This window comes from Paludisphaera sp., assembly GCF_037189885.1.
In the GTDB taxonomy this organism is placed as follows: Bacteria; Planctomycetota; Planctomycetia; order Isosphaerales; family Isosphaeraceae; genus Paludisphaera.
Genome location: NZ_JBBCIR010000007.1, coordinates 172599 through 224795 on the forward strand (window position 1 = coordinate 172599; position 52197 = coordinate 224795).

Consider the following 52197-nt stretch of genomic DNA (forward strand, 5'->3'; position numbering starts at 1 on the left):
GAACTGGGAAAAACGTTCCGTCGATGTCAACGCTACTGCCGTGGAAGCGATTGACTTCGATAGCTCATCCAGGCTTCCTTTTTTCGCAGCAACGTCTTTCGAGGACTTGGCGAGCTGCTGTTCCGACGGGGCCAGTTGCTCTAACTGCTGGTCGATCGACGGGATTTCGGCTAGGTGGCGTTCGTAGTCCTCCAGTTCACGCCGAAGAGAATCCACCTCCTTCGTCAGCGAGCGAGCTTCCGAAACCGCCTCAGCCTCTTCGGCGCCCGTGCGCCGCATGTCACCGAGAAAGCTATCGATCAAACCCAATCGGCCGCTGGGTTGAAGTCCGACCGTTTCTATCTCCGTCTGGGAGAAAACGATGGGGCTTGTATAGGGGCCAGTGCTGCGTGGGGCCTTGTCGTTCGCGGTCCGGGTAACGGTGACTTGCCTACCGTTCTCTGCAAGCGTGACGGTCACCTGTCCGGTGCCAAGCACCGAAAGCGCGTGATCCATACTCCGCTTGGCCGTCTCCGCCCCAAACCCCCTGATGTCGAGGCAGAACCGGATTAGCTCGATCAAGGAAGTTTTGCCTGTGCCTCTCGCGCCGATGACCACGTTCAGCCCAGGGACGAAATGAACGTCCAAGCCATCGAGGAAGCCTTCTTCGACCTGGACCCGCTCTATGTGCATCGTGAATTTCGCCAAACCTTTGCTTATTTCAGACTTAAGTATTGGGATCGGTCGAACATCGCCCTCGAGCATGCGACTCCGCGGCACCTGAATGCAGTTGTGCGGTTTGCCCGATTCCTGCTTCTCGCTGACAGGTTTTCCCTTCTAGCGTAGCGGCCGGGAACAGTCAACTGCTTGGCGACCGCTCCCTCTTGCCGTATGTCCTTTAGAGACATGGAACTTAATTTGAAATTCTCGGCTGTTTGTGCATCGTTTGGCGGTTAGGCAGGCATCTGGAGCCACCCTGCGGCGTCGCTCAGCTCGCGGAGCTGGTAGCCGACGCCGATGCGCTTGGGGGCGGTCCTTCGGCGTTGCAGGCAGTGCCGGACGATCCGGCGGGCGTCTGCCTCGCTGGCGGCCAAATGGCGAATCCGCCTGCCCGGAGTTCCGATGCGGCCATAGGTCACGTCCACCAGCCAATCGCCTAGCAAATCGGTGCCCGCCTCGATGCGGTAGGCCCGGAAGATGCCGCGCGCCGGATCGCGCGCCTGTAGCTCCGCCCTGAACTGCTCCATCCCCATTCCCTTCCCCTGGCTCCTCCTGGCGCCTGATGGCGTCCACAGTGGCAGCGGTAAAGCAAACGACCGTTTCCTTGCCTCCGGCGGCGGCTTCGTCAGCTCGACCGCATTTCCCGCTTTCCTTGGTAAAGATATTAGGATAAGAAATCAAGGGAAAGTTGCAACAGCCTGCGACGCGTTTCTTTCCTTATACGGTCAGGTGGTATAGCTTGCCACTGCGACCACAATGAGATATTATATAGAAATATAACTTATGCTTGGAGGCTATGCCATGCACTATTCCACCCTTCGCACCGTCGGCGGCTCGGTGATGTTCGCCATCCCCAAGCCGGTTCTGGAGATGCTTGGCCTGCGTCCCAATGCCGAAGTGGGCATTACCGTTGCCGATGGGCGGCTGATCGTCGATCCGCAGGCTAAACCCCGCTACACGCTGGAAGAGCTGATCGGGCAATGTGATCTGGCGGCCTCTCTGACGGAAGAGGATCAAGCCTGGCTGGACGATGGCCCTGCCGGTGGCGAAGCGATCTGATGCAGCGGGGGGATATTTACCACGTCGATCTTAATCCGGTACAGGGGAGGGAGCAGCTTGGGCGGCGGTATGTGCTGGTGGTATCACGGCGGGAGTTCAACCAGTTCGGCACACCGCTGGTCTGCCCGATCTCGCAGGGCGGCGAGTTTGCCCGCAGCAAAGGCTTCGCCGTACCCTTGAGCGGTGCTACGGTCAAAGTGCATGGTGTCGTGCTTTGCCATCAGCCCCGCACGCTTGATCTCCAGGCCCGCAAAGCGACATTCGTTGAAAAGGCACCGCCTGCCATCGTCGATGAGGTGATTGCCCGGTTGATGACGCTGCTGGAGTAACGACATGGCGGACACAGGATGCACGGAATCGCATGAAATGGTCAGCGCATCCATTCAGGACCGCCGGAAAGACCGCCCATGAAGATCGGCTATGCCCGCGTATCGACGCAGGATCAGAATCTGGATTTGCAGCGGGACGCCTTGAAGGCGGCGGGCTGCACGCGGATCGTCGAGGACACCGCCAGCGGCGGCAAGCGGGATCGCTCCGGCCTGGAGCGGGTGCGGGAGCAGCTACGCAAGGGCGATGTGCTGGTGGTCTGGCGGATGGACCGGCTGGCCCGGTCGCTGAAACACCTGATCGACCTGATGAGCGAGCTGGAGGAACAGGGCATCGGATTCCAGAGTATTACCGAGGCTATCGACACCACCACCCCAGGCGGCAAGCTGGTCTTCCATATCTTCGGTGCCTTGGCGGAATTCGAGCGGAACCTGATCCGTGAGCGGACGAAAGCCGGGCTTGAAGCGGCACGGGCACGTGGCCGGAAGGGAGGAAGGAAGAAGAAGCTGGATGAGAGGAAGCGTGCCCTGGCCGTTCAGCTCTACCGGGCGAAGGAGCACACCATCCCGGAAATCTGCTCAATGGTCGGCATCAGCAAACCTACGCTTTATGCGTATGCCAAGGAAACACGCGTCGCTTCCCAAGACGGGTAGCCTCCGATACACCGATCAATGACGGGCATCCTGGAACGGTGCAGCGTCATGAGGGAGGGGGAGACATGGCCGGAAAGCGCATCGCCGACTACCAAGTATCTACAGTCCGCCAAGGGGCTCCTAGGCTCGGTCTGGCGGGCCAAGAAGCCGTTGTGGAGGGATATGCCAGGGCCGGCGGAGGCATGCTTCTGCGGGCCTACGCCGATCTCGCTTCTAAGCTGCCGGAGCTACAGGCAGACGGGCAATCGTTGCGCGGGATCGCCCGCCGGCTCAATGATGAAGGTCACACCACGCGGCAAGGAAAGCACTGCATTGGTGTGCAGGCCGGCAGGGGCTGGCACGGACGGAAGCCTAGCGGGCGGTTCGCCGGCGGCGGTGCCAAGTGTAGCCGCCCAGGGCAGCCAGGCCGATGCCCAGCGGTACCATACTGGCTGGCACGGGGACGGTGACAGGCGATATTCTAATGTTGTCAATCAATAAACCGGAATTACCAGATTGATCTCCAACGTCTATTACTCCTAAACCGAATGCATACGTACCGGCTTCAGGCAAAACAACTGAGTAATTCCGGTATCCTGTTTCTCCCAGGAAGGATGAAGCAGACGAGTCAACAAAGCGAGAAGATAGATCGGCGAGGCCAACCGGAACTCCAGCAAAATACCCAGTATTCTCGATAGACGTCCCAATCGAAACAAACGCAAAATCATTGAAATCAGGGTCTTCCGACCCGGGCCTATGAGAAGTCAGGAAGTTGAAATCAAAAGATAAAATGCTTGACTCGGCAATAGAAAAAACCTGAAGAAATCCTGATCCAGCTTTAGGCAATCCAGTTGACAGGCTTCTCAACTGACCGCCTAAGAATCCAAACTGCGTGTCGATCTCTTCAATTGTCGCCGTTGTCATTACATTGCCGGACTGAAGGAAAGCCTGAGAATGACCTTGCGTCGGATCTACTCCGATTGATGAAGATTCTGTGCTAGCAGCCCCCAATGTTGCGAAGCCGAGATATCCGTTTTCAAAGCCGCCGTTGACGAAACCAGCTTCCGCGCATGTGCACGCAAGAAATAAACCTGTTATTGCCATGGGACGAAGCAACATACAATTCATGGGTAAACCTCGATGCTAAACTTCTTGCGTGCGTGTAATCTCTCCGCCTTCGACGGTGCCGGCTTCGGAGTAAAGGCTATTGATTCTAATGGAAGCTCCTCTCTTTACTGTATGCAATTTCTGCTTTCCGTCAACGGGATCGATATATAGACGCTGGACTATTCTAAAGCCTGAATTGGCCATCGGCACTTCGGCGCTGCCCGTCCTTCTGTCCCTGAATTTAAACAACTGATCAAAGGATATTTCGCCTGTATTCCAGTCGGGATATAAATTCGAGAAATACGGGAATGCCACGCTATGAGTATCGTAAAACGTGAGTGAATCCCGGGCACTGTTATACCCGGATGTGCGAGCAAATCCGTTTATAGCAAGCCCTCCTGTTCCTGGCCCGGCTTGAACGACCTCCGACACTTCAACCGCGTCGAGATCACCAAGGACTCCGCTATCCGACTCAAAATGCCAATAAACCTGCATCCCCGCGGATTTAAGCGCGACATTTTCCCTGACTCTAGGCTGCACCAATTTCCGAGTGTTGCTGAAATTGACCGGGATTGCCGCCACGCTAAATCCATGGCTCTGAGTCGTATCTTGTCCGCGTACTCCGACCACGAGTTTCAACTTCGAGCCATTCTCTCCGACACGAATGCCGATCGAGCCCCGGTACTGTCCTGTAGCTGCAGTTTGCGTGCTGCCATCTGGGCTGCTGAGACTGACCTTTCCTGTCTTCGCGATATATTTTGTTCCTTCGCCATCAATGGTAACCATGCCATTGCTCGCGCTCTGGCCGTTGACCGCTAGCGTGACACTCTGACCGCTCCCGGTGAGATCAGGTGCTACCGTGATGTTGAAAGGCGTTCCGACCCTGGGCGGGATACGGTCTTTCATTGAGTAAGGCGTATTTGTGCTCCGAATTCGTTGCGGTATGAGAACACTTACGATCGTCAGCACATCCCGAGCAATTTCTGTGCTCCCATGTGAAACGATGATCTGTGTGTCATAAGGAGCGGCGCTGACGGCTTTCGGTGTAACTTGCACCTCGCTGCTTTCACCCGCAGCCAAGGTCACGGAGTTTTGGCTGACCGTCGCTGCACCCGCTGCACTCACCGACAACTGAAACGTCGCAGTGGCGTTGCCGGTGTTGGTAATTATTGCGTGTATCGGCTGCGCATAAGGCTGGCCGGTAACGGCCGGGTTGAACAGAGTGATGTTATCGGTCTTGCTCACCGTGCCGTTGATGCTGATTTCGGCACTTGGATTTTCGATCGAAGCGTCAAGCCTGACGATCCAACCAGCGGGGCGATTTTGTGGGTCAACTCCCTGCCCTACAATCGTAAGTCCATCCGGGGTGATCGCGGTGGCTGTGCCAAGTATCCAGCCTTGAAGCGAGGGGCCGAGCCCGTGTTCGTTCACCAGTACGGTTTTTAGGTCTCGGATACCTTGATCCTGGTCCCAAATAAAGGCGTTGCCGGACGGATTGAGGTCTCCGACGATGATGGAACCATTCGCCGATACGCCGTTCGGTGTCGCATCGGATGATCGGGAGCCCAGATCGGACACGCCTTGAGGGGTCCACCGAATCGCTTGTTGAAGGAAGCCGATCGTGCGAGTGCCGACGATCACAGAACCGTCAGGTGATACGGCCGTGGCAAAGCTTGATCGGGCAAGCGGCTCGGGAAGGGTAGTGAAAGAATTGTTGGCCCAGCGGAAGATAGTCGAGGAGCCGTCCCTTTCGAAGCCGGTTCCGGCGATCACCGACGCGGAACTTGAAATGCCTGCAACTTGATATCTCGTAAACGTATTGTTCGTTGGAATAACCGTTGAAGCCTGCCCACCCGATAAGCGGTAGACCCCATTAGCGTTGGCGTCGAAAGAACTGGCGTAGCCAACTATGGTATTACCATTAGAGGATACACCATAAGCGTCAGCGTACAAAGACCCAACGGGCAAAGTCTGAACGTTCGCTTGACCGGGCGACCAACGGAAAGCAGGCACGGCACCAAAGTTTGGTGTGATCTCGCCCACGATGACGGAACCGTCAGCCGATACCGCCTTTGCCGCGGGAATGCCGGACAACCCCTGTGGGGCAACTAGGGGAACCAGCCCTTCCCCACTGCTCCAATGGAACCCAAACCCCACGACAACGTTTCCGTCAGCTGAGACCGCTTCAACGGGGCTCGTCCCGGATGGTATCGCTTGGAAGCTGGCCAGCAGCGCCCGGCCTTCGAGCGCCTCCAGGCGCAGCAGCGTCGCTCGCCGGGCACGCCGCATGCGGTCATCACTCGCACGTTGAGGAAACAGCCAGCCGGGCATGAAAGTGGTCCAGCGTGGGGCCGATGGGGCTGGGCCGCGATCGGCCCGGATCGTCCGTGGATTCTCCCGGACCGAGAGAGCGGACGCAACTTTTTTTTCAACATTCGCGAATTGTCACCCCCCGCCCCCAGGCGAGCTGTGACGCCTGCAGCGGAACGGGCGGCGGGAACGGGAAGCAGTCGCAGCAATGCAGCGCAGGATCACGAGCAGGCCGGGCCGGAGCGTCTCTGACCTGGAAATCGCCTGCTTAGAGGCCCTGAGCAGTGGTGATCGCAATATGGCTAGCCTGAAATTGCCGACATGTAATCGGGCGGCTCCAGATGTAAGCAAGCAATACCATGCCGCTACGACAGCGGCGGTGCCAACGGGCTGGAGTCGTTGCTTGCGGTATAGTCAGGTGCTCAACTGACTGGCGGTCACCGTTGCCTGGCGACGGTCGATCAACGCCGCATTTTCCCCGCGAAAAACCCCTTAGGCTGGGCTAAGGAGAGACGCCTGCAGCCATTGCATCAGCAACAACCAATACGTGCAAATCCACTTGACTTGGGGGCAGGCGCTCATATTATGCACATCATCTAGTGGCACACCGCAGGGCAACCCTATGCTGCGTATCCACCAAGTCACCACCGCTTCCGGCGCGAAGAGTTACTACGCGGCCAGCGACTATTACGCGGAGGGGCAGGAAACGGTTGGGGTGTGGGGCGGCAGGCTGGCCGAAGAGCTGGGCCTGTCCGGCGCCGTGGACAAGGCGAGCTTCGACCGGCTCTGCGACAACCTCCACCCGGCCACCGGCAAATCGCTCACGCCACGCACCAATTCGGAGCGGCGGGTGGGCTACGACTTCGTGTTCTCGGCGCCCAAATCCTTCAGCATCGTCGAAACGCTGGCCGGCGAATCGGATCGCCAGGAGCTGCTTGCCGCCTTCGACGCTTCCATCGTTGAGACGATGGAAGAGCTGGAAGCCGACATGCAGACGCGGGTGAGAAGGGGCGGCGAGAATAGCAACCGCGCCACCGGCAACCTGCTCTACGCCAGCTTCGATCACAGCACCGCGCGCCCCGTGGATGGCTCGGTGCCGGACATGCACCGGCACCGTCACGTGCTGGTGTTCAACGCCACCTTCGATGCGGAAGAGAACCGCGTCAAGGCCGGGGAATTTGCCGCGATCAAGCGGGATGGCGAGTATTTCACCGCCGCCTTCTATGCCCGGCTGGCCAGCCGGCTGGAGGGCTTGGGTTATCGGATCGACCGCAGCCGGGGCCTGAAGGAATGGGAAATCGCCGGGGTGCCGCAAGCGTTGATCGACCGGTTCAGCAAGCGATCAGAAGAAGTGCGGGAAGCGTACGAGGAGAAGCGGAAGAACGATCCCGCCTACCGGGCAGAATACAAGTACGAGCTGGGAGCGAAAACGCGCTCCCGCAAACAGAAGGAGCTGACGCCGGCGGAGCTGCGCCGCGAATGGGAAGGGCAGCTATCGGATGATGACCGGCAGGCGCTGGCCGCCGTCCTCGGCAGGCAAATCGCGCCGGATGCCAAAATCGCGGCCAGCGAAGCCGTGGCCTACGCGGTCCACCATTGCTTCGAGAAAGCGTCGGTGGTGCCGGAGCGGGAGCTGAAGCGGGTGGCGCTGCTCTACGGTTTGGGCGATGTGACGGCGGACGAAGTGGCGAGGGAACTGCCGCGTCAGGGCGTGATTACCCGCATCAAAGGCGACCGCGTGCTCGCCACCACCAGGGCGGTGCAGCGGGAGGAGGAAGAAATCGCGGCGTTCGCTGCCCGGATGGGACCGGTCAAGCCGGTGGGGCTGCCGGATGGGCTGGTGCGCGGCAAGCTCGATGACGACCAGTGGCACGCGGTGCAGGGCCTGCTCACCTCCAGTTGCCGCGTCACCGTGGTCAACGCGATCGCCGGCACCGGGAAAACCACCATGCTCGGCGTCTACGATCAGGCGATGCGGCTGGCGGGCGCGAAGGTGACATACCTGGCCAGCACATCGGACGCGGCCAAAGTCCTGAAAGACGAAGGGTTTGAGGCGGTGACGGTCGCGCATTTCCTGCGAGATGAAACGATGCAGGAGCGGGCGCGGAATGGCCGCGTGGTCGTGGATGAGTCATCCCTGCTCGGGCACCAGGACGCTTACCGGCTGTTCGGGCTTGCGAAAGAGAAAAACCTGAAGCTCAATTTCATCGGCGATTCCCGCCAGCACGGCCCCGTCGCCAGGGGTTCGCTCCTGCACGTGCTCACCGAATACGGGGGCATCACGCCGTTCACAATCGCCGCCATCAAGCGGCAGAAGGGCGGACTCTACCGGAAGGCGGTGCAATTCCTGGCCGCCGGCGACACGGTTGCCGGCTTCGATCAGCTCGACAGGATGGGCTGGGTGAAGGAAAACCGGGAAGGCGACCGGTACTGGCACCTGGCCAACGAATACGTTCAGGCCATCGACGACAAGAAAACCGCCCTGGTGGTCAGCCCCACCCATGCCGAAGGCGAGCGGATCACGCGGGAAATCCGCCGCCAGCTCAGGCTGGCGAAGAAGCTGGGCAAGGAGGAGCGGGCGTTCACCCGGCTGGTGGCACGGAACCTAAGCGAAGCCGAGCGTGGCGATGCGCGCAATTACCGGAGCGGCGACGTGCTCCAGTTCCACCAGAACGGCAAAGGCGTCACGAAGGGCCGCCGGCTGGCGTTTTCCGGGGCGGAGGAAGCGCGCGCCAGCCTGCCCGTCGGCGAAGCGGCGAAATTCCAGGTCTACCGCCCGGAAACCATCCATCTGGCCGAAGGCGACCTGATCCGCTTCACGGCCAACGGCCGGTCGCTGGACGGCAGGCACAAGCTCGTCAACGGCTCCAGCTACCGCGTGGCCGGTTTCACGGAGGGCGGCAACATCCGCCTGGAAAACGGCTGGGTGGTCGGCAAGGAGGAAGGACATTTCCGGCACGGCTACGTGGAAACCTCCTTCGGCAGCCAGGGCAAGACGGTCGATCGCGTCATCCTCGGCATGGCGGCCAGCTCCTTGCCGGCAACTAACAGAGAGCAAATGTATGTCAGCAGCTCGCGCGCCCGCGAGCGGCTGACGCTTTATACCGACGACAAGGCGGCGGTGCGCGAGGGCATCCAACGCTCATCGGCCAAGCTGGCGGCGCTCGACCTGGTGCGGCCGCCGCAACTCCCCCGCAAGCAGCCCAATTGGCCGGAGAGGCTGCGCAGGCAGGCGGAACGCCTGAAACGCGTACGCTTCTATCAGGGCATACGCGTATCCCACGACACCCCGGAACCGGAGAGGAGGCAGGCTCATGGACGTTAGCTTGGCGGCGGATCGGCGCTCGATCTCTGGGATTCAGGCCATTCTGAACCGGCCTGATCCGGGCGCGGGCACCGCAGCGGTGCCGCCGCGCGAGGAAGAGGAGGCGGTTTCGCTGCTGACCATGAGCGGCGAGTACCGGGCGTTTGCCATGCCCAGCTACAAACCGCTGCCGCGGGTGCATTTCTTCCTGAAAGACCGGGCGGTGCGGGTTGGCCTCTATGCCGACCTGGACAGCTTTCCCGAATACCGGCCCGCCACCGGCGCTTCGGGAGAAACGCTCATCCTCTGCTTCAAATCCAGGGTCATCACGGAAGTGACGATTGAAGGGCGGCATCTGTGGCCGCTGTTCGATTACCTCTCCCTCCAGCGCATGCCGTGGATGCGGGAGATGGCGGCGGAGCGGGATTTTGAGGCGGAAGCCACGCCGGTGATCCACCGCATCGCGTTCCGTCCGTTGGAACTCTGACGCTCCCGCGCATTCGGAGCGAGCGACCGGAGCGTGAGCGCAGGGAGCGAGCGCGCCGTGCGGGGGGCGGCGGGCACCGCCACCCCGCACCGTTTCCCTGTCTTTGTCCGATGGCAAGGCGGGCGGCAGTACCGCCCGCCCCGTGGTGTATCAGGCGGCTGCGTGCGCCACTGCGTTCGGCTCCGCCGCCGGTTCCGGCTGCGCCGTTGGCTCCGGTGGCAGGAAGGCCATGCCCTCGGGCAGCCACGCGGCGAGTTTCGCCGCCTGTTCCGGGCTGTGTCCGGGCTGCTCCGGCGCCCGGAATGCGGCTTCCAGACGCTCCACCAGCTCGGTTTTCCTGTAGTCCATGCGCTGATAGGCCCACGCTTCGCCCAACAGCTCGGCCCCAAGCGCCAGCAGTTGCGCGCGGGTGAGGCGCTTCAGATACTGCTCCTTGGTCGGTCGCCAGTAATCGGCCACCTCCACGCCGGTCAGCGAAAGCGCCAACTCATGGGCGGAATTCTCGTGGCCGGTGGAGAGTTGCGGCTGAAGGCTCCGCGCCACGCAGAAAGCGAAGACGGCTTGCTTTTCCGCTTGATTGAGCGCCCGGAACCGGCGGAACCGCTCGGCCTCATCTCCGGCTTCGAGCCAGTGCCGGGGCAAGCCGTGCAGAATCGCTTCCATCGCGCTTGCCGCCGCCGTGGCACCGGCACCTTCAAATTTTGCGGCATGCCCGGTCAGGCGAATATCCAGCCCGGTCGAGCCTGGCAGGCCGAACGCGTCACAGGCGAGCGAAAACGCCAGCCAGTCGAAGGCGAGCGCCGGATTCGCGGCCAGCGCGGCTTGCGCCACCTGCAAGCGGCAGGCTTCCAGGGCGCGGCGGAGCGAATCCGGCATCCGGTTTTGCAGCCTTGTGGCCGCCGGGGCGGTGGATGCGGCCAGCCGCTTGGCATCGGCTTTCCGCACCAGCCCTTTCTCCACCTCCAATGCCCCGTTGTAGCCGATGCTGACGCAGCATCCGGCAAACCGCATCTGCTCCGGGTCGAAGGCGGAGAACCGCGCCAGCTCGGCGGCGATGGCGTCCACTTCCGCCTGCGCCTCCTCCCGCGCGTCCATCAGCGCATCGGATTCTGTATCGTCCATCGCTTCCATGACCGCGCTCAGGGCGGCTTCCGCGCGGGCTTGGCGTTCCAGCAACTCCTCCGGCACGTTCAGGGGCCGGGGCGCGATGCGGCCGCACTGGTGGAGAAACTGCCAGTCGCGTTCCGGCATGATGTCCACCCATCCCCAGCCCTCGGCCAGCAGCGCCTGCCGCTCCGCTTCCAGCTTTTCGGCGGCCAGCCGGTGCAGCAGCTCGGGGTTTTCGAGGTAAACCGCCTCGCCGAACAGATCGGCGCGGATGGCGCCGCCCGCCTGCAGGTAGGCATCCAGCCCGACGAACACCGCCAGCCTGTCCTTGCCGCCCGGCATGGTTTCGGTCAACTGGGCGCGGATGTCGCGGGGGTTGCGCTGCCACTCCGTCAAGCCGCGATAGACGCTCACTTGCCGCGCATGGTCGTCGGTCAGCGTGAAGGCCATCAGGCATTCCAGGCTGAATTCCCCTTGGCGGTAGGCGTTCAGCAGCTCCGGCGCGACCCGCGCCAGCTTCAGGCGTTTCAGCACGTGGGATTCCTCCACGCCGAACCGGGTGGCGATGTCGGCGGAGGAAAGCCCTTGCCCAACGAGTTGGGCGAAGGCTTCGAATTCATCCGCCGGGTGCATGGCGTGGCGCACGGTGTTTTCCGCCAGGCTCAATTCCCGCGCCTGCGCTTCCGTGTAGATGTGGCAGGGCACGGCGTAATCGTCGGGCAGATGGCCTTCCGACTGGAGCGCGTGCAGCGCGGCCAGCCGCCTGCCTCCGGCGAATACCTGAAACTTCCCCTTCTTGGCGGGGTGGACGCTTAGGTTCTGCAACAGGCCGTGCGCGAGGATGGACGCTTTCAGCTCGTCGCACGCGCTAGCGCTTCCGGTGCGGCGTACGTTGAGCGGGGATTTGCCGAGTTTCTTGACTTCGATTAATTGGGTATTCATAGTATCAATCTCCGTTTGTATGCGATTCGGGGAATTCCGGGCGGGGCTGCAATCCCCGCCCGGTCAGTGGGTTGACTCAGTAATCGTCCGGCATCAGCACCGTGGTGACGCTGCGGTCGGCCTCGGTGATAATCCAGAACACGGTTTCGCCCGCGCGATAGACCGACATCAGGCGGTAGCCTTCCCTCAAGCTCAGCTCGTTTTCGTCGCGGTCGGCTTCGCACACTTCGCCCCAATCCCCGGACGCGTGGCGGCATAGGGCTTGCGCCACGTCCAGCCGGGGAAGCTGCCCGGCGGCATTGGCGGTCATCACCACCCGCCCCAGCGCAAATTTCGGGTTGGCGATTACCAGCCGGGGAAACGGGGGCCTATCGGCTTGCATGTTCGTCATGGTTATTACTCCTTATAATTGGTTAACACGTTGAATGCGCCCGGCATTCAACGAACTAGCCCAGCGGCAATGAGCGGGGGGAGCCGTCAAGCGGTCGGGCGGCGGAGGGGAATCACCCGGTTTGCAGGCTGGCCGCGCGCGGACGGCCGAAAACCGGGGAAACCGCCGTCCGACCAGCGGCTTGCCGCTTGACGGCGATGGGGCCGCAGGCCCCTCTTGGCGGCGTTGCTCACGCTTCGGCGGGAATGCCGGGCGGCGCGGCGTTGCGCCGCCCGGCATCGGCTCCGCGCTCAGGCTTCCGGCTTCGGCTGGAAGGAGTGCAGGTAATCGACCGCTTTCTGCGCCTCTGCCGCAGCGGAGAAGATGGCGCGCTTGTCGCCTTTCAGCACCTTCAGCCAGTGGTCCAGATAGCTGGCGTGGTCTTCCCTCGGTTCCGGCGTGATCGATAAATCGGCACAGAGGAACGCGGCGCCAAGCTCGGCCACCAGCTCTTCGCGGGCGTAGCCTTCATCGCCGAATTTCCTGCGGCCGAAATCGCGGTTGAGGCGGCTGCCGTGCTTCGTCCAGTGCGTCAGCTCATGGGCGAGCGTGGAGCAATAGGATTCGGCGTCGCGGAAGCACTCAAACGGCGGCATCTGCACATAATCCGGCGATTCCGCGTAGTATGCCCGGTTGCCGCCGTGGCGGATGTCGGCGGCGGTATTGGCGAAGAAGAGGTCAGCGGCGGCAATCCGTTCCTGCGGGCACCGTGCCAGCGGCTCAAGTTGCTGGGATGCGGTCGCGTAGAAATGGGCGGGCAGGCCTTCCGTCTGCTCGGCGTTGAAGACGGTGTAACCCTTCAGGAAATAAATATCCTTCTCCACTTCCTCGCCGTCGTCGGTGGCTTCCCGCTTGGTCATGCGGTCGGAATAGACGACCAGCGTTCCCCTGGCTCCGGCCTTGATGTGGCCGCCCAGCTCTTTCGCCTGCTTGAAGGTGATCCAGAGGGGGGCGGCGAAACCCTGGGCGGCGGCGCTCATCCAGAGCTGGATGACGTTGATGCCCTTGTACGGCTGGCCGGTGGAGCGAAGCGGGCGGGTGATTTTGCCCGCCAGATGCTCGGCGTTCCACGGCTGAAGCCAGGGCCTGACGCCGCGCTCCAGCTCGGAAACGATGTGGCTGGTCACGCGGGTGCAGATGTCGGCTCGCTCGGTGTGCATGGCTCTTGCTCCTTCGTTGATATGTCCGGTTTGAATGCAGCGCGCATTCAACCGGAACGAAGGGAAGGGCCTTCCAGGGGGGAAGGGTTATCAAGGGACGGAACCGCGTCTGCACAAGGCGATAGCCGCGGAAGATGCGGCTTCGAGCGCAGCGGCCCTTGAAAACCCAGGGGGATCACCCCCGGTATTTCGCACCAGCGGGCGGGAAGGCGGCGGCAGCCGGTTGCGCCGGCAACGGCAGCGAAGCGGACCCTGGAAGCACGCGGCCGGCTCCGTCCGGGGTGCCCGAAGGAAAATTTCGAATGGATGCAGGCGGTTCCATTGCCGTCCGCCAGCGGCCGGCACCCCCGCTGGCACGGTGCCTGCCTTCGCTCTCGCAACCCCGACCAGCTTCCGCTCCGGCAGGGGAAGGGATTGGGATGCACCCTCACGCGGCTTGAAAGGCTATTGGAGGCGTGGAGACGCGTTAGGCGGCCGAAGATAGCAAGTGGAACGATCCGCCGCTCCCAGGGGCGTTTGCGGGGGAGAGAAGGCGACGGTTAAATGGAAATGCCATTTCAAGCCACCGACCGGAGCCTGGGCGATGAGCGGAGCACTGGAAACGTCACCGAGCGGAATCCTGGAGCGGCAATGCCGCGCCGTGGAGGAATACCTTCGTTCCATCTGGACGGCGGATGAGGATGTTGGCCGCTTGTATCAGTCGCAAATCCACATCAATCAATTGCACCGCGTCGAATTCGTGCGGTGCCTTGTCAAAGCCCTTGGCCACGCCGAACCGGAGCTGCGGGTTGCATCCGCGTTCGTCTTATTCCAGATCGGCGAAGTGCATCCCGATGCCTTGCGAGTGTTCAGGGAGGAGTTTGCCGCGAAGCAGTTTCAGCGTCGGTTTCAAACGGTTTGCATTCTCTCAAGCTGCAATCGCGTACCCGAATCGCTGGTTCCATCCCTGGTTAGCCTCATGGAAAACGACCATTGGTGCTGCCGCGTGCCCGCGGCTGCTGCCCTGCTGGGGGTCCCTCCAGAAGATGATGAGAATCAGGCCATTCCCAGGGCCCAAGCGATGTCGGTACTGCGGCAAGCCCTGAGGGGCGACGAATCCGCCATGACGCTTGACGCGGTGGCAAGGCTTGCATCGGAGTATGTGGGTGATGGGCAAGTTGATCGGGCAAGCCTAGCGGAAGCTAGAAACGCTCTGGTTGGCACGGCGAGGAACCTTGCCGCCTGTGCGATGGGACGCCACGGGCCGCCGCATGCACAAGAAGCCGTTGAAATACTGATCGCGGGTCTAAAATCCGCAAACCAGGAACTTCAACATCAAAATGTCTATTTGCTTCTTAGGGTAGGGCAGGAAGCGATTGTCGCCATCCCAACCCTGATGGAAGTGCTGAAACTCCCGTTGAGCGGTGCTGATCTCCGCCTGGCCATCGCATCCGTGGTGGGCAAGCTCGGCAAGGCAACGGACGCGGCCATATCCTTGGTGGAGCCGCTCATCCGCTCGCTTCGCTCGGAAAACTGGCTGGTCGCCTGTAACGTCGTGGAGAGCCTGGTGGCGATGGGCGAAGCACCGAAAGCGGCGATCCAGGCGATGGTCAAATTGCTCGAACATCCCAAGCCGGAAGCACGCAGCATGGCTGCCCTCAGTCTGGGGAAATTCGAGGAAAGAGCCGCTGAGGCCATACCCGTCCTGATTGAACGCCTGAAATCCGAGCCGGACCGCAACGTATGGCGGAGCGTCATCGATGCCGTCGTTGCAATTGGAGAACCCGCGATTCCCGCCTTGGTCGGACTGATCGAGCAGGGGGATTACCGGCTGTTACCCCTGGCAGGCGAATCGCTCAGCCGAATCGTAGGCGATTCGCCTGATCGCCTGGCTCATATCCTGCTTACTCACCCCAGCGGAGACGTAAAACAGCAAGCGGCTGGAATCCTGAAGCTGATGGGACCGAAAGCGGCACCTGCCGTTCCGGTTGCGGCCCAATTGCTCAGGGAAGGCGATGATGAAACCCGCTTCGCCGCATTGCTGGTGCTGGCCGGTATCGGGCCGTCCGCACGCGAAGCTCTGCCCGATTTGGTCCGCGTTTTCCTTGCCCCCAACCCGGAATTCAGCGAATGGGCAGGAGAAGCCCTGCTGCGAATCGGACCGGATGCGGTCGCCGCGTTGGAGGCGGCACTCCCTGACGCCGACGCTGCCGGGCAGGAACGGATCGCGGCCTTATTGGCCCGGCTCGGCAAACCGGCGGTCGGTCATGCCGCCAGCCCGGATTACGGCTGGATTGGTGATGATTCGCTCGTCGAATTCTTTGTCCTGATCGGCGGCATGCTGGAGGCAGCACAGGGGGCGGTCGCCAAGCGGCAACTCGTCCGGGAAATCGGGCAACTGCAAAGCCTTGGTACGGTCTCGCTTGATTTCCCCGACAATGAAGGCCAATTGAGGAAGTGGATCACTAAGTTGGAAGCAAAGCTAAAAGTACGGGCTGGCCGTCCGATCCGATTGATCGGCTCAAAAAGCACACGGCCGGGTGCCCTGACCGATGACGGCAACTTTTACCTCCAGGAGTTCCGCCACTACCTAGAAGCGCTCGGAAACAAATGAGTTTACATATTTTAATACTAGTATAGTATATCGGCAAACTTGATGATAATGCCGATGACCGCACCGCGACCCAAACCCAAATTCGAGCACGAGCGGTTGGATTACCCGTCCGACCGGGTAACGATCAAGATGATCCGTGCCTCAAAGCCTTCCGCTTTCGAGAAGATCGATTCCGATTTCTTCTTCGCAGAAGGCTTGTACAATCCCCGCATAGGAATTGGATGCATGCTTGAGCAGGAGCGTCAGATTGCCCATAGGGCATTCGCCGCCGCCGTGGGGGAGCCCGACCCGTACGCGGATGAGGATTTGAGCCGTAAGGATCTGATTCGCATGCTGACGGATGAGTACAAGCCGCTAGGGCTTAGCTCAGGCATCAAGCATACCGAACAGCTCGTCCGGGACATCGAACGCCAGGCAGTCGCCCAGGCCCACAAGCAACTCGGCCAAAGCCGCTGATCTGCCGGCAGCCTCTCTCCCGCCCGCTGCGCACGAATCCGTGCGCAGCGGGCAAGAATTCCAGCCCCGAACGATGATGGCCCCCATCGCACGCCTGGGCAGGCACGGTGATCCGCCGGGTAGGTGCGACAGAGCCGGACCATGTTCGGAGGGCCATCATGCACCACTTCCCCCGCTCCTACAGCGCTTCTTCCGATCCCGCCTTCGCGCTCATCGTCGCCATCCTGGCGGAATTGCCCCGCCGGGAGCGGAACGAATTGCTCGCCTTCCTGGATTTCTGGCGGGATCTGCCCCGCGAAGACCGGGCGGTGTTCGCCAAGTCGCTCAGGCCCGACTTGAGCGAGGAGGCGGTTGCCCGCCTCAGCGGCGTGTGCACGCGAACGCTTCAGCGTTGGGAGAGATACCAGGCAGTCCGCCCGACGCTGGAGGATTACCGGCATGCGCGGCGGCGGCCCGCGAAGCGGCGCGCCTCATCGAACGGCGCCTGGATCGGCCTGGACGACCCCGCCGCGTAACCCACCGGTGCAAACGAACAGCGATGTCGTCCGCGAAAAACCGAGAGAATCCCTGCAAGCTGTTGCGCGGCAAAGGGTTAATGGCGACACAAGCGTTCCCCTTCGGCCCGTCAATGTCGCAATGAGCCATCGGGTGGCACGGCCGGGGAAAATCGGCCGACCGTGCCACCCGCCACGCGGCGTGCCCGGCAAACGTGGCCAAGGTCCATCGATCAGCCGGGCGGAAGAGGCGTTGCCATGATCCAGCCTCAGCAACCGCCGCTCAGCTCCGTGCTCATCGCGGCTCCGCCATACGCACCGGGATTTGAACCGCTCACCATCCTCGCCCACCCCGCCTGCCTGATGCTGGCCGCGCCAGCGGCCAGCGCCCTTCCGGCGACGCAGGGCGGGCGCATTACGATCAGCATGCCCACTCCGGCCGGCAGCACGGTGGCCGGCTGACGAATCACGGTTTTCCCCCAAACCTCACCGCACACCTTTACCAGAAAGGTGCAACGCCGATGAACCCGATCCGCTTCCTTCGGAGAAACCGCGATGGTCCTGCCGCCGCCGGTGGAGGTGCCGACCGCCAAGGTGCATCTCGATCCCGACAATTTCCGCAAATGCTACGAGCTGGAATCGCTCCAGGCGTCCATCCAGCGATACGGCATCCTCCAACCGCCTGGCCTCTGGGCCGACGCGGCGCGCGATTGCTACTTCGCCATCTGGGGCAATCGCCGCGTGCTCTGCGCGCAGAAGCTCGGCCTGAAAACCATCTGGGCGCGCGTGTTTCCCGGCCCGCTGGAGGACGGCCAGGCGGATATCTACCAACTGATCGAGAACCTGCAACGCGCCGACCTCAAGCCTTCGGAGGAAGCGGCCGGCTACAAATGCCTGATGGAGCGCCAGGGCCTGAACGCCTCCAAGCTGGCGTCGCTGCTCAACGTGTCCAACGGCACGGTGACGAAGAAGCTGGCCCTGCTCAAGCTCACCCCGGCGCTCCTGGCGCGGGTGGACAGCCGCGAGCTGCCGGAAACCTCCGGCTATGAGCTGGCGGCGTTGTCGCCGGAACTGCAAACCCATCTCGCCGAGCAGGTGAAGGGGCCGATCACGCGGAAGCAGGTCCGCACGATGCTCGGCAAGCCTGAAACCCCGGTAACGGAAGACAAGCAACGCAGCCACGCAATCCGCCTGGCTTCGTACCCGCTGAGCGTGCACCGCGGCGTCACGCTCGCCGAGCTGTCCAGGGCGCTGGATGAGTTGAAGCCGGAACTCCAGAAGGCGGATCGATTGGGGATGAGCGTGACGGAATTCGCCAAATCGCTCCGCCGCCCCTCATCCGGCTGATTTCCAACCCGAATGAGTGCCGCGTGCGAATCCCCGCTTCGTCCGGGAGCGGGGATTCCGCGCACGGTTAGTGGCGCACGGCTAGTGACGCGCCTCAATCCTGGAAACTTTTGGAAAGGAAAGTATGAATGCGATACCTCCGCCGGATGGTCTACCTCGGCTGGGTGGCGTGCTGCCGCCTGTGCCTGTCGCTCTCGGTGGTGCTGGCGCTGGCCGGCACGGCGGCGGTGGCCGTCATGTTTCCCATGCCCGCCGCGTTGGTGGGCGGGCTGCTCCTCCTGAAGCGGATGCGGCGCAAATCCACCAGCGGAGCGTACGGCACGGCGCGCTTCGCCGATGCGGCTGATCTCGCCGCCTATGGCATGCTGGGCGGCGTTTTCGGGATTGTCCTGGGCCGCGCCGATCCGGCATTCCGGCCATCCCGGCTACAGCTCATCAAGGGGTTGATGAGCGCGCCGATATCCCGTGCCGACAAGGCGTGCCGTCGTTTCCTGGATAGCCTACGCGGGAAGCATCCGGGTGAGCTGATCCGGCTGCCGGTGTTCACGCACATCGCCGCATTCAGCCCGTCCGGCCGCGGCAAGGGCGTTTCTTACGCCGTCACCAATGCGATGGCGCACTCCGGCTCCTTGGTGGTGAACGATCCGAAGCGGGAGTTGTTTCGGATCACCGCCTGGATTCGCCGGAGATTTTTCGGCCAGCAGGTGGTGCACCTCGACCCGTTCGGGGGCAGCAAGGACACGTTCAACGCGCTGAGCCTGATCCATCCCGATGATCCGCGCGCGCTCGACCAGATCAAGTCGGTGGCCAACGCGATGGTGATCCGCACCGGCCACGAAACCGACCCGCACTGGAACGACAGCGCCGAGCGGTTCCTCTATTCGATCATCGCCTTCGTGGTGGCGCACGGCACGCCGGAAGAGCGCAACCTTCAGACGGTGCAGGACATCCTGGCCAGCCCGGAATCGCTCAAGAACGCTATCGCGGCGATGCAGCGTTCCACCGCCATGGGCGGCATGCTCAAGCGCCTGGGCAACCAACTGACGCATTACCAGGGCGAGGAGCTGTCCTCGGTGCTCACCACCGTGGCGCGGCACTGCGCCTTCCTCGATTCGCTGCCCGTCGCCGCCAGCATGCGCGCCACCTCCTTCGATCCGGCGGGACTGCGGAGCGGCAGCTTAAGCATCTATCTCACCATCCCGGAAGATCAGCTACACACGCAGGCCGCGTTGCTGCGGCTCTGGATCGTCAGTTTGCTCCGCTACCTCACCCGCGACGGCGCCGATGAATCGCGCCCGGTGCTGTTCCTCCTCGATGAAGCTGCGCATATCGGCAGATTTCAGGCGCTGGAGGATGCAATCTCGTTGCTTCGCGGGTACGGCATCAGGCTCTTTTTCTTCTTCCAGAGCGTTTCCCAGCTCAAGGATTGCTTCGGCGAACCGGGCAAGTTCCTGGACAACATGGACACGCAGATTTACTGGGGCCTCAACGATTACGCCAGCGCCGAAGCGGTCAGCAAGCGGCTCGGCAAGGAAACCGTCGTCGTCACCTCCGAAACGGACGGCGATTCCACCTCCAGGCCTATCGGCGGCTCGTTCGGCCAACCGCCGCAGCAAGGCAACTACACGCGGAACCGCTCGAAAACCACCAGCGAAACCGGCCGCGATCTGCTGACGCCGGATGAGATCCTGCGTCTGCCCGAAGACCGCGTGATCGTCACCCACAAAAACATGCCGCCGATCCTGGCAAGGCGGGTGTTTTACTACAACGACCCGGAATTCCAGGGCGGCCCGCCGTTGGGGCGGAACCGGCTGGGTGTGCGCGATGGAGTGCGCTGCCTGCTGATGCTCGGCGTGGCCGCGATGTATGCGCTGGGGATGATCCTGCTGCTGGAAGAGCGGCAGGGCAGCCCCGCGATGCAACGCCCTGTTTCCGCCGGCCAGGCGAAAAAGAGCGGCAAGCTGCCGCCGTACCGGAACGCTTACCGGCGCTAGCCGGCGAGTCGGACGCTTCGTTCCCCCTTCCCTCACCAGGAGACGCAACGATGGCCGAGAAGGCACCGCAAAACGAGCAGCAAATGGAGCAGCCCAGGCAAAGCCTGGTCGGGCAGGCGCTGGATGCCGGCAAGGCGGTCGTGATGGGCATCCGCGCCGCCGCCCATCCCATCCTGAAGGACGGCACCATTGAAGCCGCATTCCGCCAGGGCGCGGATGAGATCGGAGCGGCGCTCAAGGCCTTCCCCGATTCCATCCAGTGCACCGAAATCGGCTCCATCCTCAACCCCACTTCGGCGGAAATCGCCCGCGAAAGCGGCGTGTTCGACCGCGATCAGCAGCCCGATCACGGGCTGGACGCGCAGCCCATGCACCAGGAACGCGGCGGGCGCGGCCGCTGACAGCCGCCGCCGCATGGACGCGCCGATTGGCCACGGAGGGCTTCCTTCCCTTTTGCATCAGGAGCTTGCTTCAATGCCATCGCCATTCCGACCGGTGCTTTGCCCGCTCATCGCTTTGGCCGTGCTGGCCGCGCCAGCCGCTGCGCAGCAGGCCAAATTCCCCGCCACGCCGAAGGATGCCGCCTGGGTGAAGGTCAAGGAGCGGATGGACCAATCCGCATTTGCCTGCCTGAGTGCGGCCGACCCCACGCTGAAGCAGCATCTTGATCCGGTGTTCGCCGATGCCAGGGCCGCGGCCAGGCCGTTCGCGGAAGAACTGCTCGGGTGGCGCGGCAAGGCCATCTACCTGGATTGCCTGACGCAACCGGCGTTCAAGCAGATGGATCGCAAGCTCTACGATTGGTTCGGCCTCGGCAATGCCGGGCGCTGGCTGCCGCCGGAAGTGGATTCGCTCCTGCCCGACCCGTTCCACACCCACATCCGATGCGAGCTGGAATCCAAGGTGATCGGCGTCAGCCGCCTGCGCAAGGCGGTGGATGCCGCGATGGCCGATTACGCCGCCAAGCTGGAGGCGGAAGAAAACCGGCTGATCGTCGCGCTCCGCGCCGATGTGCCCGATGACGCGCTGGCCGGCAAGCTGGTTTTGCCCGTCCTGCCGCCTTTCGCCACGGCCTGCCCGGCGATGGATGCCGCGGTGGAGGCGGTCGCCTCATCCGCCCGCACCGATGTCGGCGTGCTCATCAGCCGCGAAGCCGCTTCCTGGTTCCTCGGAAACAAGGCCGGGGAATTGCTGAACCGCAGGGACGATCATTTCATCAAGAAAACGGCCATTAACCTGATGGCCGGCAAAACGGTGGATGACACGCTGAAAGGCGCCATCGACATCAGCGGCTATGACCCGGAAGCGCGCATCATCGGCCATGTGCACACCGCGCTCGATCAGCTCCAATCGCTGCTCCTGGAAGGCGACGCCGATGAGCGCGAGTTGTACCGGGGCCTGTACACGTTTTCCATCGATTACCCGGACGCGGAGGTGCGGGAAGCCTGCGCCAAGGCGCTCAAGGCCCTGGAACGAAACGGCAATCCCGGCCTGCGGGTGCTGATGGAGGCCATGTACAACCGCCGGGGGGTGGCGCTGCATTTCGCGCTCTACCGGCAGGTATACGGCCCTGACGCGGACACCTCCCGCCTCTATGGCATCGATCCGGCGAAATCCACCCCGCGCGGCGACATCCTGAAATTCGCCAAGGCCGTGCTCGACGATTACCAGGAGGATTGACCATGCGTTTCCGAGCGATTCCCATCCTGTCGGTGATTGCCTGCCTGGCGTTGGGTAGCACCGCCAGGGCCGATCGAACGAAGGCCGCACGCGAAGCGGCGGAATACCTGCTCAAGAAGTTTGGCGCCAAAGCCGCGGGCGAAGGCGCGGAACAGCTCGGTATCCGCATTGCGGGCGCGGCTTCCCGGCACGGCGATGACGCGATTCACGCCGTGCGAGCGGTCGGCGCCAAGGCCATCACGCTCGCCGATGACGCCGGCGAGCACGGGGCGAAGGTGATGCGGCTGCTGGCGCGCCATGGGGATGAGGCGGCCGAGCTGCTGGCCCGGCCGCAAGGCATGCGGCTGTTCGCCCGATACGGCGATGACGCGGCGGAGGCGCTGCTTCGCCACAAAGGTATCGCGGAACCGGTGCTGGAGGAGTTCGGCACGCCGGCCGTGCGTGCAATGAGAGCCATCGGCCCGCAAAGCGGCCGGCGGCTGGCGATGCTGGCCGAAGGCGGCGAGCTGGAGGCCATCGGCCGCACGCCGGAGCTGATGGGCGTGATCGCGCGCTTCGGCGACGGCGCCATGAAATTCATCTGGGAGCACAAGAAGGAATTGGCCGGCGCCGCCGCGCTGACGGCGTTTCTCAACGATCCGGCGCCCTTCATCGACGGTGCCAAGGAATTGGCGGTGGCGGTGGTGGCGCCGGTCGTCGCCGGCACGGTACAGGTGGCTGATTCGGTGGCCAGGGAAGCGATTGCCCCGCTGGCGGCGGCGACCGGCAAGGCGATCGAAGAAACCGCCCATGCGAGCGTCCGGCCGCTGGCCATGCTGCTGGCGGCGGCCGGCGGGATGGGGCTGCTCACGCTCGCGCTCAAGCTTCACGGTTGGCCGAAGCGGGGCGCAGGCGGGGTTTCCGGCAAGGCAAACACCTCAACCGCAACCGAGTAACGCGGCGCCCGGCGCCGCATGGCTGCCGGAATCCACCGCCGGGCGGAGCCTACCCGATCTGCCCGGCACGCCCACCGCGCGCATTGGAGGGCTGAAACCCATGATTCCGCCGCATGTAGGGACCACGCCCGAAATCCATGAAGCGGCCGTCCGCATCGCCCGGCAGTGCCGCAGCATCGTGCAGACGTGTTTGAGGGAAGAGGAATGGGCCGATGCCGATCGGGAATTCTATCTGATCGCCCGGCGTGAGCTGGAGGCGCTGAAACCGGCCACGCCAGCCGGCCCATCCGGCCGGTAACGCGCAGCTTACAGCCGTTCCAAACCGGGAGAAAGCACCATGAGCGACACGCCAACCTGGAGCGAAGCGGAGCGGAAGGGCAAGGAGCGCGAGCTGTTCGATACCGCCAACCGCGTGCAATACCGTCGGTATCTGGAAGCCAACGCGCTCGATCCGGTGGTGGCGCTGCAGCCGGCCGAGCGCGTGAAAGAGGTGTATTTCCGCGAAGCGGAGAAAGACTGGCCGGAATTCCAGCGCGTGGCCGCGAGCCGGCCGGAATCGGAGGTCCGCTACGCGCTGGGACAGTTCCAGGCGCAGGAAGCGGCATTGGGGCCGGAAAAGCCGATCACGCTGATGGACGCGCTACAGGCCCATGGGATCTTCCCCCTACTCACCGCGCACCAGGATTCGGTCCCGCACGCTTCCGCCGGCGCGGAAACGCCCGGCGTGGCGACACCCGGCAGCCCCATTCGCGATACGACACGCGGCCTGATCAACGCGGTCTGCCTGGATTGCTGGCCGAGCCTCGCCAGCATCGCGGATTTCGGCCTCGACAGCCAAGCGCATTACGAAGCGCTCTACTACCCGCTACGCAACGGGGAAATCAGCCCGGAAGCCCTGGATGCCGCGCTCGGCCACGGCGAAAAGCTCACCGCGCTGGCGCGGAATGCACCAAGCAACCCGCACAAGGGCGTGTCGTTTTATACATCCTGGGATGTGATGTTCGGCCGCAAGGCGCCGGACGCGCCGGAATCCGGGCGGGCGCGGACGGGCGGCTCTCCACCGGAGCCGGAACCGCGGCATACGCGCGGAACGCGGCGGCGGTAGCCGCCGCTCCTTCAGTTCACCGCGCCATGCTTCATCGAACGATGATGGAGAGGAATGCCATGTCCGACGTGCAACTGGAAGCGGCACCGGCCGATCGCGCCGCGATCCTCGCGGAATTCATGGCCAGGCATCCGCCCGCCACCGTCACCCATGCGATGGCGCTGCGCCTGGCCAAGCAGTGCCGCGCCCGGATCGACGCTCATCTGGGCGAAGGCGAAGCGGCCGAACTGGACCGGGATTTTTACACCGCCATCGGCTCCGGCCTGGAGGAGCTGGCGGCCTTGGGCGCGTTCCTGGATAGGGAGGAGGAAACCGCCTTGCGAACGCATATCCGGCACCGCGCCCATCGGCGCAGCTTGTCGCGGGAAGCCTTCATGACGGCGGGTTTGTGGACCGCGATCATGCTCCTGGCCATCGTCGCGCACTGGGCGTGCGGCTTCCGCATGCCAGCCTTTGGATTCTTCCTGGTCACCGCCGAAGCGAGCGCGCTGGCCGTGCTGCTCTGGGAAACCGTCAACGCGCGGGAGGCCAGGAGGAGGCGATGAGCGCCAAGGCATTGACTGCACGCGAGGAAACGCCGCCGCCCTGCGCCGTGCGGCGGCGGCGTTTCAGGCCCCGAGGAAATCACCCTGCCTTTCAAGCCATGCGGAGGGCACATGTTCACCTGGCGGACGCTTCGGGCCGGCGACGGCCGGATTGAAACCATCGACGCCTGGGAAACGCTCGCGGCGGTGATCTGGGAGATGGCCTGCACCTCCTGGGAAGACCCGGGCAATCATTGCCTGTCTTACGTGGTGGATGACGCCGGCCAGGTGGTGGCCACCGCCCTTTTCGGCCCGGAGGAATCGCTGCTCGTCACGATCAGCGACGGCAGGCGGCTTCGCCTGCCCATGCCGGAATTCTATCGTCCCGAAACGCCCTGCGCGCAGGATGACCACGCCGGATTCTGACGGAGCCCGCCCATCATGAGCACCGACACCACGCCGCTGCTGATTTCGGCGGCGGAGCTGGCCAGCCTGCTTGGGATCTCGGAACGGACGCTTTGGCGCCTGCTATCGGCAGGGAGGCTGCCGCAGCCCCTGCGGCTGGGCCGCAATACCCGGTGGCGCTCGGACGAAATCCGGCGCTGGATCGATTCCGGCTGCCCGGACCCCGGGTGCCCGGTGGCCGGCAGGTGAGCGGATTCGGCCTGGCGCGAATCCCACCCCTCCGTTACCGTGGATCAGGCACCTTTCCTCCGGCGGAGCCGTCATCATGGCGTCTGTCTTCAAGAAGAGCCGCGACAAGGGCAAGAAAAACAAACCCTGGTGGATCGAGTATGTGGACGCCGACGGCAAACGCGCTTACGCCAAGGGTTTCACCGACAAGGGGCTGACCGAACAGCTCGCGGCGAAGCTCGAAAACGAAGTGCTCCTGCGGCGGTGCGGCATGATCGATCCGACGCAGGAGCGTTTGCTTGCCATCAGGCAGGCGCCGATCCAGGAGCACCTGGCCGCGTTTGAGCGGTCGCTGGAAAACACGACGCCCAAGCACCGGAAGCTCACCATGACGCGCGTGCGGCGGCTGGTGGACGCCTGCGGCTTCGCCACGCTGGGGGAGCTTGAAGCGGAAGCGGTGGAAAACGCGCTCAAAACCATCCGCCGGGAAGAGAATCTGGGGGCGCGCACCTACAACCACTACCTCCAGGCGATGGATGAATTCGGCAAGTGGCTGGCGGCGAGCAGGCGCCTGGCCGCCAATCCGGTGGCCGGCATCGACCGGCTGAACGCCGAAACCGACGTGCGCCACAAGCGCCGGGCGCTGACGCCGGAGGAGCTTTCCCGGCTGGTGGCGTCCGCGCGGGAAAGCGGCCGCGAGATCCAGGGCTACAGCGGCGAATGGCGGGCGCGGGTGTATCTCATGTCCTTTCTGACCGGGCTCCGGCGCGCGGAGCTGGCCAGCCTGACGCCGCGCAGCTTCCAGCTCCATGCCGCCCAGCCGATCCTGAAGGTGCGGGCCGCCTGCTCCAAGCACCGCCGGGAAGACACGCTGCCGATGCACCCGGAATTGGTGGCGATGGTGTCGGATTGGATTGCAGGCATGGACGCCGATCAGGCGCTCTTCCCCCGGCTGGACCGGAAGAAAACTTGGCTGATGGTGAAGCTCGATCTGGAGCGGATCGGCATCGCGTACGAAACGCCGGACGGCATCGCCGATTTCCACGCGGCCGGGCGGCACAGCCATGTGACGGGGCTGCTCCGAAACGGCGCCACCCTGGTGGAAGCCAAGGAGCTTGCCCGGCACGCGGACGTGCGGATGACGATGAAGTACACCCATATCGGCCTGGAGGACCAGGCGGCGGCGCTGGCCGGGCTGCCGCTCCCCAAGCCATCGGCAGACGCCGATCGGTCGGAAATGGGTCGGGATTCGGGCGGCGCCGTGGGACAGGAGCTGTCAGCGGTTGGCACGGAAGCCGGACCGGAGCCAGAGAAGGAAAACGACGAAACCCCTGCCGGAGCAGGGGTTTCGTCGTTTCCTGTCAGTGCCAGTCAGGAGCTGGCGGTTGACGTAACTAGTGGAGGCGGCGGGAATTGCACCCGCGTCCCGAGAAGCTTTGGCGAGGGCCTCTACGTGCGTAGTCGATCGTTTGATTGTCGGCGTCGGGGCCCCGGTCGACAGGGTCCCTTTCGGCTTAGCTCGTCATGGTTTTAGCCTGGGCCTCAACAAGCGGCTTGGCTCAAGCGATCCCGAATTGTCGTCCCTGGCCGGGCCTCTCGGGAGAAGGCTCGTCGCAGGGCCGGTCGCTGTTTTCAGGCAGCGAGACGGAGACCAACAGTGTTGTTGGCAGTTAAGTTTCGGTCGGCTTTTTACGAGGCCTGCTGACCAACCTCGGCACGCCACCGTTCACCTAGGACATCCGGTCGATCCTGGTTCGCCCCCGTTGGAGTCGACTCGGAGGTGGGCCGAGGGAGGAAATCCTGCGGCTTCCCCGAGCCATTTCATTATCAACCATACGGGCCCGGGGTCAAGTTGGTTCGGCCGTTCGACCGGCCTTTCTCGATTTTCGCCGCGCGTCTATCATGGGCGCGGCGAGGGCTCGGGCCCGAAGCCGGACGATGAAGGACCGAACCGCGTCGACTGTCGAGGGATCGCGCGATGCCGCCTACCTGGGATCAGATCCAGCGCGCCGCCTATGAGCGTTGGGAGCGTCGGGAGTGGGCCCACGGGGCGGATCGCGAGGACTGGGCCGCCGCCGAGATGGACGTGGCGCACCAGCTCGACTATCGCGCTGCGGCCGAGTATCCGCTGGCCGCCGACGAGTTGGTCGTGGTGGGGTCGCGGCCCCGCCCCGCGTGCCGGTTCTGCGAGCGATCCGCCCCGCGCGCCAAGTTCTCGCGTCCCAGGCCGATCGTCCCCGAGGTCGTCGCGCCGACCATGCTCGCCACCGCCGAGATCTGCGACGAATGCCACGAGCAGTTCGCCGGGTCGATCGACGCCGATTTCGGCCGCTTCTGGCAATCGCTCGCGGCGGAAGGGGGCGAGGCCCCGGCGACGGTCCCCGTCGGCGCGTACAAGGCGATGGTCCGCATGGCCGTCGCCGTGATGCCGCCGCGCGAGCTGCAGCACTTCACCGACACCATCGAATGGGTCGGCAACCCAGACCACGAGTTCGACGGCACGCTCTTCTCCGGGATTGCGTGCCTGGCGTATCGCACCCGCCACCCCTACGGCGCGCCCTGGGTGGCGCTCTCGCGGCGGATCGACGCGGACGCCCCCCTGCCCTACGCCATCTTCGCGATGGCCTGGGGCCGAACCGTCGTCGAGGTCGCGCCGCCGCTGTGCGCCAAGGACCAGGACCACGACGGCGTCGCGCTCCGCCCGCGCGGTCGGTCGTTCACCACCGGCTTCGGCCGCGAGATGGCCGCCGCCGAGAGCCGCGTCCTGCCGCTGGAAGTCGTCGAACGCCCCAGGCGGCGTCGCATGCGGCTGTTCGCCTGAGCCGGGCGGGGACGCGATGCCCATCTACGAAGTCACCGAATCGGCCATCCGCAAGCTCGACGAGACCAGCTTTGGCGCGGCTGGGTTCAGGGAGCGGTCGGACTTGTAGCGGCTGCTCCGCGAGAACATCGGGGTCGTCTCCCCCGACACGCTAGTGATCGCGGAGGAATTCAGCGATTGGGAGGAGTCCCGGCGTCGGATCGACCTCCTCGGGATCGACCGGGACGCCAACCTCGTCGTCATCGAATTGAAGCGGACCGAGGACGGCGGGCACATGGAGCTGCAAGCCATCCGCTACGCCGCGATGGTCTCCACACTGACCTTCGGTAAGGTGGTCGAGGTCTATGCCGACCACCTGCGACGGCTGGGCCGGGACACCGACGCCCGGGCCTCCCTGCTCGAGTTCCTTGGTTGGGAGGAGGAGGACGAGGAATCGTTCGGCCAGGAGGTCCGCGTCGTCCTGGCCTCGGCGGAGTTCTCCAAGGAGCTGACCACCGCCGTCCTCTGGCTCAACGAGCACGGCCTGGACATTCGATGCGTCCGCATGCGGCCGTACCTTCCTGGGGAGGGCCGACGCATCCTGGTCGATGTCCAGCAGGTGATCCCCCTGCCCGAGACCGCCGCCTATCAGGTGCGGGTCCGGGAGAAGGAGCAGGAGAGCCGCCGCGAGCGTGCCGAGCGCCACGAGATTCGAAGACGATTCTGGCATGGTCTTCTGGCCCATGCCGCGGCGAAGACGCCGCTCCACGGCGATATCTCGCCGGGCGATGCCGGTTGGATCAGCACCGGGGCCGGCATGCGGGGCCTGACGTTCAACTATGTGATCGGCAAGGGCAGCGGAAGGGTCGAGCTGTACGTCGACCGGGGCGCGGACGAGGGCGAGGCTAACAAGCGCATCTTCGACCGCTTGCTGAACCGGAAGGGCGAGATCGAAGCGGTTTTCGGCGGCGATCTCGCATGGCAACGGCTCGACAGCCGGCGTAGCTGCCGGATCGCGTATACCGTGGACGTTGGCGGCTGGCGGAGTGATGAATCGCGGTGGCCGGAGGTTCAGGAGGCCATGATCGACGGCATGATCCGCCTTGAGAGGGCCTTGCGGCCCCATATCACGGGATTGAGGTCCGAGGCCGTCTGAGGCGCGGCCAGGTTGGACCGGGATCGTCCTCAGTGGCGGCGGCGGAAGTGGTGGAGCAGGATCGCGGCGGCGGTCGAGACGTTCAGCGAGCTGGCGCGGCCGGGCATGGGGATCGTCACCGACTCCGCGCAGGCGGCGACCCACGCGGGGTCGACGCCGCGGTCCTCGTCGCCGAGGACGATGCCCAGGCGGTCGCGGATCGCGACGCTCTCGAAGGGGGTCGCTTCCCCCGCCACGGCGGCGAGGAAGGCGACGCCCAGCTCGCGCGTCATGTCGGCCGCCAGGGCGAGCGGGTCGTCGACGGTCAGGATGGGGACGCGCAGGGCCGAGCCCATCGAGACCCGCAGCACGCGCCGGGAGAGCGGGTCGGGGCACGACGGGCCTGCGAGGATGGCGTCGAACGCGAAGGCGTCGGCCAGCCTCGCGATCGAGCCGAGGTTCTCGGGGTTGCTCACGCGGGGACACGCCACGAATCGAAGCGGGCCGGTCGCGTCCCCCCAAAGAGCGCGCCAGTCGGGCCACGGCAGGCGACGCCCGCACGCGAGCGCGCCGCGGTGGAACGGGAAGCCGACGAGGTCGTGGACCCGCTCGAACGGGACGACATAGGTCGGCACGCCGTCCGGGACGGTCGCGCGCAGGCGATCGACGTGGCGGTCGGTCAGCAGGACCGATTCCGTCGGGAATCGGCTGGCGAGCAGGCGCTCGACCAGCTTCTCCCCCTCGACGACGAAGCAGTCGAGGGAGCGCGTCGCGTTCGTCGCCTTGAGCGAGCGGTAGACCGCCAGGCGGGGGTCGTCCAGGTCGTGGATGGGGATCGGCGTCATGGCGACGGCGATTGTAACGCGGCGCGTCGCCGGCCCGAAGGGGAGGCCGATCAGTAGACGTCCGCGGAGACCGTCTCGCCCCCCGCGATGGTGCCGAGGGCGCGCCAGACGGCGGCCGCCACGCTCTCCTTGACGAATCGGACCGAGCCGTCGCCCAGGAGGAGGTTCACGCCGGCCGCGTGCCGGCTCGACGCGCTCGTGACGATCGGGCTCTCATAGTCGCTCGACCCGCCCAGGATGCACGAAGGGGATCCGGGCGGCAGGAGGCTCGTGTAACGCGTGTAGAGGACGTTGCCGTCGCCCCAGCGGTAGCCGGGCCGTTGCAGCAGGACGTCGAGGGTCGGCGAATTGACCGGGTTGACCGCGGAGCAGGAGGCGGTCGTCTCGGCCGTGAGGAAATAGTCCGCCAGCGGGTCGACGACGCCGGACCTGTGGATGCAGCGCTCGCTGAACATCGCGGTATTCGAAAGGCCGTCGCGGAACGCCGAGGGCCGCGGGGCGCTCTGGTACCAGAAGGCGCCGTCGTTGCGACCCGAGCCGTCGGGGGAGTCGCTCGGCAGGTTCGTCGGCAGCGTCCCGGCGCAGGCCCGGTAATTGTTCGGGCCCAGGACGTAGGGATCGGCCGAGGGCGAAGGGGCGTCGGACGGGCAGAGGAACGTCGACACCACCGACTGAAGCGCCGTCAGGTTCAGCTTGCTCAGTTCGATCGAGTCCTCGACCCAGGGCACCCCGGCGAAGTTCAGGGACGAGAACAGGGCCGACTGTTCGAGCGACGGCAGGAGCTGGGAGTGGGCCGACCACCTGCCGCTTGAGCCCCTGGGCGCCCCGCCGCCAAGCCCGAACGGATAGACGCCGTGGCTCGCCTGATAGCTGGCGAGCGCCGTGCCGATCTGCTTCAGGTTGTTCCCGCACTGCATCCGCCGCGACGTCTCGCGCGCCGCCTGGACCGCCGGGAGGAGCAACGCGACCAGCAGGCCGATGATGGCGATCACGACGATCAGCTCGATGAGCGTGAACGCCCGCCTCGTGGTCCGGGCGGCCGACTCGCGACGGGAGAGCCGCCACCGCGCGCCGAGCAGGCCTACGGCGGATACCGCGCCCACCCCGGCCGCGACCGCGAGCCAGGGGGGCCAGTCGCCGGGCGGGCGTCGCAGTGGGACGATCCGATCCGCCTTGAGGGTCAGCCGCGGATGGACGATCTCGATCGCGTCGGTCGTGTTCTGGGCGTTCGCCACCAGGGCCAGTTCCTCGAGCGGCTCCGTCCCGATCTCGAACCGCCCGAACTCCAGCAGATCGCCGTCGAGCCCCCCGCGCAGCAGGATCAGCGTGGGGCCGACCCTCCTCGCCCCGAGCCTCCCGGCCTGTTCGCCCCCCTCGAACAGTCCGTGGCCGCTTTCGCCCTCGCGGGGCCGGACGTCATAGCCGACCACCTCGCCGCCGGGCCGCACGGCGTCGTAAAGCGACACCCAGGTCTCGCCGACGCGGAAACCCAGCTCGGAGCCGTTGCTCACGGCGTAATCGGGGAGCCCCGCACTGGCCCGGGGCTTCGGCAGCTTTTTCGCCTCGTACCAGGCGACGACCTCGAAATCCCCTTCGAGCCGCGCCTCGGTCACGAACCACATGGGCGTGCGCTTGTCCGACCCGCGCGGGATGATCCCATGCAGGCCGTCTTCGGCGACCTTCCAGCGCCCGCCCGACTGGCCCGTCTTCGCCTCGAACAGCCAGCGGTCGTAGCCGTCGGCGTTGAAGACGACGTCGATCTCCTCCGCCACGGCGGGCCGGCCGTCGGCGAGCCAACCGGCGACCCCGAGGACGACGGCCATCGCGACGCCCAGCCTGCGGGCCCCCGACTCGGTGCTCGGCCTTGCCGAAAGCGCGCCCCTCGCGGCGACGGAGAACGTCGAGGTCTCGGGCCTTCGCGCCGGAATGGTCGTCATGATCCGTCCCCTTACAGGTCGACGCTCTCCGATCGGAACGACGCATGTAAGATGTTCGGACGGAACGGCCGGATATTCAAGTGTCGATCATGGATTCGGGGGGGGCGAATTCCCCTCGAGCCGGTCCCCGAGTGTGGGGGACACGGCCCGGACCGCGAGCCCGCTAGGCTTCGGTGCTGTAGGAGACGATGGTCTTGACGTAGTTGGCGCGTTCGAAGGCCTCCGGGTCGGGGATGTTGCGCTGGCTCATGGACCCCTTCATCTGCTCGACGGACTCGTACTCGTTGGCGTCGAGCCAGGTCCGCATGCCGAGGAGGATGTCGCCGATCAGCGACGGCCCGCGCTGGAGCAGGCCCGAGGTGATCATGGCGACGTCGGCGCCGGCCAGGACCAGCTTGATGACGTCCTCGGCGGAGTGGACGCCCGTGGTGGCGGCGATCGATTTGTCGAAGTACGACCGCAGGATGGCGATCCAGCGCAGGGGCAGGCGAAGCTCGTCGCTGGTGCTCAGGACCAGCCGGGGCTGGACGGAGAGCGTGGCCAGGTCGATGTCGGGCTGGAGGAAGCGGTTGAAGACGACCAGGCCGTCGGCGCCGGCCTCGTACAGCCGCTTCGCCATGTTCGGCAGCGAGCTGAAGAACGGGCCGATCTTCACCGCGAGCGGGATCGATACCACCTCGCGCACCCGGGCCACCAGCTTGAGGTAACGGGCCTCGACCTCGTCCGAGGTGACGTCGGGATGGGTGGGCAGGTAGTAGATGTTGAGTTCCAGGGCGTCGGCGCCGGCGTCCCGCATGAGGCGGGCGTAGTCGGTCCAGCCGCCGGGGGTCGTGCCGTTGAGGCTGGCGATCACCGGGATCGTCAGCGCGGCCCTGGCGTTGCGCAGGTTCTGGAGGTAGTTCTCCGGGCCGGTGTGGTACTCCTCCATCTCGGGGAGGTAGGTCTGGGCCTCGGCGAACGACTCGGTGCCGTATTCATAGAGCTTGTTGATCTCGTCCTCCTCGCGGACGATCTGCTCCTCGAACAGCGAGGGCAAGACCACGGCCGCCGCGCCGCCCTCCTCCAGCCGGATCAGCGAGTCCAGCTTAGCCGTGAGCGGCCCGGCCGACGCCACGACGGGGTTCTTGAGATCCAGGCCGAGATACCTCGTCTTCAGTCGGGCGCTCATCGGGAAGCCTCCTCGGCGGCCTGGACGTTGCGTTCGACGCCGGCCATCTGCTCGTAGAAGCGCCAGCGCTCGTTGATGTCGGCCTGGGCCATGCCCAGCAGGGTCTCGGAGTGGGTGGGGTTGGCGCGGGCGAGCATCGCGTAGCGGCCTTCCTTCATCGCGAAGTCGCGGAAGGGGGCGGAGGGCTTGCGGCTGTCGAGCCGGAAGGGCCTGGCGCCCTCGCGGGCCTCGCGCGGGTCGTAGCGGTAGAGCGGCCAGTAGCCGCAGGTGACGGCGTCCTTCTGGTGGGCCATCGAGGTCGCCATGTCGATCCCGTGGGCGATGCAGGTGCTATAGGCCAGGATCAAGGAAGTGCCGGGGTACGACTCGGCCTCGCGGAACGCCTTGAGGGTCTGCAACGGGTTGGCGCCCATCGCGACGGTGGCGACGTAGACGTTGCCGTAGTCGACCGCCATCATCCCCAGGTCCTTCTTGCCGACCGTCTTGCCGCCCGAGGCGAACTTCGCCACGGCGGCGCGGGGGGTGGACTTGGACGCCTGGCCGCCGGTGTTGGAATAGACCTCGGTGTCCAGGACCAGGATGTTCACGTCCCGGCCCGACGCCAGGACGTGGTCCAGGCCGCCGAAGCCGATGTCGTACGCCCAGCCGTCGCCGCCGACGATCCACACGCTGCGCCTGATGAGCGAGTCGGCCACGCCGCGGAGGGCGATCGCGTCCGGCCCCTCCTCCCCGTCGAGCGCCTCCTTGAGGATCGCCACCCGCTGGCGCTGGGCCTCGATGCCGGCGTCGTTGGCCTGGGAGGCCTCCAGGACCTCGCGGACGAAGTCGTCGCCGAGCTGCCCGGCCATGCGCCGGACCAGCTCTCGCGCGTACTGCTCCTGCTGGTCGACGGCCAGCCGCAGTCCGAGGCCGAACTCGGCGTTGTCCTCGAACAGCGAGTTGCACCACGCGGGGCCCCTGCCCTCGCCGTTCACGGTGTACGGCGTGGTGGGCAGGTTGCCGCCGTAGATCGACGAGCAGCCCGTCGCGTTGGCGATCACGGCGCGGTCGCCGAAGAGCTGGCTCATCAGCTTGATGTAGGGCGTCTCGCCGCATCCCGGGCAGGCACCGGAGAACTCGAACAGAGGCTGCAAGAGCTGCGATCCCTTGATGACCTCCATCTTGACGCGGGTCCGGTCGGCCTCGGGGAGCGCCATGAAGAAGTCGAAGTTGGCCCGCTCGCGCGCCAGGTGGTCGGACTTCGGCTCCATGTTGATCGACTTGTGCTTGACGACCTCCTTGCTCCGCGCCGGGCAGACGTCCACGCAGACGCCGCAGCCGGTGCAGTCGTCGGGCGCGACCTGGACCGTCAGCCGGGAGTCGGGCAGTTCCTTGCCGCCGTAGGGGAGCGACTGGAAGCCCTCGGGCGAGCCGGCGACGGCCTCGGCCGGGAACGCCTTGGTGCGGATGGCGGCGTGCGGGCAGACCAGGGCGCAGAGGCCGCACTGGATGCAGATGCTGGGATCCCAGATCGGGATCGAGATGGCAATGCTCCGCTTCTCGTACCGCGCCGTGGCGGTCGGGAACGAGCCGTCGACCGGAAGCGCGGAGACGGGGAGGAGGTCGCCGCGGCCCTCGATCATCATGGCGGTGATCCGCTTCACGAAGTCGGGGGCGTGGGGCGGGACCGGGGGGACGCGGCGGAGGTCGCCGGCGATCGTCGCGGGGACGGCCACCTCGTGCAGGCGCGCCAGCGCCTGGTCGACGCCGGCGTAGTTCTGCCTCAGCACGGTCTCGCCGCGCTTGCCGTAGGTCTTCTCGATCGCGTGCTTGATCTCGGCGATCGCCTCGTCGCGCGGCAGGACGCCGGAGAGGGCGAAGAAGCAGGTCTGCATGATCGTGTTGATCCGCCGCCCGAGCCCCGCCTCCTGGGCCACGGCCTCGGCGTCGATCACGTAAAAACGCAGCTTCTTGTCGATGATCTGACGCTGGGTCTCGATCGGCATCTTGTCCCAGACCTCGTCGGGCCCGTACGGGCTGTTGAGGAGGAACACCGCGCCGGGGTCGGCGTATTGCAGGACGTCGATCCGCTCCAGGAAGCCGAACTGGTGGCAGGCGACGAAATTCGCGTTGTAGACGAGGTACGACGACGCGATCGGCCGCGGGCTGAACCGCAGGTGAGAGACCGTCACCGAGCCCGACTTCTTGGAGTCGTAGACGAAATACCCCTGGGCGTGGAACGGCGTGTTCTCGCCGATGATCTTCACCGTGTTCTTGTTCGCGCCGACGGTGCCGTCGCTCCCCAGCCCGTAGAAGATGGAGCGGTGGACGTCGGCCGGCTCGGTCGCGAACTCCGGGTCCCACGGGAGGCTCAAGTGCGTCACGTCGTCGACGATGCCGACCGTGAAGTGCTTCTTGGGCCTCTCCCCGGCCAGCTCGTCGAAGACCCCCTTCACCATCGCGGGGGTGAAATCCTTCGAGGACAGGCCGTACCGGCCGCCGTACACCCGGGGCGTCGGGGCGTCGCCGGCGCGGTCGGCCCAGCCTTCGGCCAGGGCGGTGATCACGTCCTGATAGAGGGGCTCGCCGATCGCGCCGGGCTCCTTGGTCCGGTCGAGCGCGGCGATCCGCCTGACGGTCGTCGGAAGCGCGTCGAGGAACGCCGGCACGTCGAACGGGCGGAAGAGGCGGACCTTGACCAGCCCGAGCTTGCGGCCCTCGGCGTTGAGGCGTTCGATCGCCTCCTCGATCGCCCCGCAGCCCGAGCCCATCGCGACGACGACGTGCTCGGCGTCGGGCGCGCCGAAGTAGTCGAACAGCCGGTACGCGCGGCCGGTGAGCGCGGCGAACTGGTCCATCGTCTCCTGGATGATCCCCGGGACGGCCATGTAATACGGGTTGCAGGCCTCGCGGGCCTGGAAGAAGACGTCCGGGTTCTGGGCCGAGCCTCGGAGGATGGGACGCTCGGGTGAGAGCGAGCGGTCGCGGTGGGCCTGCACCAGCTCGTCGGGGATCAGGGCCCGCATGTCCTCGAACGTGAGCTGCTCGATCTTGTTGACCTCGTGCGACGTGCGGAAGCCGTCGAAGAAGTGGAGGACCGGCACGCGCGACCTGAGCGTCGCCCCCTGGGCGATGAGGGCGAAGTCCTGGACCTCCTGCGGCGTGTTCGAGCACAGCATGGCCCACCCCGCGGCGCGAGTGGACATGACGTCGGAGTGGTCGCCGAAGATGGAGAGGGCGTGGGTCGCCAGCGATCGCGCCGCGACGTGGAAGACGGCCGACGTCATCTCGCCGGCGATCTTGTACATGTTCGGGATCATCAGCAGGAGGCCCTGCGACGCCGTGAACGTCGTCGTCAGGGCCCCGCCCTGGAGCCCGCCGTGGCATGCGCCGGCGGCGCCCCCCTCGGACTGCATCTCGACGACGGTCGGGACGACGCCGTAGATGTTCTCGCGCCCGACGGCCGACCAGGCGTCGGCCAGCTCCCCCATCGTCGAGGATGGGGTGATCGGATAGATGGCGATGACCTCGTTCGTCGCGTGGGCGACGTGGGCCGCGGCCTCGTTGCCGTCGACCGTCACATATTGCCGTTTCAAGGCGGGCCTCCCCGACGCGACGCCGGGCGTCGCGGCCCCATCGCCCCTGCTCTGGCGCGGGCCCCGACGAGCGGCGATGCGTCCTCCTGGCGATGCGGGGGTCGCGCCCCGCGGCGACGCGCGTCTCGCGCGAAAAAAAAGCCCCCTGCCGCGCGCGTCGATCGTGCGTGGGGAGGCGTTCATGGCCTTGCACTCCGGCCCGCCATGAGCCGGATGCGATACATCTGTCTTACCGCGCCGAGCCCTTTCCGTCAATCAATTCCGTCGAAACAGACGAGACCGATCTGATCGATAGCCGGATCGGGGTGGCCCCGCCGTCGCGGATCCGAAATTTTCATCGGAAACATGGAATCTCCGCCTCCCCGACGCGGACCATGCGGGAGACGGAGGACCCCGTTCTTTGACAACTCGGATTCGGTATGAGGCCGCCGGGTTCGACGAGCGCGCGCACGCCTGGGGCCGCGGGGCATCCCTCGTGGGTACCGGAGCGACGGCCCGACCCGGCTCGCCGCCCTGACCACCCGCCCACGACGGCGACGCACGAAAAGCGATTCGAACTCGACGAACGAAGCCACGCGGAAATCACCACAACTCCAGGAGCGTAATCTAGTTGCACGAATAATCGATGAAGCGGCCGCGCGCGAACGAAGCCAACCGCGGCGGATGTCGATTTGCCGCCTTTCGCCGAGAAGTGGTGGCCCGTAGGCCCAGGTCGAGGTTGTCGGACGGCGGAGAGGGGGGTGATTCACACCCACGGACCTCGGCATGACTCCGCGTCCCGAGGAACTCCCCCATTCGCCCGCCGGACCCGCGTCTCCCAGCGTCGCGATAAACGCTCGAAATCGGTCGACGTCGTGGGTCGTGCCTTGTAGGTTCGATCGAGCCCAGGCCTTGGTGGTTGCCACCAACCAGGCCGATACCCCTTGACGATGCCGGCGCGGGCCGTTGAACGGACCAGGACGCCGTCCCATGGATCAGAGCCATGTCCACCTTCGCCGACCTCGGCATCCCGTTCCCGCTGTTCGAGGCCCCGACGCGCGAGGCGAGCGACTACGCCGGCCTGGCCATCTGCCGACTGTGTCGCCGAGGCGGTCGGCACTGCTTCGATGTGGGCATCGGCGATGACCTGATCCTGCCGTGCCCGGCGTGCGGCCTTGAGGCCGGGCTCGACCCGGACGAACGCGGGGACGTGGCGAGCCGGGGGTGCGGATCGACGGTCCCGTTTCCCGAGGCTCTTCATCTCAAGCACCGGTTGCTCGCCTGTTACGACTGCCTGCGGGCGGGCAAGGTGGCGATGACCAAGGACACCGAGTTCGGGATGGTCTCGTGGGAACGGGCAATCGAGGGCGTGACGCTGGGCCACCCGGGCCTGCGAGCCGATCAATTCGAGATCGTCGCGACCGGCCCGAGAGGCGGGTCGCCAGGAGCCCGCGTCCCGGTGGAGCACATGTGGGAGTTGCTACGAACGCCCGGCTACATCTCGTGGCAGGGCGAGAACTGGCTCTTCTGCTGTCGCCGGCCGATGACGTACCTGGGGGGCTGGCGACACGTCTCCGAGTCGCTCGGGACGGCGGATCGGGACGCCTTCTTCCGGGGGTTGTTCGACCCCGGCGACGACGCGATGTCCTGGGGACCAGATGGGTTCTCGGGGGAGAGCGCCTGCCTGCACATCTACCGATGCCGGACGTGCGGGCGGCATCGGGCCCATTACGACTTCGACTGAGCGAGCCGGGCTCGACCCGCGTCAGGCGGCGTAATGCCGGGCAACCTTGCGGACGGCGGCGGCGATGGCGCGGACGTGGTCGTCGCTCATCGCCTCGTGGATCATCAGGCGGAAGCAGGTCTTGAGGATCGCCTCGGCCTCGGGGCAGGAGACCTCGGCGTAATCCATCCGGGTCAAACCCATCTCCTTGAGGGGCCAGCGGCCGGCGAAGAAGCCGTGATTCTTGAAGACCGGGTTGCCGTATAACGGCACCGGGATGTACCCCTCGGCCGCCGGCGCGCCCTCGGCGGCCAGCGCCTTGACGAATTCCGTCCGGGTGCAACGAAACGCCTCGGGGCGGATTCGAGCCATGTAAAACCAGTAAGTGCAGCGATCTTCGGCCCGGACGGCGGGGGGCTCGACGCCGGGGACTTCGGCCAGTTCGGCGTTGAGGAGGGAGCCCAGGCGGGCCCGCGCCTCGGCGATCGCCCCGACCCGCCCCATCTGCGCGGCGGCCACGGCGGCCTGGGGCTCGCTCATCCGGTAGTTCGTCGCGAAGTGTTCGAACAGGCCCCCGCCCTTCACCCGGTCCATCCCCTTGTCGCCGAAGGGTTGGAGACGCGGGCCGATGGTCGCGTCGGCCGAGGCGACCACGCCGCCGTCGCCGCAGGTGACCTGCTTGGAGTTCTGGAGCGAGAAGCAGGCGGCGTCCCCGATCGTCCCGATCGGCCGGCAGGCGTAACTCGCCCCCCACGCCTGGGCGCAGTCCTCGATCAGGACCAGGTCGTGTCGCGCCGCGATCGCCTTGAGGGAGTCCATGTCGCAGGGGTTGCCGGCCAGGTGCACGGCGATGATCGCCCGGGTGCGCGGGGTGATCCGACGCTCCACGTCGGCCGGGTCGAGGTTGTAGGTGTTGCGTCCGAGGTCGGCGAAGACGGGGACGGCCTGCTGGTACAGGACGCCGATCACGGTGCCGATGTCGGTGATCGGGCTGGTGATCACCTCGTCCCCCGGCGCGATCCCGGCGGCGGCCACCGCGATGTGCAGCGCGGCGGTCCCGGAAGAGCAGGACATCGCGTGGGGCAGCGGGCAGATCTCGCGGAACCGCTCCAGGAACAGCCGGGTCCGGGGGCCCTTCCAGTAGAACAGCGAGTCCTGCCCGAGCATGGCGTCGAGCTGGCCCTTCTCCGGCTCGCCCCAGCGGACGAGCTTCGGCGCGGGCGCGGCGACCGCCTTCGGCCCCCCCTCGATCGCCAGCCGTTCCGGCGGCGCCGGCGGCGGCAGGGGGCCGCCCAGCGCGGCGGCCCCGAGGGCGACGGAGGAGGAGGCCAGGAAATCCCGGCGCGACAGGGGCGGGTCTGTGTCCATGCTCTCGCTCCGGGATGGCGTCGGGTCAGATCGAGAGGCCGAGCAGCCCGGCGGCGTTCTCGCGCTCGATCTTCGCCCGGACTTCGGGCGGGAGGTCGATCTTCTCGAATAGCTCGAACTGCGGGACCGCCTGGCCGGGCTTGAGGTAGTCGGTGCCGAAGAGCATGCGGTCGGCCCGACGGATCAGGAACTCGCGGCCGAAGTCCAGGTCGCGCGAGATGGCGTTGGAGCCCGACCCGGCCGAGAGGTCCCCCCACAGGTTCTTGTGGGCGTCGAACAGGCGGTCGAGCGCCCCGCCGGGGGCCACTTTCGTGGTCGGGTATTTCCCCAGCTCGCCGGTCTTCAGGTCGCCGGAGATGGAGGCCCAGAAGCCCGGCCCGTGGCCCAGGAAGTTGACGTTCGGGAACGCCGAGAGGACCCGTTCCAGCCCCGGCAGCCCGGCCTCGTCGGTGTTGCGGATGTCGTCGCAGTGGAACAGGACGGGGAGCTTGAGGTCGTCGCAGGCCTCGTAGAGCCGCATCGTCTCGGGGGCGTCGACCGGCAGGCCGACCTTGTGCTCGCCCAGCCCCTTCGCCCCCTGGTCGACGTACTCCTTGAGCATGTCGCCCAGCCCCTTCCGCCCGCCGCGATAGCTGGTGCGGGGGTCGATGCAGCAGAACGGGACGAGGCGGTCGGGGAATTGCCTGGCGCCGGCGAGGGCCAGCTCGGTGAGGCTCAGGTAGCTGGACGACTCGGGCGAGACCAGCGGCAGGACGACGGCCTTGGCGACGTTGCGCTCGTCCATCCAGCGCACCAGGCCCTCGGCGGTGAGGGGCTCGTCGCCGTTCCAGGTCCGCCCCAGGTGGGTGTGGACGTCGATGTACGGCCCGCCGGCCGCGCGGGCCGCCGAGGCCCTCGCGCCGCCGAGGGCCGCCGTCGCCGCCAGGGCGAGCGAGCCGCGAAGGAAGTCCCGCCGATCGATGGTGCCCGTCCGCATCCCGTCAACCTCCACTCGTCCGACCGCGTGGTTCCCCCGCCCGAAGGCCCCCGATGCTAATCGCGCCCGGCGGCCGACGCCATGCCCCGGCGGGCGCTCAAGTTGGCGGGGCGGGGGCTTGGGTCGTTGTGCGGGCGCGACGGGCGGGATATCGTGAGACGTCCCGAAGTTGGTGAATTCCCACGCGTTCCACGGACGGAACCCCCACCGCCGAGATCGGATCGGCGACCTCCCGGAGAGCCTCCCGCATGGTCGGCCTGGCAGCCCGCTGGTCTCCTTACGCCCTGGCGTTCTTCAGCAGCCTCTGCATCATGGTCCTGGAGCTGGTCTCCAGCCGGCTGGTGGCGCGACACGTCGGGTCGTCGCTGACGGTCTGGAACAGCGTGATCGGCATCATCCTGGGCGGCATCTGCCTGGGCAACGTGCTGGGCGGCCGGCTGGCCGACCGCGTCGAGCCCCGGGCCGCCCTGGGCCCGCTGTTCGCGCTCGGGTCGTTCCTGACGTTCGGCTGCCTGGTGGTCAACGCGGCCATCCCGACGCTCGTCCCCTCCCCCGCGTCGATCAACTGGGAGTTGCGGACGATCCTGGTCGTCACGCTCGACTTCCTCCTGCCGGCGACCGTGCTGGGCATGATCGGGCCGGTGGTGGCCAAGATGGCCGTCGAGGAGTCTCGAAAGGCGGGCAGCGCCATCGGCGACGTCTACTTCTGGGGGGCGGTCGGGTCGATCGTCGGGACGTTCCTGGCGGGCTTCGTGCTGATCTACCTGGCGCCCAGCTCGGTGATCGTGCTGGTGATCGCCTCGGCCCTGGCCGTGCTGGCCGCGACGCTGGACCGCAACCCGCTGGTCCGCTTCCCGGCCCTGGCGAGCGCCGCGTTGCTGGGGGCGGCTTCCATCGCCCCGCTGATCCGGACGCTCGGCATAGGGGGCGTCGACCTGGGGGGATACCAGATCAACCACCTGGCCGTCGCGGGGGGCGCGGCGTCGCTGCTGACGGCCCTGGCCGCGGCCAGCTCGCTGAAGGCCCGCGCCGGCCTGGCGACGGAGCGGGCTGAGGTCGAGCCCGTCGCCGACGAGCCCGGCCCGACGCCGAGCCTGCGCGACCTGGCCGTGCTGGCGTTCATCGCCAGCATGGCGTTCATGGCGATGGAGATGGTCGCCGGCCGGCAGGTCGCGCGGCACCTGGGGTCGAGCGTGTACGGCTGGACCAGCGTCATCGGCGTGCTGCTGGCCGGGCTGAGCGTGGGCAACTGGATCGGCGGCCGGCTGGCCAACGGCATCCGCGACGAGAAGCGGGCGAGCTGGCTGTTCCTCGTCGCCTCCGCGGCGCTGCTCTGGATCCTGTTCCTGGACAACCAGCCCGAGTGGTTCCGCGACTGGACCGACCAGGGGATCGCCCCGAGCCTGCTGAGCCGGGCGATCGTCATGAACGAGGTCACCCTCTTCGGCTCCTCCTACGCGCTGACGTGGCCGTATCGCGTGCTGCTGGTCGTCACGATGGTCTTCTTCCTGCCGGCCGTGACCATGGGGACGGTCAGCCCGGTGGTCGCCAAGCTGGCCGTCGACCGCCTCCAGCGCCGGGGACGCACCGGGACGGCCATCGGCCAGGTCTACGCCTGGGGCATGGTCGGCAGCATCGTCGGCACGTTCCTGACCGGGTTCGTCCTGATCGACGTCCTGGGAACCAAGGGGGTCCTGCTGCTGCTCGCCGCGATCCTGGCGATCACGGCGACGATCCTCGGGACGGTCGTCCACGCGGTCTGGGCGGGTATCCCGCTCGGGCTCTGCGTCATCGGCCTGCTGCCGATGCAATGGACCGAGCGGATCGGCGAGGAGTGGTCGATCCGCGAGCCGAGGGGGAACCCGGCCACCACCGAGGACGCCCTCGCCCACGTCGACGAGAGCAACTACTACTTCATCAAGGTGAACAACGAGCCCCTGGCGGACGGCCTCCAGCTCCGCACCCTGGTGCTGGACAACCTGATCCACGGCTACTTCATCCTGGACCACCCCGAGCGGCTCGACTACGACTACGAGCACATCTACGCGATGGTCGCCTACCGCGCCGCCAAGGCGGCCGGCAAGATCACGCCGGCCTCCGCCGCCGCGTCGACCGCCGGCGGCTCGGAACTCCCCGACCAGGTCTTCGCCGACGCCCCGGCCGCGAAGGCGCCCGACGCCGACCGGCCCCCCAGCGACGAGGAGATCCTGAGATCGCCGGCCCGTGCCTGGATGCCGAAAATCGCCTCCTCGACGCTCAACACGCTGTTCCTGGGCGGCGGCGCCTACACGTTTCAGCGCCACATGCAGCACGTCTACCCCGGCACGGACGTCGACGTGGCGGAGATCGACCCGGCCGTCACCCGGGCCAACCACGTGGCCACCGGCCTCCCCCTGGACACGCCGATCCGCACCGCCTGGGGCGACGCCCGCCAGTTCGTCGAGCGCAGCCAGGGCGCCGAGCAGTACGACATCGTCTTCGGGGACGCCTTCAACGACTTCTCGGTCCCCTGGCACCTGACGACCCGCGAGTTCAACGACAAGATCGCCCGGATGATGTCCCCGACGGGCGTCTACATGATCAACATCATCGACGCCTATGAGTCCGACGAGGAGGCGCTGCGCCAGGCCGAGCGGGAGATTGAGGCCGCCAAGGTCACCGACCCGGACGAGCGGGAACGGCGGAAGGAGGCGCGACTCAAGGAAGCTCGCCGGTTCGGCGGGTTCCTCGGCGCCTGGACCCGGACGGCCCGGCTGACCTTCCCCCACGTCTACATCTTCGGGACCAACACCGAGATCGGCGAGGGGAGCCGCGAGACGTTCGTCGTCGTCGCCAGCAAGCAGCCGCTGGACCTGGCCGACCTGGGCGAGCGCGACGACGACCCCCGCTTCTTCGTCAAGAACCGCAGGTCGGTCGCCCGCGCCTACGGGCCGGAGGACGAGCGGGAGATCCTGGAAAACCGCTCTCGCGGGATCATCCTGACCGACGACTACGCCCCCGTCGAGAACCTCCTCGCGCCGGTCGCCGAGACCCGCGGCAGGGATTGAACCAGAGGCCGCCATGTCCACCCCCGAATCCCCCGCGCCGGCCGCCGGCAAGCCCCCCTGGCTGTTGATGGTCGGGGTCCTCGCCGCGTTCTGGGTCGTCTACCTGATCGTCGCCGGCCCGCGCCGGCTCGACGACATCGACGGCCCCGAGTCAGGCCGGGCCGTCGACTTCAACTGGAGCCTCCGCGACCTGGACGGCGGCGAGGTGAATTTCGACCGCTTCCGCGGCAAGGCCCTGTTCGTCAACGTCTGGGCGACGTGGTGCCCCCCCTGCGTCGCCGAGATGCCGTCCATCGCCCGGCTGGCGTCGGTCGAGGATCTGAAGGGCAAGGTGGAGTTCATCTGCATCGCGACCGACGAGTCGATGGACGCCGTCCGGTCGTTCGTCCGGGGCAAGGGCTGGCCCATGACGATCCTCCACGCCACGGCCCTCCCCCCCGTCTTCCTGACGGACGGCATCCCCGCCACGTTCCTGATCGCCCCCGACGGCCGCCTCGCCTACATGCGCGAGGGCGCCGCCGAGTGGGACGCCCCCGAGGTCGTCCGCAAGCTCCGCGACCTGGCGAGCCGCCCGGCCACGCCCCCGGGCAATCCGGGCTGATCGACCCGTCGTCGTCGCGGGGCCGGGCCCCCCCGCGCCCCCGACCGTTCATCCATGCTCCCGCCTGGCTCGCCAGATACCGCGGACCTCGGGGGCGTGTCCCGCGCTTCCATGCCCGGTCCGGTCGGAAAGGTCCCCCCCGCGCGACCTTGCAACGCGACCCTGCCTATGACGGCCAAGCCGGGCGGCTCGCCTTGCCGGCCGCTTCGGCCCGAGCCCCGGTCTCCATTGCCGCGGCCGACCGCGGAACGGGACGGCAGAAGCCTGTTCGGCCCGAGGAATCGAAGCGTGCCGATGCGTATTTCACGCTTGGCAACCCTCGGGGCCGCCACCGTGGTTAAATCTTTAGATGCCCGGTGGACGAACATTTTCAAAACAGAGTCACGTCGAACTGTTTTTTTGTTGCATTAAATTGATGGTCGCGGCATATTCCACGCGTCAAAGATTGACCGATTCAACCTCGGATCGCCCTGGGAGGCTGAGCTTCTGGGCTTCGAGGAAGGTTTCGCCTTCCCCGTCCGCTCTGCGGGGACGAATCCCCCAGGCTTTCCGGGGCCGACGGACCGGGGAGACGCCCCTTGTCCCGCGGTGAGCCAGCCGGTTGCGATCCGATCGGTCATTATGTGTCGACGTGTAAGGGCATCTTGCTGAAACGGGGCACGCGACGATGATGCTGTCACGAATCCGACGCGGTGCGTTGGCGCTGGCCATGTTGTCCCCGCTCGTCGCCTTCGCGGATCGCGACGCGCGGGCCGGCGTGGTCGTCACGCGGATCGGCGACCCAACTTTCACTCCGGTGGACTTCCACCTGTTCGCGGCGCCGATCGGCACGGCGGCCAGCGGCTACGCCGAGTTCGCCCAGACCGCGGAGGCGATCCTGCCCCCTCCCGACCATCTCCCCGACCCGGTCCTATTCATCGGGCCGGGGGCGCCGCACGTGGGGCCCTATGATCAGGAGATCGGCGACGGCGTCGCCGCCAACGGGTTCGTGGAGTCATCGACCTTCTCCACGGGCCAATTCTCCTATGGCATGGGCGTCTGGCTGGCGTTCATGGTCGTCCCCGGCCCGAACAGCCCGACGGGCTCCTCGCCGGACTTCGCCTCGGGGCCGATCCTCCCCAACGCGATCTTCCCGCTCTCGGTCGACGGGGACACGTTCACCGACGGGTCGATCAACAATGACTTCCTCGCGGCGTTTAACGTCCCGGCGCTCGGCCAACTGCCAGGGGGCGCCGGGCTGGATGGGTACAGCCACATCCCATTTTTCTTCGCCGACAATTTCGACTTCGTGACCAGGCGAGTCACCGGCGGTTACGAGTACCGGGTCACGGTGCTCGACGCGGCGGGGAACGGCTACCAAATCAACGCGTCGTTCCAGGTCGTGCCGGAACCGTCGAGCGTCGTGATGCTCGGCGGCGGCTCCGCGCTCGTCGCGCTTGGCTACCTGGGCCGATCGCGTCGGGCTCGCCACGCCTGAGCCGTCGCCGCGAGAAATCCGGGGCTCCCCCACCGAGGCCGGGTAGGGGGGCCTCCGATCCGGCCAGGATGCCCGCCGGGAAACGCCCTCAGTCCCACGCGCGGGGGATGAACAGGTCTCGCGACCACTGGCGGACGCCGAGGCGTCGGGTGTGCAGCAGCTGCTGGAGCTGGCGGACGGCCTTCCAGGTGCGGTCGAAGCTGCTGTACGTCAGCCAGCCGGTGAAGCCGTCCTCCTGGACGAAGCTCCGCGAGGTGACCGCGCGGGTGGCGAGGACCAGGTGGTCGAAGATCTCGCCCACGGAGGCGAGGATCTCGGACTCCTCGGCCGGGTCGAGGCGGCCCGTCAACTGGTCGCGATCGGGCCACGAGACGTTGATCGAGCAGCTCAGGAAGCGGTCCTCGTCGGTGGCCTTCTGGGTGAGCCAGAGGTAGGACGCCTGGTCCCAGAGGTAGCGGACGCTGAGCAGCTCGACGGCCAGCCGCCGGCCGGGCTCGACGTCCTTGTCGACGATCCCCACGTAGACCGACTCGGTCTTGGGCTCGGCGCGGGCCTGGGCGCCGCGGCCGTTGGGCCGGCCGCCGGGGGCGTGGGGGGCGTCGGCCGTCGCGGGCCGGCGGGGCTCCTCGGCCCGAGTCGCCATCATGACCCGGTTGGTGCTCAGCAGCTCGTAGGCCTGCGCCAAAACGCGGAAGGCCCAGTCCTCGCCGCCGACGTCGGGGTGGAACTTCTTGCTCTTGGAGCGGTACGCCTCCCGGATCTCCTGAAGCGAAGCCTCGCTGGAGACGCCCAGGACGGTGTACGGGTCGATGTCGAAGCTGAAGGATGGCACCGCGTCGGTCCTGTCGTCCGGGACTTGGAGTGATCGGGACCGTCGGCGGGGCTACTCGTCGTCGCCGCGCCCCTCGGCCAGCCGCGCGCGGAGGTACGAGGCCCGCGCGACGTTCCTTTCCTCTACTCCTAGCTCACCGCCGCGGAGCTTTTGCAGGAAAGCGGGCTGGGTCTGGATGAAAAGCTCGTTGACCGTCGCGATCGACAGGTCGTCGATCAGCCCGAGGTTGATCCCCATGCGCACGCTGGAGAGCAGCAGCATGGTCTCCTCGCTGGAGATCGTCTGGGCCGTCTTGAGTACGCCGTAGGCCCGCGAGACCTGGTCGTGCAGGTGCTGCCGGCGGCCGGTCACCAGCTCCTGGCGGGCCTGGCGCTCGAACTGGAGGACCTGCGGGACGACGTCGGTGAGCATCCGGATGATCTCCTCCTCGCTCTTGCCGAGCGTCTGGTGGTTGGAGACCTGGTAGAAGTCGCCGAACGCCTGCGAGCCCTCGCCGTACAACCCGCGGACGGCCAGGTTGATCTTCTGGAGGGCGCGGAAGACCTTGTCGATCCCCTTGTTGGCGACGATCCCCGGCAGGTGGAGCATCACGCCGACGCGGATCCCGGTGCCGACGTTGGTGGGGCAGGCGGTCAGGTAGCCCAGCGACGGGCTGTACGCGTAGGCGACGTGCTCCTCCAGCCGGTCGTCCAGCGCGTTAATCTCCTCCCAGACCTCGTGCAGCCGGAATCCGGAGAGCATGTACTGGATGCGGAGGTGGTCCTCCTCGTTGACCATGATCGAGGCGTTCTCGCGCGGGGAGACCGCGACGGCGCGCGGGCCCTCGCCGCCGGCCAGCTCGCGCGAGATGATCTGCCGCTCGACCAGGAACTGGCGGTCGAGGTTGGGCATCGCGTTGACGTCGAAGAACGACGCCTCGGGCTCGGCCGACGCCACGGCCGCCCTCGCCTGGGCCTCGATCTCGGCCTTCTCGCCCCGGCTGGCGCGGTTGGTGAAGGGGAAGTCGGCCAGGTTGCGCGCCAGGCGGATCCGGGAGCACATCACGATGTCGCTCTCGGGCCCGGTCCCGCGCAGCCATTCGCCGGAGGTCCTCGTCAGGTCGTCCAGTGTCATTCGTTTTGGTCCTTGGGGCGGATCTGGTCGCGCAGGCGGGCGGCTTCCTCGTAGTCCTCGCGGGCGACGGCCTGCCGCAGCCGCGAGCGCAGCCGGAGCCGCAAGGCCGCGCCGGGGCGGACGCGGGCCCGCTTGCCGACGTGCCGGGTGGCCCCGTGGAACCGCTGGAGCATCGGCAGGAGCCCCTCGCGGAACGCCCGGTAGTCGTGCGGGCAGCCGAGCCGGCCGCTGGTGCGGAAGTCGACGTAGCGCAGGCGGCAGTCGGGGCAGCTCGACTCGGCCAGCTCCCCCACCAGCTCGCCGACGTGCTTCTTGATCAGCGAGGTCAGCACGGCGTCGAGCCCCAGGTCGGCCGGCGCCTCGGGGAGGACCAGGCCGGCCTTCCGCGCGCAGCCGGCGCAGAGGTGGCGCTCCCGGCGGCGGCCGTCGACCAGCTCGGTCAGGTGGACGACGGCCTCGTCCTGGCATCGTTGACACGTCATCGCCGGCCCCGCCTTCGTCTCGTCCCCAGGGATCCGCGTCGGGGGTCGGTCACGCCTGCTCCTGCTCGATCCCCTTGATCTTGTCGCGCAGCCGCGCGGCCGCCTCGTAGTCCTCGGCGGCGACGGCCCGCTTCAGCTCGTTGCGCAGCTGGATCAGGGTCGTCTGCTGCTGGGTGTTGCGGGGAGCCCGGCGGGGGACCTTGCCGGAGTGCCGGGTCTCGCCGTGGACGCTCTCCAGCAGCGGCATCAGCTCGTCGCGGAAGACCTCGTAATCGTAGGGGCAGCCGAGCCTCCCGGTGTTCCGGAACTCCAGGTACGTGATCTGGCAGACGGGGCACGACTGCTTGTCGGCCGCCGACGACTCGCGCATCGCCGCCCCCCCCGCGCCAGGGACGCCGGCCAGCTTCTTGGCCAGCTCGCTGATCGGCGGGGCCTCGGCGGCCTCCTCGGCGGGGGTCAGGTGCTGGCGGGCGTGCTCGTCGCAGAAGTGGAATTCCTCGTGCTTCCCCTTCGCGACGATGTCGGTGATGTGAAACGTGGCCGGCTTCGCGCACTTCTGGCATTTCATGGCTCGTAACTCCGCCAGCCCCGCGAGACTGGCGACGGGCCGTGGCCCGGGGGATCCGACGGGCGGGGATCCCGGTTCGGACGTGCGACGCCCTCGCGATCTCGGTCGGCCTTCGCCTCGAATTTCATTCTAATTGACATGGGTGGACTGTCAAGGAACCGGGGGGGCCGGGCGCCGTCGCGAACCTCGCCGCCGCGCCGACCGTCAGGCTCGCCGTCGCGCCCCGGCTTGCCGAGCCCGCCGCGGGCTGCTAACGTATTTGCGGACTCGCCTTGCGCCTCCGTCCCTCCCCCGGACCCGCCGCCGCCATGAGCATCCACCGACCTTCGTTCGAGGACTTCGCCGCCCGCGCCGGCTCGGCCGCCTGCGTCCCGGTCTTCCGCCAGCTCGTCGGCGACGACCTCACCCCGGTCTCCGCCTTCCACCGGATCGAGCGCCAGGCCCCCTCCTTCCTCTTCGAGAGCGTCGTCGGCGGCGAGAAGGTCGGGCGGTACAGCTTCCTCGGCACCGAGCCGTTCCTGCGGTTCGAGGCGCGCGGCAACAGCGTCGTCGTCTCCGAGCCCGGCCGGCCCGAGTCCGAGCGGCGTTACGAGACGGACGACCCGTTCGCCGAGCTGGAGAAGCTGATCGACCGCCACCGCGCGGCGCACGTCCCGGGGCTGCCGCGGTTCACCGGCGGCGCGGTCGGCTACGCGGCGTACGACGCGGTCCGCTACACCGAGCGCCTGCCGAACGCCCCGGCCGACGATCGCGGCCTGCCCGACCTCTCGTTCTCGTTCTTCGACCGGATGGTCCTGTTCGACCACATCCGCAAGACGGTCCTGGTGGTCGCGCAGGCCCACGTCGAGCCCGGCGCCGACCCCAGGGCCGCCTACGACGCCGCCCGCGCCCGCGTCGACGAGCTGGTCGAGCGCCTGGGGACGCCGACCGACGCCCTCCCCCTCCGCGACATCGACGCCGCCGGCCCGATCACCCGTATCCCGAAGTCCAACTTCACCCGCGAGGGCTACGAGGACGTCGTCAGGCGCTGCCAGGAGTACATCAAGGCGGGCGACATCTTCCAGGTGGTCCCCTCGCAGCGGTTCGAGTTGAAGACGACCGCGAAGCCCTTCGACGTCTACCGCGTCCTCCGCGTGGTGAACCCCAGCCCGTTCCTCTTCTATCTCACCTTCGACGACTTCCAGCTCATCGGCAGCTCGCCGGAGATCCTGGTGCGGGTCGAGGAGGGGCTGGTGACGATCCGCCCCCTGGCCGGGACGCGCCGGCGGGGCAAGGACGACGCCGAGGACCAGGCGCTGGCCGAGGAACTCGTCGCCGACCCCAAGGAGCGGGCCGAGCACATCATGCTCGTCGACCTGGGCCGCAACGACGTCGGCCGGGTGGCCGAGTACGATTCGGTGGTGCTCTCCGACGTCATGAAGGTGGAGCGCTATTCCCACGTCATGCACATCACGTCGAACGTGACCGGTAAGCTCCGGGCCGGCAAGACGACCTTCGACGCCCTCCGCGCCGGGCTCCCCGCCGGGACGGTCTCCGGCGCGCCGAAGATCCGGGCGATGGAAATCATCGACGAGATGGAGCCGACCAAGCGCGGCCCCTACGCCGGCGCGGTCGGCTACATCGACTTCACCGGCAACATGGACACCTGCATCGCCCTGCGGACGCTCGTCATGCAAGGCGACGTCGCCTACGTCCAGGCCGGCGGCGGCGTCGTCTACGACAGCGTCCCCGCCGACGAGTTCCAGGAGACCGTCAACAAGGCCAGCGGCCTGCTCAAGGCCATCGAGATTGCAGAGACGCAGCTCTGAGCGTCGGCGGCGAACTCGCCCGTCGCGTCACGTGTCAGTCCGGGCGCGGACAGGTCGCGAGGCGCGTGGCGGGGGGCGGCCGGCGGCCGACGAGCCGGGAGGTGGAACCGTGGGCCGGGAGATTCGCTTCTACGCCGTCGGGGACGAATACGGCTGCTTCTCCAACTTCTCGCCCCACCCCATCAGGCTGAAGGGCAAGACCTGGCCCACCAGCGAGCATTACTTCCAGGCCCAGAAGTTCGCCGGGACGCCCGACGAGGAAGGCGTGCGCGGGGCCAAGTCGCCCATGCAAGCGGCCCGGATGGGGCGCGACCGCAAGAGACCGCTCCGCCGCGACTGGGAGAGCGTCAAGGACGCGATCATGCGCGAGGCGGTCCTCGCCAAGTTCACGCAGCACGCCGACGCGCGGGAGATCCTCCTGGGCACCGGCGACGCCAGGCTCATCGAGCACACCGAGAACGACGACTACTGGGGCGACGGCGGGGACGGCGGCGGGAAGAATCGGCTCGGCATGACGCTGATGCGCGTGCGCGAGGAGTTGCGAGGGGCCCAGCCGGGCTGATCGCCTCCCGGAGGCGAGCGATGAACCATAACCGCAAGCGACGCGAGGCCGAGCGGAAGCGTCGCGAGGCCGAGGATCGAGAGCGGCGGGGAGTGTCGATCGAGGGCGCGGCCCCGGTCGATCCCTCCGCGATCGGGCCGTGCAATAGCTATGGACCGCCGGCCTTCATCCCTCGCGGCTATTACGTCGACATCCCGTTCACCTGCGCCGCGTGCGGCTCGGAGGAGGTCTGGACCGCCGAGCGGCAGAAATGGTGGTACGAGGTCGCGCGGGGGTCGGTCTTTTCGAGGGCGAGCCGCTGCCGATCGTGCCGTCGCGAGGAGCGCGAGCATCGCGGGAAGGCGGATCCGCTCCACCAGCGCCATCACTGGATGCTGGCGATCCGCGAGGCGCTCGGCCCGCCGCTCCTCGCCGACGGGTGGCGACCCGTCGTCGGCGAGGGCGAGAAGCGGCCCGACGTGCTGAGCTACGAGCGACGGGGCGAAGTCCTCCGGTTCCGGTGGGGATTCGGGACGGTCGAGGGATGTTTCCTCGTGATCGAACGTCGCGAACCAGGCGACCACCGATTCCGAGGCCGGTCGCGGCCGATCTATCGCCGGCGACCCCAGGAATTCAGCCCTCCGGAGTTGCGCCGGCGACTCGACACCTTCATCGTCGACGCGAGGGTCGAACTGGGGATGGATGAACCGAAGTTGTGAGGCGTCGGGCGGTTGCACTGTCGAACATGCCGCCAAGGAGATCTTCCCCCCCTTCTCCCCTCGTGGGAGAAGGTGCCCCGGAGGGGCGGATGAGGGGGGCGCGACCGGGGACCGTCGGTGGGTCTTTTGTGGCGCGGGCGTCTCGCCCGCCCGCGCGGGCGAACGACGTGGGGGGGGG

The 52197-nt window shown here is 66.5% G+C and carries 46 protein-coding genes and 1 other RNA gene (1 of these 47 cut by a window edge); 28 read left to right on the forward strand and 19 right to left on the reverse strand.

The window, feature by feature from the left end; genetic code table 11:
* Both WG209_RS03195 and WG209_RS03200 read right to left on the reverse strand, forming a co-directional pair.
* Positions 1–744, reverse strand: partial view of an AAA family ATPase gene (locus WG209_RS03195; RefSeq protein ID WP_337173554.1) — the beginning only. Its footprint begins 1170 nt before the window's first position; 744 of the gene's 1914 nt are visible here — the first part of the coding sequence; its start codon is at positions 742–744; its stop codon lies beyond the left edge, outside the window.
* A gap of 188 nt (positions 745–932) precedes the next feature.
* A complete protein-coding gene (locus tag WG209_RS03200) occupies positions 933–1226 on the reverse strand; it encodes a WGR domain-containing protein (RefSeq protein ID WP_337173555.1) in 294 nt (97 codons plus the stop codon).
* Positions 1227–1500: 274 nt separating this feature from the next.
* Here WG209_RS03200 and WG209_RS03205 point away from each other — a divergent pair, with 274 nt between their 5' ends.
* From WG209_RS03205 to WG209_RS03215, 3 genes are all read left to right on the forward strand, one after another.
* Positions 1501–1758, forward strand: a complete 258-nt coding sequence (locus WG209_RS03205) for an AbrB/MazE/SpoVT family DNA-binding domain-containing protein (protein ID WP_337173556.1) — start codon at positions 1501–1503, stop codon at positions 1756–1758.
* Positions 1758–2087 (forward strand): type II toxin-antitoxin system PemK/MazF family toxin, encoded by a 330-nt coding sequence (locus tag WG209_RS03210; RefSeq protein WP_337173557.1) that lies wholly within the window; start codon positions 1758–1760, stop codon positions 2085–2087. The genes WG209_RS03205 and WG209_RS03210 overlap by 1 nt, the downstream gene beginning before the upstream one ends.
* Before the next feature lie 78 nt (positions 2088–2165).
* Positions 2166–2738: a recombinase family protein gene (locus tag WG209_RS03215; protein ID WP_337173558.1), complete on the forward strand. Its 573-nt coding sequence runs from the start codon at positions 2166–2168 to the stop codon at positions 2736–2738.
* A 351-nt stretch (positions 2739–3089) separates the two neighbouring features.
* Here WG209_RS03215 and WG209_RS03220 read toward each other — a convergent pair whose 3' ends face one another.
* Both WG209_RS03220 and WG209_RS03225 read right to left on the reverse strand, forming a co-directional pair.
* Positions 3090–3845, reverse strand: a complete 756-nt coding sequence (locus tag WG209_RS03220) for a hypothetical protein (protein ID WP_337173559.1) — start codon at positions 3843–3845, stop codon at positions 3090–3092.
* Between the two features lie 15 nt (positions 3846–3860).
* On the reverse strand, positions 3861–6155 hold the full coding sequence (locus WG209_RS03225) for a hypothetical protein (protein WP_337173560.1): 2295 nt from the start codon (positions 6153–6155) through the stop codon (positions 3861–3863).
* Positions 6156–6756: 601 nt separating this feature from the next.
* On the opposite strand from WG209_RS03225, the gene mobF reads away from it, so the two are divergent.
* Together mobF and WG209_RS03235 are read left to right on the forward strand one after the other, a co-directional pair.
* A complete protein-coding gene (mobF, locus tag WG209_RS03230) occupies positions 6757–9459 on the forward strand; it encodes a MobF family relaxase (RefSeq protein WP_337173561.1) in 2703 nt (900 codons plus the stop codon).
* On the forward strand, positions 9449–9925 hold the full coding sequence (locus tag WG209_RS03235) for a hypothetical protein (protein WP_337173562.1): 477 nt from the start codon (positions 9449–9451) through the stop codon (positions 9923–9925). The genes mobF and WG209_RS03235 overlap by 11 nt, the downstream gene beginning before the upstream one ends.
* A 150-nt stretch (positions 9926–10075) precedes the next feature.
* Here the strand turns inward: WG209_RS03235 and WG209_RS03240 are convergent, their stop codons facing one another.
* From WG209_RS03240 to WG209_RS03250, 3 genes are all read right to left on the reverse strand, one after another.
* The gene (locus WG209_RS03240; RefSeq protein WP_337173563.1) at positions 10076–11974 is read right to left on the reverse strand and encodes a ParB/RepB/Spo0J family partition protein; all 1899 of its coding nucleotides are present in this window, start codon (positions 11972–11974) and stop codon (positions 10076–10078) included.
* Positions 11975–12050: 76 nt separating this feature from the next.
* Complete coding sequence (locus tag WG209_RS03245; protein WP_337173564.1) at positions 12051–12365, reverse strand: hypothetical protein; 315 nt, start codon at positions 12363–12365, stop codon at positions 12051–12053.
* Between the two features lie 290 nt (positions 12366–12655).
* Entirely contained in the window at positions 12656–13564 is a 909-nt protein-coding gene (locus WG209_RS03250; RefSeq protein ID WP_337173565.1) for a zincin-like metallopeptidase domain-containing protein, read from the reverse strand.
* 583 nt (positions 13565–14147) lie between these two features.
* Between WG209_RS03250 and WG209_RS03255 the strand changes: the two genes are divergently transcribed.
* The 14 genes from WG209_RS03255 to WG209_RS03320 all read left to right on the forward strand — a co-directional run bounded on the left by WG209_RS03255 (position 14148) and on the right by WG209_RS03320 (position 25346).
* On the forward strand, positions 14148–16157 hold the full coding sequence (locus WG209_RS03255; RefSeq protein WP_337173566.1) for a HEAT repeat domain-containing protein: 2010 nt from the start codon (positions 14148–14150) through the stop codon (positions 16155–16157).
* 54 nt (positions 16158–16211) lie between these two features.
* Complete coding sequence (locus WG209_RS03260) at positions 16212–16613, forward strand: hypothetical protein (protein ID WP_337173567.1); 402 nt, start codon at positions 16212–16214, stop codon at positions 16611–16613.
* Positions 16614–16771: 158 nt separating this feature from the next.
* Positions 16772–17128 (forward strand): hypothetical protein, encoded by a 357-nt coding sequence (locus WG209_RS03265; RefSeq protein ID WP_337173568.1) that lies wholly within the window; start codon positions 16772–16774, stop codon positions 17126–17128.
* A gap of 237 nt (positions 17129–17365) precedes the next feature.
* Positions 17366–17569, forward strand: a complete 204-nt coding sequence (locus WG209_RS03270) for a hypothetical protein (RefSeq protein ID WP_337173569.1) — start codon at positions 17366–17368, stop codon at positions 17567–17569.
* Positions 17570–17662: 93 nt separating this feature from the next.
* Positions 17663–18454 carry a ParB/RepB/Spo0J family partition protein gene (locus tag WG209_RS03275; protein WP_337173570.1) on the forward strand — a complete coding sequence of 264 codons (792 nt, stop codon included), beginning with the start codon at positions 17663–17665 and terminating at the stop codon, positions 18452–18454.
* A gap of 128 nt (positions 18455–18582) precedes the next feature.
* Positions 18583–20448: a type IV secretory system conjugative DNA transfer family protein gene (locus WG209_RS03280; RefSeq protein ID WP_337173571.1), complete on the forward strand. Its 1866-nt coding sequence runs from the start codon at positions 18583–18585 to the stop codon at positions 20446–20448.
* Positions 20449–20498: 50 nt separating this feature from the next.
* Positions 20499–20849 (forward strand): hypothetical protein, encoded by a 351-nt coding sequence (locus WG209_RS03285; RefSeq protein ID WP_337173572.1) that lies wholly within the window; start codon positions 20499–20501, stop codon positions 20847–20849.
* A 73-nt stretch (positions 20850–20922) separates the two neighbouring features.
* Complete coding sequence (locus WG209_RS03290; RefSeq protein WP_337173573.1) at positions 20923–22128, forward strand: hypothetical protein; 1206 nt, start codon at positions 20923–20925, stop codon at positions 22126–22128.
* A 2-nt stretch (positions 22129–22130) separates the two neighbouring features.
* Positions 22131–23063, forward strand: a complete 933-nt coding sequence (locus tag WG209_RS03295; protein WP_337173574.1) for a hypothetical protein — start codon at positions 22131–22133, stop codon at positions 23061–23063.
* A gap of 100 nt (positions 23064–23163) precedes the next feature.
* Positions 23164–23361 carry a hypothetical protein gene (locus WG209_RS03300; RefSeq protein ID WP_337173575.1) on the forward strand — a complete coding sequence of 66 codons (198 nt, stop codon included), beginning with the start codon at positions 23164–23166 and terminating at the stop codon, positions 23359–23361.
* A gap of 39 nt (positions 23362–23400) precedes the next feature.
* Positions 23401–24168: a hypothetical protein gene (locus WG209_RS03305; protein WP_337173576.1), complete on the forward strand. Its 768-nt coding sequence runs from the start codon at positions 23401–23403 to the stop codon at positions 24166–24168.
* A 59-nt stretch (positions 24169–24227) separates the two neighbouring features.
* A complete protein-coding gene (locus WG209_RS03310) occupies positions 24228–24713 on the forward strand; it encodes a hypothetical protein (protein ID WP_337173577.1) in 486 nt (161 codons plus the stop codon).
* Between the two features lie 111 nt (positions 24714–24824).
* The gene (locus tag WG209_RS03315) at positions 24825–25118 is read left to right on the forward strand and encodes a hypothetical protein (protein WP_337173578.1); all 294 of its coding nucleotides are present in this window, start codon (positions 24825–24827) and stop codon (positions 25116–25118) included.
* Positions 25119–25133: 15 nt separating this feature from the next.
* Entirely contained in the window at positions 25134–25346 is a 213-nt protein-coding gene (locus WG209_RS03320; protein WP_337173579.1) for a helix-turn-helix domain-containing protein, read from the forward strand.
* Positions 25347–25380: 34 nt separating this feature from the next.
* Here the strand turns inward: WG209_RS03320 and WG209_RS03325 are convergent, their stop codons facing one another.
* Positions 25381–26391: a hypothetical protein gene (locus WG209_RS03325; RefSeq protein WP_337173580.1), complete on the reverse strand. Its 1011-nt coding sequence runs from the start codon at positions 26389–26391 to the stop codon at positions 25381–25383.
* 329 nt (positions 26392–26720) lie between these two features.
* Positions 26721–27087, reverse strand: a transfer-messenger RNA (tmRNA) gene (ssrA, locus tag WG209_RS03330).
* A gap of 216 nt (positions 27088–27303) precedes the next feature.
* Between ssrA and WG209_RS03335 the strand changes: the two genes are divergently transcribed.
* Positions 27304–28146, forward strand: a complete 843-nt coding sequence (locus tag WG209_RS03335; protein ID WP_337173581.1) for a DUF2934 domain-containing protein — start codon at positions 27304–27306, stop codon at positions 28144–28146.
* Positions 28147–28300: 154 nt separating this feature from the next.
* Positions 28301–29281: a DUF4268 domain-containing protein gene (locus WG209_RS03340; RefSeq protein WP_337173582.1), complete on the forward strand. Its 981-nt coding sequence runs from the start codon at positions 28301–28303 to the stop codon at positions 29279–29281.
* 29 nt (positions 29282–29310) lie between these two features.
* On the opposite strand, the gene WG209_RS03345 is transcribed toward WG209_RS03340, so the two are convergent.
* From WG209_RS03345 to nifJ, 4 genes are all read right to left on the reverse strand, one after another.
* Entirely contained in the window at positions 29311–30105 is a 795-nt protein-coding gene (locus WG209_RS03345; protein WP_337173583.1) for an RNA methyltransferase, read from the reverse strand.
* A gap of 50 nt (positions 30106–30155) precedes the next feature.
* A complete protein-coding gene (locus WG209_RS03350) occupies positions 30156–32042 on the reverse strand; it encodes a DUF1559 domain-containing protein (protein WP_337173584.1) in 1887 nt (628 codons plus the stop codon).
* A 163-nt stretch (positions 32043–32205) separates the two neighbouring features.
* Positions 32206–33210 carry a dihydroorotate dehydrogenase-like protein gene (locus WG209_RS03355; protein ID WP_337173585.1) on the reverse strand — a complete coding sequence of 335 codons (1005 nt, stop codon included), beginning with the start codon at positions 33208–33210 and terminating at the stop codon, positions 32206–32208.
* Positions 33207–36785 carry a pyruvate:ferredoxin (flavodoxin) oxidoreductase gene (gene nifJ / locus WG209_RS03360; RefSeq protein ID WP_337173586.1) on the reverse strand — a complete coding sequence of 1193 codons (3579 nt, stop codon included), beginning with the start codon at positions 36783–36785 and terminating at the stop codon, positions 33207–33209. Before nifJ ends, WG209_RS03355 begins: the two co-directional genes overlap by 4 nt.
* A 982-nt stretch (positions 36786–37767) precedes the next feature.
* Here nifJ and WG209_RS03365 point away from each other — a divergent pair.
* On the forward strand, positions 37768–38508 hold the full coding sequence (locus tag WG209_RS03365; protein ID WP_337173587.1) for a CbrC family protein: 741 nt from the start codon (positions 37768–37770) through the stop codon (positions 38506–38508).
* 21 nt (positions 38509–38529) lie between these two features.
* Here WG209_RS03365 and WG209_RS03370 read toward each other — a convergent pair whose 3' ends face one another.
* Positions 38530–39855, reverse strand: a complete 1326-nt coding sequence (locus WG209_RS03370) for a DegT/DnrJ/EryC1/StrS family aminotransferase (protein WP_337173588.1) — start codon at positions 39853–39855, stop codon at positions 38530–38532.
* A gap of 25 nt (positions 39856–39880) precedes the next feature.
* Positions 39881–40831, reverse strand: coding sequence for an amidohydrolase family protein (locus WG209_RS03375; RefSeq protein WP_337173589.1), 951 nt, complete (start codon positions 40829–40831; stop codon positions 39881–39883).
* Between the two features lie 248 nt (positions 40832–41079).
* On the opposite strand from WG209_RS03375, the gene WG209_RS03380 reads away from it, so the two are divergent.
* The 3 genes from WG209_RS03380 (at position 41080) to WG209_RS03390 (ending at position 45956) form a co-directional block, all read left to right on the forward strand.
* Positions 41080–43878, forward strand: a complete 2799-nt coding sequence (locus WG209_RS03380; protein WP_337173590.1) for a fused MFS/spermidine synthase — start codon at positions 41080–41082, stop codon at positions 43876–43878.
* Positions 43879–43891: 13 nt separating this feature from the next.
* Positions 43892–44479: a TlpA disulfide reductase family protein gene (locus WG209_RS03385; RefSeq protein WP_337173591.1), complete on the forward strand. Its 588-nt coding sequence runs from the start codon at positions 43892–43894 to the stop codon at positions 44477–44479.
* A 667-nt stretch (positions 44480–45146) separates the two neighbouring features.
* Positions 45147–45956 carry a PEP-CTERM sorting domain-containing protein gene (locus WG209_RS03390; RefSeq protein ID WP_337173592.1) on the forward strand — a complete coding sequence of 270 codons (810 nt, stop codon included), beginning with the start codon at positions 45147–45149 and terminating at the stop codon, positions 45954–45956.
* An 88-nt stretch (positions 45957–46044) separates the two neighbouring features.
* Here the strand turns inward: WG209_RS03390 and WG209_RS03395 are convergent, their stop codons facing one another.
* The 4 genes from WG209_RS03395 to WG209_RS03410 are packed head-to-tail and all read right to left on the reverse strand — an operon-like array spanning position 46045 to position 48951.
* Entirely contained in the window at positions 46045–46788 is a 744-nt protein-coding gene (locus WG209_RS03395; protein ID WP_337173593.1) for a J domain-containing protein, read from the reverse strand.
* Positions 46789–46839: 51 nt separating this feature from the next.
* Positions 46840–47901, reverse strand: coding sequence for a protein arginine kinase (locus WG209_RS03400; RefSeq protein WP_337173594.1), 1062 nt, complete (start codon positions 47899–47901; stop codon positions 46840–46842).
* A complete protein-coding gene (locus WG209_RS03405) occupies positions 47898–48383 on the reverse strand; it encodes a UvrB/UvrC motif-containing protein (RefSeq protein ID WP_337173595.1) in 486 nt (161 codons plus the stop codon). The genes WG209_RS03400 and WG209_RS03405 overlap by 4 nt, the downstream gene beginning before the upstream one ends.
* 49 nt (positions 48384–48432) lie before the next feature.
* Complete coding sequence (locus tag WG209_RS03410) at positions 48433–48951, reverse strand: UvrB/UvrC motif-containing protein (RefSeq protein WP_337173596.1); 519 nt, start codon at positions 48949–48951, stop codon at positions 48433–48435.
* 308 nt (positions 48952–49259) lie between these two features.
* On the opposite strand from WG209_RS03410, the gene trpE reads away from it, so the two are divergent.
* The 3 genes from trpE (at position 49260) to WG209_RS03425 (ending at position 52019) form a co-directional block, all read left to right on the forward strand.
* Entirely contained in the window at positions 49260–50759 is a 1500-nt protein-coding gene (gene trpE / locus WG209_RS03415; protein ID WP_337173597.1) for an anthranilate synthase component I, read from the forward strand.
* A gap of 109 nt (positions 50760–50868) precedes the next feature.
* Positions 50869–51321: an NADAR domain-containing protein gene (locus tag WG209_RS03420; protein WP_337173598.1), complete on the forward strand. Its 453-nt coding sequence runs from the start codon at positions 50869–50871 to the stop codon at positions 51319–51321.
* 20 nt (positions 51322–51341) lie between these two features.
* Complete coding sequence (locus WG209_RS03425; RefSeq protein WP_337173599.1) at positions 51342–52019, forward strand: zinc-ribbon domain containing protein; 678 nt, start codon at positions 51342–51344, stop codon at positions 52017–52019.
* Positions 52020–52197 lie beyond the last annotated feature (178 nt).

Excerpts from the sequence above, each read along its gene's own strand:
- WG209_RS03410 (WP_337173596.1), bottom strand. The coding sequence starts at position 48,951 with ATGAAATGCCAGAAGTGCGCGAAGCCGGCCACGTTTCACATCACCGAC.
- WG209_RS03270 (WP_337173569.1), top strand. The coding sequence starts at position 17,366 with ATGATCCAGCCTCAGCAACCGCCGCTCAGCTCCGTGCTCATCGCGGCT.
- WG209_RS03350 (WP_337173584.1), bottom strand. The coding sequence starts at position 32,042 with ATGACGACCATTCCGGCGCGAAGGCCCGAGACCTCGACGTTCTCCGTC.
- WG209_RS03285 (WP_337173572.1), top strand. The coding sequence starts at position 20,499 with ATGGCCGAGAAGGCACCGCAAAACGAGCAGCAAATGGAGCAGCCCAGG.
- WG209_RS03255 (WP_337173566.1), top strand. The coding sequence starts at position 14,148 with ATGAGCGGAGCACTGGAAACGTCACCGAGCGGAATCCTGGAGCGGCAA.
- WG209_RS03300 (WP_337173575.1), top strand. The coding sequence starts at position 23,164 with ATGATTCCGCCGCATGTAGGGACCACGCCCGAAATCCATGAAGCGGCC.
- WG209_RS03405 (WP_337173595.1), bottom strand. The coding sequence starts at position 48,383 with ATGACGTGTCAACGATGCCAGGACGAGGCCGTCGTCCACCTGACCGAG.
- WG209_RS03315 (WP_337173578.1), top strand. The coding sequence starts at position 24,825 with ATGTTCACCTGGCGGACGCTTCGGGCCGGCGACGGCCGGATTGAAACC.
- WG209_RS03245 (WP_337173564.1), bottom strand. The coding sequence starts at position 12,365 with ATGACGAACATGCAAGCCGATAGGCCCCCGTTTCCCCGGCTGGTAATC.
- WG209_RS03240 (WP_337173563.1), bottom strand. The coding sequence starts at position 11,974 with ATGAATACCCAATTAATCGAAGTCAAGAAACTCGGCAAATCCCCGCTC.
- WG209_RS03385 (WP_337173591.1), top strand. The coding sequence starts at position 43,892 with ATGTCCACCCCCGAATCCCCCGCGCCGGCCGCCGGCAAGCCCCCCTGG.
- WG209_RS03355 (WP_337173585.1), bottom strand. The coding sequence starts at position 33,210 with ATGAGCGCCCGACTGAAGACGAGGTATCTCGGCCTGGATCTCAAGAAC.
- WG209_RS03425 (WP_337173599.1), top strand. The coding sequence starts at position 51,342 with ATGAACCATAACCGCAAGCGACGCGAGGCCGAGCGGAAGCGTCGCGAG.
- WG209_RS03370 (WP_337173588.1), bottom strand. The coding sequence starts at position 39,855 with ATGGACACAGACCCGCCCCTGTCGCGCCGGGATTTCCTGGCCTCCTCC.
- WG209_RS03280 (WP_337173571.1), top strand. The coding sequence starts at position 18,583 with ATGCGATACCTCCGCCGGATGGTCTACCTCGGCTGGGTGGCGTGCTGC.
- WG209_RS03320 (WP_337173579.1), top strand. The coding sequence starts at position 25,134 with ATGAGCACCGACACCACGCCGCTGCTGATTTCGGCGGCGGAGCTGGCC.
- WG209_RS03205 (WP_337173556.1), top strand. The coding sequence starts at position 1,501 with ATGCACTATTCCACCCTTCGCACCGTCGGCGGCTCGGTGATGTTCGCC.
- WG209_RS03375 (WP_337173589.1), bottom strand. The coding sequence starts at position 40,831 with ATGCGGACGGGCACCATCGATCGGCGGGACTTCCTTCGCGGCTCGCTC.
- mobF (WP_337173561.1), top strand. The coding sequence starts at position 6,757 with ATGCTGCGTATCCACCAAGTCACCACCGCTTCCGGCGCGAAGAGTTAC.
- WG209_RS03365 (WP_337173587.1), top strand. The coding sequence starts at position 37,768 with ATGTCCACCTTCGCCGACCTCGGCATCCCGTTCCCGCTGTTCGAGGCC.
- WG209_RS03305 (WP_337173576.1), top strand. The coding sequence starts at position 23,401 with ATGAGCGACACGCCAACCTGGAGCGAAGCGGAGCGGAAGGGCAAGGAG.
- WG209_RS03200 (WP_337173555.1), bottom strand. The coding sequence starts at position 1,226 with ATGGAGCAGTTCAGGGCGGAGCTACAGGCGCGCGATCCGGCGCGCGGC.
- WG209_RS03215 (WP_337173558.1), top strand. The coding sequence starts at position 2,166 with ATGAAGATCGGCTATGCCCGCGTATCGACGCAGGATCAGAATCTGGAT.
- WG209_RS03250 (WP_337173565.1), bottom strand. The coding sequence starts at position 13,564 with ATGCACACCGAGCGAGCCGACATCTGCACCCGCGTGACCAGCCACATC.
- WG209_RS03380 (WP_337173590.1), top strand. The coding sequence starts at position 41,080 with ATGGTCGGCCTGGCAGCCCGCTGGTCTCCTTACGCCCTGGCGTTCTTC.
- WG209_RS03345 (WP_337173583.1), bottom strand. The coding sequence starts at position 30,105 with ATGACGCCGATCCCCATCCACGACCTGGACGACCCCCGCCTGGCGGTC.
- WG209_RS03290 (WP_337173573.1), top strand. The coding sequence starts at position 20,923 with ATGCCATCGCCATTCCGACCGGTGCTTTGCCCGCTCATCGCTTTGGCC.
- WG209_RS03325 (WP_337173580.1), bottom strand. The coding sequence starts at position 26,391 with ATGGCTGTGCCGCCCGGCCGCGTGGAAATCGGCGATGCCGTCCGGCGT.
- WG209_RS03310 (WP_337173577.1), top strand. The coding sequence starts at position 24,228 with ATGTCCGACGTGCAACTGGAAGCGGCACCGGCCGATCGCGCCGCGATC.
- WG209_RS03210 (WP_337173557.1), top strand. The coding sequence starts at position 1,758 with ATGCAGCGGGGGGATATTTACCACGTCGATCTTAATCCGGTACAGGGG.
- WG209_RS03235 (WP_337173562.1), top strand. The coding sequence starts at position 9,449 with ATGGACGTTAGCTTGGCGGCGGATCGGCGCTCGATCTCTGGGATTCAG.
- WG209_RS03400 (WP_337173594.1), bottom strand. The coding sequence starts at position 47,901 with ATGACACTGGACGACCTGACGAGGACCTCCGGCGAATGGCTGCGCGGG.
- WG209_RS03260 (WP_337173567.1), top strand. The coding sequence starts at position 16,212 with ATGACCGCACCGCGACCCAAACCCAAATTCGAGCACGAGCGGTTGGAT.
- WG209_RS03335 (WP_337173581.1), top strand. The coding sequence starts at position 27,304 with ATGCCGCCTACCTGGGATCAGATCCAGCGCGCCGCCTATGAGCGTTGG.
- WG209_RS03390 (WP_337173592.1), top strand. The coding sequence starts at position 45,147 with ATGATGCTGTCACGAATCCGACGCGGTGCGTTGGCGCTGGCCATGTTG.
- WG209_RS03225 (WP_337173560.1), bottom strand. The coding sequence starts at position 6,155 with ATGCCCGGCTGGCTGTTTCCTCAACGTGCGAGTGATGACCGCATGCGG.
- WG209_RS03275 (WP_337173570.1), top strand. The coding sequence starts at position 17,663 with ATGGTCCTGCCGCCGCCGGTGGAGGTGCCGACCGCCAAGGTGCATCTC.
- WG209_RS03220 (WP_337173559.1), bottom strand. The coding sequence starts at position 3,845 with ATGAATTGTATGTTGCTTCGTCCCATGGCAATAACAGGTTTATTTCTT.
- WG209_RS03295 (WP_337173574.1), top strand. The coding sequence starts at position 22,131 with ATGCGTTTCCGAGCGATTCCCATCCTGTCGGTGATTGCCTGCCTGGCG.
- WG209_RS03265 (WP_337173568.1), top strand. The coding sequence starts at position 16,772 with ATGCACCACTTCCCCCGCTCCTACAGCGCTTCTTCCGATCCCGCCTTC.
- trpE (WP_337173597.1), top strand. The coding sequence starts at position 49,260 with ATGAGCATCCACCGACCTTCGTTCGAGGACTTCGCCGCCCGCGCCGGC.